Source organism: Halorussus aquaticus (assembly GCF_024218795.1).
Taxonomy (GTDB): domain Archaea; phylum Halobacteriota; class Halobacteria; order Halobacteriales; family Haladaptataceae; genus Halorussus; species Halorussus aquaticus.
Genome location: NZ_CP100400.1, coordinates 3,501,962 through 3,559,632, shown reverse-complemented (window position 1 = coordinate 3,559,632; position 57,671 = coordinate 3,501,962). Strand labels below are relative to the sequence as shown.

The 57,671-nt window shown below is 60.1% G+C and carries 49 protein-coding genes and 4 pseudogenes (1 of these 53 cut by a window edge); 32 read left to right on the top strand and 21 right to left on the bottom strand.

Annotated elements, in window-relative coordinates:
* The first annotated feature begins 93 nt into the window (after positions 1-93).
* From NGM06_RS18305 to NGM06_RS18235, 18 genes and pseudogenes are all read left to right on the top strand, one after another.
* Positions 94-990 (top strand): OB-fold nucleic acid binding domain-containing protein, encoded by an 897-nt coding sequence (locus tag NGM06_RS18305; RefSeq protein WP_254268331.1) that lies wholly within the window; start codon positions 94-96, stop codon positions 988-990.
* A 291-nt stretch (positions 991-1,281) separates the two neighbouring features.
* Positions 1,282-2,208, top strand: coding sequence for a transcription initiation factor IIB (locus tag NGM06_RS18300; protein WP_254270056.1), 927 nt, complete (start codon positions 1,282-1,284; stop codon positions 2,206-2,208).
* A gap of 386 nt (positions 2,209-2,594) precedes the next feature.
* On the top strand, positions 2,595-3,122 hold the full coding sequence (locus NGM06_RS18295; protein WP_254268330.1) for a winged helix-turn-helix domain-containing protein: 528 nt from the start codon (positions 2,595-2,597) through the stop codon (positions 3,120-3,122).
* Positions 3,123-3,572, top strand: a complete 450-nt coding sequence (locus tag NGM06_RS24350; RefSeq protein WP_368410457.1) for a toxin-antitoxin system TumE family protein — start codon at positions 3,123-3,125, stop codon at positions 3,570-3,572.
* Positions 3,573-3,748: 176 nt separating this feature from the next.
* Complete coding sequence (locus NGM06_RS18290; RefSeq protein ID WP_254268329.1) at positions 3,749-4,240, top strand: DUF7995 family protein; 492 nt, start codon at positions 3,749-3,751, stop codon at positions 4,238-4,240.
* Positions 4,241-4,326: 86 nt separating this feature from the next.
* Positions 4,327-4,536: pseudogene (locus NGM06_RS24345) on the top strand (Fic/DOC family N-terminal domain-containing protein); the annotation flags it as partial.
* 229 nt (positions 4,537-4,765) lie between these two features.
* Positions 4,766-4,852 (top strand): annotated as a pseudogene (locus NGM06_RS24340) (hypothetical protein); the annotation flags it as partial.
* 167 nt (positions 4,853-5,019) lie between these two features.
* Positions 5,020-5,331, top strand: a complete 312-nt coding sequence (locus NGM06_RS24335; protein WP_368410499.1) for a helix-turn-helix domain-containing protein — start codon at positions 5,020-5,022, stop codon at positions 5,329-5,331.
* 568 nt (positions 5,332-5,899) lie between these two features.
* Positions 5,900-6,538: a DUF6735 family protein gene (locus NGM06_RS18280; protein WP_368410456.1), complete on the top strand. Its 639-nt coding sequence runs from the start codon at positions 5,900-5,902 to the stop codon at positions 6,536-6,538.
* Between the two features lie 63 nt (positions 6,539-6,601).
* Positions 6,602-7,042, top strand: a complete 441-nt coding sequence (locus NGM06_RS18275) for an SWIM zinc finger family protein (RefSeq protein ID WP_368410455.1) — start codon at positions 6,602-6,604, stop codon at positions 7,040-7,042.
* Positions 7,043-7,450: 408 nt separating this feature from the next.
* Complete coding sequence (locus NGM06_RS18270; protein ID WP_254268326.1) at positions 7,451-7,867, top strand: hypothetical protein; 417 nt, start codon at positions 7,451-7,453, stop codon at positions 7,865-7,867.
* A 200-nt stretch (positions 7,868-8,067) separates the two neighbouring features.
* Positions 8,068-9,570, top strand: coding sequence for a DUF8186 domain-containing protein (locus NGM06_RS18265; RefSeq protein ID WP_254268325.1), 1,503 nt, complete (start codon positions 8,068-8,070; stop codon positions 9,568-9,570).
* A gap of 80 nt (positions 9,571-9,650) precedes the next feature.
* Positions 9,651-10,958: a TrbL/VirB6 family protein gene (locus tag NGM06_RS18260; RefSeq protein ID WP_254268324.1), complete on the top strand. Its 1,308-nt coding sequence runs from the start codon at positions 9,651-9,653 to the stop codon at positions 10,956-10,958.
* Entirely contained in the window at positions 10,955-11,968 is a 1,014-nt protein-coding gene (locus NGM06_RS18255) for a TraC-like domain-containing protein (RefSeq protein ID WP_254268323.1), read from the top strand. The genes NGM06_RS18260 and NGM06_RS18255 overlap by 4 nt, the downstream gene beginning before the upstream one ends.
* A complete protein-coding gene (locus NGM06_RS18250) occupies positions 11,965-13,908 on the top strand; it encodes a VirB4 family type IV secretion system protein (protein WP_254268322.1) in 1,944 nt (647 codons plus the stop codon). The genes NGM06_RS18255 and NGM06_RS18250 overlap by 4 nt, the downstream gene beginning before the upstream one ends.
* 648 nt (positions 13,909-14,556) lie before the next feature.
* Complete coding sequence (locus tag NGM06_RS18245; RefSeq protein ID WP_254268321.1) at positions 14,557-15,825, top strand: Cdc6/Cdc18 family protein; 1,269 nt, start codon at positions 14,557-14,559, stop codon at positions 15,823-15,825.
* 750 nt (positions 15,826-16,575) lie between these two features.
* A complete protein-coding gene (locus NGM06_RS18240; RefSeq protein ID WP_254268320.1) occupies positions 16,576-19,455 on the top strand; it encodes a LamG-like jellyroll fold domain-containing protein in 2,880 nt (959 codons plus the stop codon).
* A 243-nt stretch (positions 19,456-19,698) separates the two neighbouring features.
* On the top strand, positions 19,699-19,878 hold the full coding sequence (locus tag NGM06_RS18235) for a hypothetical protein (protein ID WP_254270076.1): 180 nt from the start codon (positions 19,699-19,701) through the stop codon (positions 19,876-19,878).
* 77 nt (positions 19,879-19,955) lie between these two features.
* On the opposite strand, the pseudogene NGM06_RS18230 reads toward NGM06_RS18235, so the two are convergent.
* Positions 19,956-20,459 (bottom strand): annotated as a pseudogene (locus tag NGM06_RS18230) (UDP-glucose/GDP-mannose dehydrogenase family protein); the annotation flags it as partial.
* Between the two features lie 434 nt (positions 20,460-20,893).
* Entirely contained in the window at positions 20,894-22,090 is a 1,197-nt protein-coding gene (locus NGM06_RS18225; RefSeq protein WP_254268319.1) for an aryl-sulfate sulfotransferase, read from the bottom strand.
* Between the two features lie 617 nt (positions 22,091-22,707).
* Here NGM06_RS18225 and NGM06_RS18220 point away from each other — a divergent pair.
* The 8 genes and pseudogenes from NGM06_RS18220 (at position 22,708) to NGM06_RS18185 (ending at position 33,674) form a co-directional block, all read left to right on the top strand.
* Complete coding sequence (locus tag NGM06_RS18220; RefSeq protein WP_254268318.1) at positions 22,708-24,129, top strand: sugar transferase; 1,422 nt, start codon at positions 22,708-22,710, stop codon at positions 24,127-24,129.
* 1,645 nt (positions 24,130-25,774) lie between these two features.
* On the top strand, positions 25,775-26,518 hold the full coding sequence (gene aglF, locus NGM06_RS18215; protein ID WP_254268317.1) for a UTP--glucose-1-phosphate uridylyltransferase AglF: 744 nt from the start codon (positions 25,775-25,777) through the stop codon (positions 26,516-26,518).
* 105 nt (positions 26,519-26,623) lie between these two features.
* Positions 26,624-27,409 (top strand): methionyl-tRNA formyltransferase, encoded by a 786-nt coding sequence (locus tag NGM06_RS18210; RefSeq protein ID WP_254268316.1) that lies wholly within the window; start codon positions 26,624-26,626, stop codon positions 27,407-27,409.
* Positions 27,410-27,512: 103 nt separating this feature from the next.
* Positions 27,513-28,609 (top strand): annotated as a pseudogene (locus NGM06_RS18205) (DegT/DnrJ/EryC1/StrS family aminotransferase).
* A complete protein-coding gene (locus NGM06_RS18200) occupies positions 28,606-29,589 on the top strand; it encodes a Gfo/Idh/MocA family protein (RefSeq protein WP_254268314.1) in 984 nt (327 codons plus the stop codon). The pseudogene NGM06_RS18205 and the gene NGM06_RS18200 overlap by 4 nt, the downstream one beginning before the upstream one ends.
* 79 nt (positions 29,590-29,668) lie before the next feature.
* Positions 29,669-30,496: a glycosyltransferase gene (locus NGM06_RS18195; RefSeq protein WP_254268313.1), complete on the top strand. Its 828-nt coding sequence runs from the start codon at positions 29,669-29,671 to the stop codon at positions 30,494-30,496.
* Positions 30,497-30,918: 422 nt separating this feature from the next.
* Entirely contained in the window at positions 30,919-32,025 is a 1,107-nt protein-coding gene (locus NGM06_RS18190; protein WP_254268312.1) for an acyltransferase family protein, read from the top strand.
* A 149-nt stretch (positions 32,026-32,174) separates the two neighbouring features.
* Positions 32,175-33,674, top strand: coding sequence for a sulfatase-like hydrolase/transferase (locus NGM06_RS18185; RefSeq protein ID WP_254268311.1), 1,500 nt, complete (start codon positions 32,175-32,177; stop codon positions 33,672-33,674).
* 4 nt (positions 33,675-33,678) lie between these two features.
* Here NGM06_RS18185 and asnB read toward each other — a convergent pair whose 3' ends face one another.
* Entirely contained in the window at positions 33,679-35,496 is a 1,818-nt protein-coding gene (asnB, locus tag NGM06_RS18180; RefSeq protein WP_254268310.1) for an asparagine synthase (glutamine-hydrolyzing), read from the bottom strand.
* 183 nt (positions 35,497-35,679) lie between these two features.
* Between asnB and NGM06_RS18175 the strand changes: the two genes are divergently transcribed.
* Positions 35,680-37,194 carry an oligosaccharide flippase family protein gene (locus NGM06_RS18175; protein WP_254268309.1) on the top strand — a complete coding sequence of 505 codons (1,515 nt, stop codon included), beginning with the start codon at positions 35,680-35,682 and terminating at the stop codon, positions 37,192-37,194.
* A 72-nt stretch (positions 37,195-37,266) separates the two neighbouring features.
* On the opposite strand, the gene NGM06_RS18170 is transcribed toward NGM06_RS18175, so the two are convergent.
* Positions 37,267-38,400: a glycosyltransferase family 4 protein gene (locus tag NGM06_RS18170; protein WP_254268308.1), complete on the bottom strand. Its 1,134-nt coding sequence runs from the start codon at positions 38,398-38,400 to the stop codon at positions 37,267-37,269.
* Between the two features lie 118 nt (positions 38,401-38,518).
* Here NGM06_RS18170 and NGM06_RS18165 point away from each other — a divergent pair, with 118 nt between their 5' ends.
* A complete protein-coding gene (locus NGM06_RS18165; protein WP_254268307.1) occupies positions 38,519-39,907 on the top strand; it encodes a hypothetical protein in 1,389 nt (462 codons plus the stop codon).
* Here the strand turns inward: NGM06_RS18165 and NGM06_RS18160 are convergent.
* Positions 39,882-41,273 carry a sulfatase-like hydrolase/transferase gene (locus NGM06_RS18160; RefSeq protein WP_254268306.1) on the bottom strand — a complete coding sequence of 464 codons (1,392 nt, stop codon included), beginning with the start codon at positions 41,271-41,273 and terminating at the stop codon, positions 39,882-39,884. The genes NGM06_RS18165 and NGM06_RS18160 overlap by 26 nt on opposite strands.
* Before the next feature lie 175 nt (positions 41,274-41,448).
* On the opposite strand from NGM06_RS18160, the gene NGM06_RS18155 reads away from it, so the two are divergent.
* Both NGM06_RS18155 and NGM06_RS18150 read left to right on the top strand, forming a co-directional pair.
* Positions 41,449-41,952 (top strand): DUF4330 domain-containing protein, encoded by a 504-nt coding sequence (locus tag NGM06_RS18155; protein WP_254268305.1) that lies wholly within the window; start codon positions 41,449-41,451, stop codon positions 41,950-41,952.
* A complete protein-coding gene (locus NGM06_RS18150) occupies positions 41,952-42,422 on the top strand; it encodes a hypothetical protein (protein ID WP_254268304.1) in 471 nt (156 codons plus the stop codon). The genes NGM06_RS18155 and NGM06_RS18150 overlap by 1 nt, the downstream gene beginning before the upstream one ends.
* Positions 42,423-42,508: 86 nt before the next feature.
* On the opposite strand, the gene NGM06_RS18145 is transcribed toward NGM06_RS18150, so the two are convergent.
* Complete coding sequence (locus tag NGM06_RS18145) at positions 42,509-43,471, bottom strand: isocitrate lyase/PEP mutase family protein (RefSeq protein ID WP_254268303.1); 963 nt, start codon at positions 43,469-43,471, stop codon at positions 42,509-42,511.
* Positions 43,472-43,537: 66 nt separating this feature from the next.
* The gene (locus NGM06_RS18140) at positions 43,538-44,119 is read right to left on the bottom strand and encodes a carboxymuconolactone decarboxylase family protein (protein ID WP_254268302.1); all 582 of its coding nucleotides are present in this window, start codon (positions 44,117-44,119) and stop codon (positions 43,538-43,540) included.
* 206 nt (positions 44,120-44,325) lie between these two features.
* On the opposite strand from NGM06_RS18140, the gene NGM06_RS18135 reads away from it, so the two are divergent.
* Positions 44,326-45,663, top strand: a complete 1,338-nt coding sequence (locus tag NGM06_RS18135) for an MFS transporter (RefSeq protein WP_254268301.1) — start codon at positions 44,326-44,328, stop codon at positions 45,661-45,663.
* 47 nt (positions 45,664-45,710) lie between these two features.
* On the opposite strand, the gene glmS is transcribed toward NGM06_RS18135, so the two are convergent.
* From glmS to NGM06_RS18070, 13 genes are all read right to left on the bottom strand, one after another.
* Positions 45,711-47,501, bottom strand: coding sequence for a glutamine--fructose-6-phosphate transaminase (isomerizing) (gene glmS, locus NGM06_RS18130; protein WP_254268300.1), 1,791 nt, complete (start codon positions 47,499-47,501; stop codon positions 45,711-45,713).
* A 42-nt stretch (positions 47,502-47,543) separates the two neighbouring features.
* Entirely contained in the window at positions 47,544-48,785 is a 1,242-nt protein-coding gene (locus tag NGM06_RS18125) for a sugar phosphate nucleotidyltransferase (RefSeq protein WP_254268299.1), read from the bottom strand.
* A gap of 141 nt (positions 48,786-48,926) precedes the next feature.
* Positions 48,927-49,850, bottom strand: a complete 924-nt coding sequence (locus NGM06_RS18120; protein WP_254268298.1) for an undecaprenyl-diphosphate phosphatase — start codon at positions 49,848-49,850, stop codon at positions 48,927-48,929.
* Between the two features lie 200 nt (positions 49,851-50,050).
* Positions 50,051-50,326, bottom strand: a complete 276-nt coding sequence (locus tag NGM06_RS18115; RefSeq protein ID WP_163519937.1) for a DUF5808 domain-containing protein — start codon at positions 50,324-50,326, stop codon at positions 50,051-50,053.
* 105 nt (positions 50,327-50,431) lie between these two features.
* A complete protein-coding gene (locus NGM06_RS18110; RefSeq protein WP_254268297.1) occupies positions 50,432-50,671 on the bottom strand; it encodes a hypothetical protein in 240 nt (79 codons plus the stop codon).
* Between the two features lie 134 nt (positions 50,672-50,805).
* Positions 50,806-52,401, bottom strand: a complete 1,596-nt coding sequence (locus tag NGM06_RS18105) for a bifunctional N(6)-L-threonylcarbamoyladenine synthase/serine/threonine protein kinase (RefSeq protein WP_254270054.1) — start codon at positions 52,399-52,401, stop codon at positions 50,806-50,808.
* Positions 52,402-52,473: 72 nt separating this feature from the next.
* On the bottom strand, positions 52,474-52,608 hold the full coding sequence (locus tag NGM06_RS18100; protein WP_163519935.1) for a 30S ribosomal protein S27ae: 135 nt from the start codon (positions 52,606-52,608) through the stop codon (positions 52,474-52,476).
* Positions 52,608-52,925 carry a 30S ribosomal protein S24e gene (locus NGM06_RS18095; protein WP_163519934.1) on the bottom strand — a complete coding sequence of 106 codons (318 nt, stop codon included), beginning with the start codon at positions 52,923-52,925 and terminating at the stop codon, positions 52,608-52,610. The genes NGM06_RS18100 and NGM06_RS18095 overlap by 1 nt, the downstream gene beginning before the upstream one ends.
* A gap of 86 nt (positions 52,926-53,011) precedes the next feature.
* Positions 53,012-53,533 (bottom strand): GTP-dependent dephospho-CoA kinase family protein, encoded by a 522-nt coding sequence (locus NGM06_RS18090; protein WP_368410497.1) that lies wholly within the window; start codon positions 53,531-53,533, stop codon positions 53,012-53,014.
* A gap of 49 nt (positions 53,534-53,582) precedes the next feature.
* The gene (gene spt4 / locus NGM06_RS18085) at positions 53,583-53,780 is read right to left on the bottom strand and encodes a transcription elongation factor subunit Spt4 (protein ID WP_163519933.1); all 198 of its coding nucleotides are present in this window, start codon (positions 53,778-53,780) and stop codon (positions 53,583-53,585) included.
* 2 nt (positions 53,781-53,782) lie between these two features.
* A complete protein-coding gene (locus NGM06_RS18080) occupies positions 53,783-54,355 on the bottom strand; it encodes a DNA-directed RNA polymerase (RefSeq protein WP_163519932.1) in 573 nt (190 codons plus the stop codon).
* Between the two features lies 1 nt (position 54,356).
* Complete coding sequence (locus tag NGM06_RS18075; protein WP_254268295.1) at positions 54,357-54,737, bottom strand: type II toxin-antitoxin system VapC family toxin; 381 nt, start codon at positions 54,735-54,737, stop codon at positions 54,357-54,359.
* 1 nt (position 54,738) lies between these two features.
* The gene (locus tag NGM06_RS18070; protein ID WP_254268294.1) at positions 54,739-55,971 is read right to left on the bottom strand and encodes a translation initiation factor IF-2 subunit gamma; all 1,233 of its coding nucleotides are present in this window, start codon (positions 55,969-55,971) and stop codon (positions 54,739-54,741) included.
* 374 nt (positions 55,972-56,345) lie between these two features.
* On the opposite strand from NGM06_RS18070, the gene NGM06_RS18065 reads away from it, so the two are divergent.
* Positions 56,346-57,299: an ArsR/SmtB family transcription factor gene (locus NGM06_RS18065; protein ID WP_254268293.1), complete on the top strand. Its 954-nt coding sequence runs from the start codon at positions 56,346-56,348 to the stop codon at positions 57,297-57,299.
* Positions 57,300-57,323: 24 nt separating this feature from the next.
* Here NGM06_RS18065 and NGM06_RS18060 read toward each other — a convergent pair whose 3' ends face one another.
* Positions 57,324-57,671: the 3' portion of an XTP/dITP diphosphatase gene (locus NGM06_RS18060; RefSeq protein ID WP_254268292.1), read on the bottom strand. It continues 192 nt past the right edge of the window; the window shows 348 of its 540 coding nt (coding positions 193-540); its start codon lies off the right edge, out of view — the gene reads right to left on this strand; its stop codon occupies positions 57,324-57,326.

Sequence of the window (57,671 nt, the reverse complement as noted above, 5' to 3'; positions counted from 1 at the left end):
AACGAGAAAGCCACGGCTGGAGAGTCGTGGTGTCGGAAGAAGACGCCGAGTGAGCGCCTTCGAGCGGTAACCCTAGTCCAATAGGAGCTACCAATGTCGAGTAAGAACGCTAGCAGCAAGGTTGTTTCGGTCGATGAACAGGCATTCGAACAGACGGACGAGCAAGCGGTCGAGGAAGCCAACTTCGAGGTCGTCGATGAAACCCCGGAGTTCCGAGCGACGGTGCAGATGGAGACGCAGGGAAAGGTGGATGCGAACCACCCAGACGGAGTCGTCGAGACGAGCGACGAACGGATAGAAGGCGTGACCCTCAAACAAGAAGAGCGTATTAGAGCGCGCGAGGCTGAACTGGAGCGCATCAGCGCACAGGCCGAACTTGGAACGAAAGACGGTCGGGCGAAGCGAACGAGAATCAATGCGGCAAAGGGCAGCGCGAAACGTCGGAAGGAGTTCCAGAAACGAGCGGCGAGCGTGGACCCACTAGCGGACCCAGACCGGCCGGACCCGCGCGAGGAGCTGACTCAGGATGAACTGGCGAGCGTGAACGAGCAGACGAGACGGTTAGATGCGAAACTCGATGGTTGGTCGAGAGGCGCAATCAGTCGGCGGCTGGCCGAGCGAGTAGTCGAAGGGGCGAGTATCATGAGTGCGGTCGTCGGAGTGTACGAAGAGCTTCAGACGGGTCCGGGACAGGTGACCCCAATCGGAAAGGTTGAGGACGTGAACCGGAAGGAGGTGAGCATCGAGGGGCGTGTGACCCAATTGTGGGACGCAGATTCACCCGCGATTCAGCAGGTCGGGTTACTCGAGGACGAGAGTGGGCGAACCAAGGTGACTGTCTGGAGGAAATCAGACCAGCCGTGGCTGGAGGAAGGCGAGCGTGTCCAGATTCGCGGAGCGGCGCGGAACTGGTACGAGGGGCGTGTCTCGTTGGCCGTGACCGGGTGGTCGTCGATGTTCTTCCCTGAGCGTGGCCGGTGGTGGGAATAGCGCATTAGACGGTCTTCTTCTTTTTTGAGACCATCCACCCGACGCCCGCCGCCCCACCCTCCGCTCCGTGCTCACTTCGTTGCGCGCGCAGCCACGACCGTCTAAACAGAGGACAGTAGTCGGTCGTCAGTTCAGAAGCAACGTAGCGATGATCAGTCTATACGCTCAGCAGATATCCAAGGCCAATTAGGTCGTCGACTGAAGACGGTGTGCGTCACGGGAGAGTTTTATACACCCCACGAGGGGCGAGGGTGTCGAATCGGCGACATCCTCGAACAAGTTGTGATATCTATGGCGAGTAGTGCTATCTACGAGACGGCGTTCGACGAAGACGTACAGGACGAGAGTAACCAGTGTCCGGAGTGTGACGGATGGGTCACTACCAACGTAGCCGAGACCGTCTGCGAGGAGTGTGGACTCGTTCTCGAGGAGGAACGTATCGACCACGGGCCGGAGTGGCGGTCGTTTACTGACGACGAGCAGAACCGAGAGCGTACGGGTGCGCCGCTGACGGCGACGCACCACGATCGGGGCCTCTCGACGGAAATCGGGCGTGGGACCGACGCGAACGGGAACGAACTCTCCGGGCGAAAGCGCCGGCAACTCGGTCGACTCCGCCGGGAACAGTCCCGCGGGCGCTTCCAGTCGAAAGCCGAACGCAACCTCGCACACGGCTTCGGTGAAGTCCGTCGCATCAGTAGCGCGCTCGAACTCGCTGAGGCAATTCGTGACCAAGCGTGCCAACTCTTCCGGAGCGCCCAAAATGAAGACCTCCTTCAAGGCCGCTCAATCGAAGCGATGGCCGCGGCGAGTGTTCACGGTGTATGCCGGTGTAACGGTCTCTCGCGAACACTTGAAGAGATTACCGAGCCGGCTCGGGTCGAGCACGCCCGAGTGAGGACTGCGTATCAGACGCTGAATACGGAACTCGGCCTTCCCACCCAGCCGGTGAGGCCGAGTGGATTCATTCCACAGGTAGCCACAGAACTCAATATTCCCGAACAGATTCGGCATCGTGCCCGGCAATTAGCGGACCAAGCAGAATCAGTAGGTGTCGCTTCAGGCGCGGATCCGTCAGGATTCGCCGCGGCGTGCTTGTACAAAGCAGGCTGTGACGCTGGCCGCTTGATGGTCCAATCAGAAGTCGCACGGGCCGCGAGTGTCTCGACGGTGACCATCCGCACCCATCGGGATACATTAGACGAACTCGCTGTGTAAATGCACGTGTTTCCCTGGCACCGATTCCTTGGTTTCGAGACCGTCTCCGATGACGAGTGGAGCGGTCAGCCAATGTGGGAATGCGACATCTGCAGTACACCCCGATACGGACGAATCCCGAAGCAGACCAATAGACGGAATACCGAGGTCGGTCTTGTATAGAGCTTAACCAACAGACGGGGGTGTGTTAGCGTCTGTTGGTTAATTGTAGACAGATTTACGCCTCCCTCTCGATTGGATGGTTGGTTTGGGAGAGTGAATAGCGAACGAGCCACAGATTACTACGAATCAATGCCGAGGGTATTTGCTGTCCTCACAACAGACTAACTCTTGCATATATTTGAAGGATACAAAGATATATTGAGTTCGGCTGCGTAGAGCCAGCTATGACAGAGTTTGATCCAACCCCAGAATCCGAGGGTTCGCAACGGCGATGGCAGGAAGGAACAGACACGTTTGGCCGTATCTACGATGTTATCCTCGGGATTACGTCGCCGACGACGTATACCGAGATCGCAGAGCTTGCAAATTGCTCGTCGAACGCCGCGAAAAAGCACCTCGACCGTTTGACGGAGATGGGCATCGTCCGCGCAGACAGAGACAGTCGTCCGCCAAAGTACGAACGAAACGAGGGGTACCTCGAATGGCAGGACGCCAGCCGAATCGCAGACGAACTCACTCTCGAAGAGATAATCGACCGCGTGAAAGCACTCGAAGAACAGCGCGCTGAATACGAGTCCCAGTTTGGGACAACAGAGCCGGCAGACGTCTCTGTGTTCGACTACGACAATCATGAGACCATCCACGAACGGATGACAGCGGTCAGCGAGTGGCAGGGCGTGATTCGGGATATTCGGCTATACGAACTCGCTCGCCAACTCTCGCAGAACGATGGCCATCTGATTCCAGCCTAAATGAGTCAGCCACCAGAGGATTCAGTGCCTAACTCAACAGGGCCACCGGACCGACAGACGTTGCGCCTCCTAGAGCGACACCTCGCATCGGATTCGCTCGTCGACGAAACAGCATTCGACCCTGATTCGTACGAACCGCGTCTGCTCCAAGCACTCCTTGATACTGGACGATACCCAGACTCGGTGACAGCGGTTCGCCTCGACATCCGATGGTTTACGACTGGTGACTTCTCGATTCATTATGTCGAAGAACACGACGAGGCGGACCAGTGGGAGTGTCGCTGGGATCGCCATCCAAACACGCACAACACACGGTTGCACTTCCATCAGCCCCCATCTGCGACCGAGATTACCGATCTTGAACTTCCCTCACTCCATCCACTCGAAGTGTACTCAACCGTGCTTACGGCGATTGAGCAACGGCTTAAGAGCCTGTGGTCATCCGAATAGGTAACCACCATACCGCAGATATCGGGTTTGTTGGTTAACTGCAGGTCTGCCCCGACTTCGTCTCTGTTAAATAATCAATCTCAGCCGTAGTTTTTCTGCGCCGGCGATGAGTGCCGGCGCACCAGCCAGTAGCGCAGAATATAGTCGCGTGCGTCGGCGAACTGAAGTGAGAATTAATGCATATGGTCATTTACTCGCTAGTAGAGGAATCGACACGAGACGAAGCACTCGCGACTGGGAAGACGGTGTTCGACCAACTCGTCGGAGCTAGTTCACATTCAACGGCGGTGTTCGACTACTATGTGACATTCGATGAGTCAGGCATGTCAGTCGCTGGTAAAGCCCGGTGGGGTGACTTGCCAGTAGCAGCGCCCGTCGACTCCGACGATGGTCAGGAACTGCTGGAACGTGGGTGGGAGGCGACGAAGAGCGAGTTCAAGCGGAATCTCGATCGGGTACGGGATGCGATCGAGGAACTGAGCGACGAGGAGATCATGCGCGACAAAGGGCTTGCTCGGCATGCGTTCCACCAAGTAGGCGCGTACGATGGTCCCACCATCTTCCTGTACGACGAACACGGGAGCGGCATCCGGCATCGAGACCACCTCGACCGCATCCTCAACGAGAGCGAGAATCTCTGGATTGTCCCCGGTGACGTCCATTATTGAGCGCCCGAGCTAGCCAAGGACTGCAATGGACTGGACGAGATTTTGGGCTGAGATATCCGGACTAGACACGTGACCTCGTTGCCGATGCCGCGTATCAAATCGACCGTGTGGACGGAATTAGCTCGACGGTAGACTTCTCCGCGGTTCTCTGCACCTCGCTTATTCGTATTGAGGCTGTCGAATCTGCCCAAATCGAAGGCGCAGATGTCGCATGTCAGGACATCGAAGCGTCCCACACCCAACATCCCTCCGGCGAGACTGACGCGAGACTGACACTACAATCGAGAAAGACCTGAAAGAGGCCCTCAACTACGAGAGCGCACTTACATATGGCCTAGAGAAGATCGAGAGCGGGAGTTCGATCACGCTCTCACTCATCAAAGAACTTCACTCGATGCTCCTCGAAGACGTCCGTAACGACGGTGACGTCGTCGGTGACTTCCGTGACCATATGGTTCATTTAACGAGCCCACAGTCGGGACAACGTCCGTTCGTCCCACCAAGCCCAGACGGACTCGATGAACCATGCAGTCGCTTGAATCGTACATCCAGATGGGAGGACAATACCATCCGCTCATCGACGCCGCGATCATCCACTACTTCTTCGAGATAGTGTATCCATTCTCGGACGGCAACGGTCGCCTTGGCCGTCTCCTCATCATTCTCTACTTGGCGAGCGAAGGCTATCTGGAAAGTCCATACATTTACCCGAGTGCCTACTTCAATCGCCACAAAGTCGAGTACGTTGAACGGATGCGCGCGGTAAGCGAGGAAGGTGCGTGGGACGAGTGGCTCACGTTCTTCCTCGAAGGCTGCAAACGCAAGCCGAAACATCATACAATCGAACCCACGAGCTCCGTGACCTCCAACAGCGATACGAAAAGGAGTACCCAGGTAGTACGAGCACGGACGAATTCGCCCGTCAATTACTCCAGTACCCCTATTTCACTGCACCTGACCTCGTGGAGTATCTCGGTGTCTCACGACGGACTGCCTACAAAATCGTCGACAACCTCGAAGCAGATGGTCTCATCGAAGAAGTAACCGGGAAAGAGTACAAAGCAGTCGACGTATTCGACATTCTCAAGTGAATTCTTGGTTGGATAATACACTCGAATCTACTTCGAGATCCGCCAAGTGGTTCTTTCTGCGCCTGCAGGGGTGCAGGCGCATTCCGTTTCGTGCCTGTCTGAAAGACTATGAGTACGAAACGTTCTAATCTCGATATCCCAGAGCGCGAACTCGAACGACTACTTGCGAAGCACGCTGAAGCAGGAATCCCCGAACTGGTGCTTGTCGAAGTGCTTCGAGACTACGCTACGACCATCGAAACAGTAGGCTATATCCCGCGAACGTGGCGACCGAGCGAATACACCGGAAATGAGTCTTCCACGGGACGGAAGCGATGACCGCGACCTTTTTCCGCCGTACCTTGTTCGGGAGGCCGCAGGAACCTACCTTCGTCTACGAATGTCGACGATGTGGTACCACAGTTGACGCCCACGATGAGGAGTGTCCGTATTGTGGTCCAACAGATATCGTCGAGTACGAAATACCCTGAGGAGTCTCACCCGTTTCTGGCGACCTACTACGCGACGTTGAGTTTTTCTCCCCTGAGGGTTGCGGGGCCTCGTTCGGAAGTCCCGCAGGTGAACCGAAATGGGACATCGTGCATTGGTCGCATACGAACGGCCCGACGAGTTGTATAACCTCCATTATTCGCACAACGGTGGACTCCACCTTCGACTGAAACGAGAACTAACGTCACGTACACCCTTCGGGGGTAAGGAGACTAACTCCAGACAAGAATTGTTGACTGAGCTTCTCGAATCGACTGATAGCACAGACTCGATCGTCGAAGCGTTTCTCGGAGCAGACGATCGACCACAGACAGCAGTCGACGTGAAGCCGAAAACGACCCGACTGACGAAAGACGAAATCCTCACGGAGTATCTGAACTACGCTGACACCGAAGCCTTCTACGTTGTTTCGAGCGAGTTCGACGTAACAGCATACCGGGTTCACTGGTTTGGTCTTTACAATGTCGCCGATACCGCCGAAGCGAGTCCACTTTACGGATACGGTGCGCTTCGGACTGTTCGATGGTACGATGGCGAATCTGTTGGAGATGGCTTCGTGCAGGGCGAGTTTAAGACGCTGAAACGGATTACTGGCGACTTGCTCGACCGCGGCGTCTTCACCCACGAGGAGGCCGTTGAGTACCTGAAACAGAAACTCATCGCGTGGACAGACGAACGAACAGAACTCATTATTCGGACTTCCTCCGTGTCGCACTAACGGTTCTATCCACCTCTGATGGGCGAGAGGCCACAGAGAAATCGGGCCTCTTTGCAGTAAGCCATGTCTACGAATCCACTCGAAGAACTGGACGTGACGAATCGCATCCTCAAACGAGCGCAGTACGAAGCGATGGAATTCGCCCTCGCGCCTGATGGCGTTCAGGTTCGGAACGACAGTTACGCGAATCCGGACGAACACGAGTATCTCGTCGAAGTCGAGGACGAACTACCAATCTCGTGTACGTGTCCTGCCGATGAAACCTATAGTGGTGCGTGCAAACACCGAGTCGCCGTGGCGATTCGACGACCGATATTGGAAGTGGCGACCCAACAACAACTCATCGCAGACGGTGGCATTAGCGAACGGCAAGCCACGAAGCGTCGTAGCGAACGTGAGGAAGAGTCGCCAGACAATCCTGACTGTGACTGTGCAGACCTTTCGGGTGACTTCCCCTGTTGGGATTGTTACTACAATGGACGACGTGACCTCCCGGACGAGTAGTCCTTATCTCCTTCAAACTGGCTAGCCTCGAGCGGAAACAGAGCACTAACTGTGAAAGGAGTGTCCTCCCCTAGGGAGAACGCCACCTCGCTATCGGTCCTCTCGTAGTCGAGGTCCAATTACAACCATAAGTAGCGCTGTCTCTCCATTTGAGATCTTACTTTCAGTAGATTTACGCTGACACCGAAGTTGCGGAATATAGTCATCTCAGCTTCGAGCTTCGCTAACTTTCAGCGAAAAGCACCTACCGCGACCGGGACCTGAATAATTTCCTCTGTCTTTCAATGTGCAAGAGAAAATTTAAATAGAAATCTTGCGCGGACTCCTTCACGGACGAGTCGACTGGCCCAAAGCCCCAGCTAGTCCACATTCGGCTTAGCTTCTCTTGTCGGCTTGACCGTCTAGACCATGAACGTACTCGAATACTGGAAGGTAACTGTCGAAACGTACTACCAAACGCTGACCGACCGACACAGATCGAGGGGCCGGATACTCATGCTATCGTTCATCCTACTGAGTATTATCGCCGTCTATCCCGCAAGTGCCCAATCGCTGGGCGAATCGTTCTGTCAGAGTAATATGGCGGACACGATTCGGAACGGGTTTACTGTCCTGCAATTCGGCGGCCCTCTCGTCGGCGGCTTTCTCGCACTCGGCGCGACCGTCGCTATCCCGACAATTCGCCGAGCCGATATCAAGAAGGAACTGAAGACAATCCGAAATCAGGGATTCATTTGGGGGGTTATCGTCGCACCGCTGGCGACGCCGATTCTCCAGTTTGTCCTCAACAACATCGTCGCTGGAGGGGCGAGTTGCAGCTTCTAAGATCCGTTCTTGGAAGCCTCTGTGTCCTCACCCTCGTCGTCGGAGCGCCAGTCACGTCCACGACCAAACCTGTTGCACAGCCACCGCCTGACCCGGACCACGGCGTGAACAATTCGACTCACTATACGCTCTGGTCGAGGGACAGCGACGAGCGCGCGTCGAGCCAATCGAATCAGTGGTCCAGTCAATCGACAGAACCAATGGAGGAAGTAGCGAAGCGAACGGACGTTCCATACGAGTCGCCACCGAAAGCAGTCGAACGGTGGAACAGCGGCGATATCGACGACTTCCCGCAGACAACTGCCAACGAATCGATTCATCCGCCGAACGCGACGCTCACGAACGGAAGTTTCGTGAAGGATGCCTACGCCTCGGTGTTTGCCGTCCAACCCTCGACGCGCGTTCGACGGTCACCCACAGAGCAACCGCTCTACGTCGCTCCGAACGGCACGGTCCTCGGAACGATCGACTACCGAGTCGAACCCCCGGCCGACGAGACCTCGGACGATCAGAACGTGACTTGGACGGTAAGCGACCATCGGATTTCAGAGATACGCCTGAAAGTCGATGAGACCGTCGAGAATACGACCGCAGGCACACATACGCCCACTATCGAGTATTCCTCGATTGCAACGTATCCCGGCGAATCCCATACGGTGACGTTGGTCGCTGAAATCAGCGCCGCAGTACAGAAACGAACCAAGGCCTGCACTTCCCGAGCCGCCGATGGTGAGTGCCGAACGTGGAATGTAACCTCCGAACGTGCGGTCGAGACCGTTACTGTCCGTGACTCGATCAACGTGGTCGAGTACGACTTGTCGGTCTCCGGGTTCGAGACACGCTATCCCAATGGCGACCTCGGATTAGTCGTCTACAAGAACCATCCGTGGCGTGGCTATTCAATGTCAAACGGGAATGTACGTGGCGCCTGGCGGTTCTACTCGGCAAGAAACCCGGCGTGGGACACGCTTGTGACGAGTACTGAAAACGGGAAGGCAGTAACGCCGTCGTCACTACAACCGCTCCAAGTACATGCCTATCCAAGCGAGACGGGGCCAACGGCAGTTCCGAGACGGAGTGTACTGCTCCTCGACACCTACGGGACGAAAGAACGGCCGCCGTCGTTGCCGACTCCAGTACGGCTTCAAGTGGTCGAACAGCCGTACATGACCAGTTACGGTATTGCAACTCGGGCACGGACACCGACTCGAACGCTTTCAAACGTCACGGCGACTGGCCTCGTTCGTGGCGTCGATGCGGAAGTAACTGATTCGTCGTTCGCTGATATTCCGACCAATGAGAGTAACCTGACGATCAACGTCGTCAACCGAACGGAAAAGCAGGTCACAGTCTCGGTAACGCTCTCGGACCGAGCAATGGGCGACCCAATCAACACAACTGGCCGTACCGGCTACGTCGTCCTCGACGGAGAGCGCGTGAATACGTCCGAGAATGGAACCATCGTCAAAACCTTTGCTCGGCCGAGTGGTGGTATTTCGGCACGCTACGAGCCCGGCCACTGGTGGCGACACGCCACCGGCTACGTCGGCGATAGCGATAGTCTATACGTCCAGAGCGCCGGCCTCGATATCGCTTCGATACTGTACCGTATCGCCGTCTTCGCTTCTGTCTACCTCTTCGGCGTCTTCATCGTTAGTCGATTCACCGGCTGGAGACTCTGGCCACCGTGGAGAGGAATATGAGTAGGAAACAAGCAATTCTACAACGCTTCGTAGCGCAACTACGGAATCGAATCTCTGCCAGAACACTACGAGTAGCACCGTTGGCCGTCTTCGTGGGCCTGATAGTCGCCGTTCAACCTGCGCTTGCCCAAGACGGCGGTGGTGGCTCACTCGGTGACGTTATCGTCTGGGCGATCAAGGAAGCACTCCGAGTGCTATTCAGTCCAATCAAGGGCGTTATCCAACAGCACGCGGACGTCCTCGTGACAACGGTCGTCGAGACACCGCATCCCGAAACGGTGTTCAGTCGGCCCACGAATGGTCCGTGGCCGAAAATCTACGACTACTACTGGGATGCTATTATCCCCATCTCGCTGTTCCTGTACGCGCTTGCGCTCGGACTCGTGATCTTCCTCGAATCGACGAGCTACCTCTTCAGTAACTACCACCGGACGAAACTCAAGAAGCGAGCCTTCTCCGGGCTACTCGGACTGTTAGCTTGGTGGTGGGTCGATGCACTCGCCCGTCAACTACTGAGCGAGCTGACCGTCTTCTTGGTCCCCGACCTCTCGCAGGTGTCGTTGTTCCAGACGCTGTCGTTCAGTTCGATGGGAGCCCTCGGCGTCGTCCTTACCCTCAGTGCGGACTTCGGGCTGTTCGTCCTCTTGGCGCTCATCTATTTCCTGCGGCAGGTCGTCCTCTATCTGTTTACGCTTATGATGCCGCTGTTGATCGTATTCTGGATACCCGGTGTCGGGCCATTCACCATGGTCTCTCGATTGATGAAACGACTCGCAGGATTCTACGTCCCGTTCCTGTTCATGACGCTGCCAGTTGCGCTCCTGTTCCGCCTCGGAGAGCTTCTAGGGTCGAGCTTCGACCTCTCGATGGGCGGCGTCGGTGCATGGCTAACAGCCCTCGTCATCCCCATCGTCGCCGTCCTGTCGCCGTTCGTCCTCTTCTGGCAGGCCGGTGCAGTGTTCTTCATGGCCGACCGCATCGGCCGCCACGCATCTGCGCGACGAGCGACAGGACGAATAAAGACCGCCAGCGAGCAGAGCAAGACCGTCGCCCAGAGTGGCCGAAACTTCGCTCGCGGCGTACGTGATGACTCGCCTGTAAGACAGGACGGACAGACGATGTTCGGGTCGGGCAACTCGCGGGCACACGCCGTGGGTTCGAGGCTCAATTCCGCGGGAACGCAACTCCGAGATAGCCTCCAGACTGACGGCAGTGAATCCGGCAATACGTCGAACGTTGGTAGTACGCAGCGGTCTGGTTCCAGTAGCCGCGACGTAACCTTCGAGAATCTTCGTTCCGACGAGTCTCGTTCGAGTCGTTCACAGAGCCAACCTGACGACCGTCCTGAGAAGGACTCTAATTCGACTACTAGTTCCTCCAACCAATGAAACAACGTGACCCAACGAAACGGATTCCGAAATCGCTCGGTACAGACACGAAATTATTCGGGAGTTACACCCTGACGGACCTCTCAGTCGCACTCCTTCCCGGCGTCGTTGTCGTCCTCGTGATGCAGGTTGTTCTCCCACCGGGTCTTACCGTCGGCGGGTATCGCGTCCAGGGACTAACGTTGCCCGTCGCTGGGCTCGCAATCGCATTCGGTGGATTGTTCGTCTATCTCACGCCGGTCTACGCGTCCAGTCTCGACTGGCTAGCGACGTTCCTCGATTTCCATGCGAGTTCGACTGAACACGCTCACGAAGAAGCAAAGGAGTACACGCAGGTCGAACAGGTCCATCCCGAACGTGGTGCTATCGAACGGACGGACGGTGTCTTCGTCGGGATGGTGCAGGTGAGCCCGCCGACGATGGCCCTCGCAACTGACGCGGAGTGGGAGACGAAAGCCACCGCCTTCCGTGACTTTCTGAACACGACCATCGAGTTCCCAATCCAGATCTACTCGACGACCCAGACGTTCCCTGCAGACGAGTATCTGGACCGGTACAGAAGCCGATTCGATGACGAAGACGTGCAATCGAACCCACAGCTCGAAGCGCTCATCGAACACTACGTCGAGTGGTACGAGGCGGAACTCGACGAGCGTCAGATGACCATCCGTGATCACTACGTCATCGTTCCCGTCGCACCACAGGAGGTGCAGTTCGAACGCGAGAGTCTCACACAGAAATTCGCCGAGTTACCCTATCTGGGCCTCTTCGTGCAGGCTTGGTTCGCTCCCCGTCGCGCCGAGCAGCAAGAAGCGATGGTAGACACGCTAGACGAACGCTTACGACAGGTCCAGACAGGACTTCGAGAAATCGGCGGCTGTAACGCAGACCGAGTCGACGTGACCGAAGCGACTCAAATCATCGGAGAGTTCTGGGCAGGCGAGAACCTCGACTACGGTGATATGGAGTCCGTTCTGCGAACGAATCCGCTTATCCGGAGCAAGGCATGATTCGAGAGAAACTACCCTTCTGGAGTAGTAGCAAGGAGACGGAGAGCGAACAGGACGATAGTTCAGATAGTCCGACCGTCGCGCATGAAACCAATGCAGACGAACTAGCCACCGTTCCGGACATTCACCAGACTATCGTCACGCCGTCGAGTATCGACGAGCGGCCGAACGCAGTCCAGACCGGGACGGAGTGGACACAGACGCTCTGGGTTGGGGAGTATCCCGATGCGCCCACGGACGGCCTCTTCGAGTCGCTGTATTCGACGGCCGAAACACGCCAGACGGACATCTCACTCCATCTCGACCCACGCGATACGCGGGCCACCCTCGACTCACTCGAAAACCGAATCGAGGACCTCGAAGCTGACTACGAATACCTCTCCGAGAAACGCCGTGCCGGAGCGCGGGGTGTCAAGAAAGACCTCGAAGATTATCAGGAGATGTACGACGTCCTTCGGAACACGCCAACGAAGGCGTTCGACGTCTCGATGTATCTGGCCTCGCGTGGACCGTCCCAGAACGATCTCGGGACAGATGCCGTCACCAGCACGGCGCGACGTTCACCCGCGAACCTGACGCCCGTGACACCACGGTGGTCGCAGTTGGATACGCTCGTCTCTGGAAGCCCTGTCGGCGTCGACAAACTGAACGAGACTATGGACACGCAGACGCCGATGTTGAGCGGCGCGGTCGGCGCGATGTTCCCGTTCGTTTCCGGTGCGTTCGCCGAACCCGGCATCGAGTACGGAACGTACGCGCTCAACGAGAGTCCACTAATCTTCGACCGCTTCAACCGAGAGACCGGCTACTGCATGATGGTCATCGGGAAACTCGGCGCAGGCAAGTCCTTCTCGACGAAACTCCACCTCACTCGGCGGGCGATGTACGACGAGGACTCGGTCATCGTCATGCTCGACCCCTTGGCTGGCTTCGCTGGCGTGAACGACACCCTCGGCGGTGAGCGCGTGACTGTCGGCGGGACACGAGGGTTCAACCCCCTCGAACTGAAGACGACCCCTGATTCGGTACTTGCAGACGTGCCAGACTTGGACCCGTGGGGAGAACAGATTGCGTGGGTGCTCACGTTCTTCGAGACGTTCTTCGCCCACGTCGCCAACAACCCGCTCGGCGACCGCAAGCAGACGCTTCGGCGGACCGTTCAGGAGACCTACGAGCGACAGGGCATCACTCGTAACCCTGCGACGCATCACAAGGAATCGCCGACAGTACGGGACGTTATCTCCACCCTCGAAGACCTACTGGACGATCCCGAGGCGTTCGGGTATACCACTACAGGTGAACAGGATAGCGTCTGCGCTGATGCGCAATCGCTGCTGAAAGATCTCCGGCCATCGTTCCGACCTGACGGCGACCTCGCCAATCTCGCACGTCAGACCGAGTTCGACCTCGACTCGAAGGTCATCTATCTGGACCTCCATCAAGAGGAGGGAACCCGTGGTCGAACCGAGACGAGCCTAATGATGCAGGTTCTATTTAACGCGGTCTACGAGCGGGCCAAACAGACCGACAAGCGGGTCGTGTTCGTCATCGACGAAGCGCACTACTTGATGAACGACGCGACATCGCTGGAGTTCTTGGAGACAGCAGTCAGGCATAGTCGCCACTACGACCTCTCGATACAGTTCATCACCCAGACTGGCGGTGAGTTTGCACTGACGCCCGAGGCTCGGACAATTGCGAACCTCTGTTCGGTGACGCTCGTCCATCGCGTGAAGGAGGAAGCCGAGAAGCTTGCTGAGTGGTTCGACTTGAGCGAGCGTGAGGTGAACTGGGTGCGAACCGCAAAGGCCGGGAACGAAGACGACGGATTCTCCGAAGCGTTACTCGGTATCGACGAAGAAGGTTGGTTCCCACTCCGAGTTCGGGCGAGCGACTTCGAAGCAGACGTTATTGATTGTGGCGGTGATCGCGTGAGATAGTTTATAGAGGGGAGACACACCCCGCAACGAGTGCGTGGATGAGTAAATGCGGAGCGAAGTTCGCCAATGCATTAGAACAAAGGACGCTAATGGGACACCAAATTTCCCGAGTTCTGTGTCAGGTTTGTTACGGAAGTGATTGACCCCACACCATTTTTCCCGAGTTCTTGAGGAGTCGCTATATCCGTTGATCAGGTAGAGACCCACACCATTTTTCCCGAGTTCTGGTGAAGCATGTGACTCTAATAACTAAGTACACCCCACACCATTCTTCCGGAGTTCTTATCGTCTAATGAGTGGCATACGTGATCCTACACCGTTTTTCCTGAGTTCTATATTGTCTGGACCTGTGGAGTGGTTCTCTCGAGTTCGGCGATGGCCTATTCTTGATCCATCAAGCCCCACACCATTTTTCCCGAGTTCTCACCGACTACTCTCAGGCTAGTTGTTTCGGTCTACCTAGCAGTTCTCCTGAACTCGATCTATATCTTCTACCGACAATTATCTCATCTTGTCTGGTAGTTCTGTAGAACTCATCTCTGGAGGAAACTGCTGCAGTGTGCTACAGATCGAAGTCAGCATAGAATCTCAAGAAACTACGGAAAACAAATGAAATCATTTAAGATATCTTCGTCTGTTCCCTCAACTGTGACTACCTCCGAGTCGATATTCGAAGACGAGGTTGAACTTATCGAGAATGCAGAGGTACTCGAAGAAGATTACACTCCTGATGAGTTCGTCTGCAGAGATGAGGTTCTCGAAGATTATCTTGATGTTTACAAACCCATATATAAGGGCCGACCCCCCGAGAACGCGTTTCTGTACGGGGATACCGGCGTTGGCAAAACTGCAGCAACAAAATACCTGCTTAACAACCTTGAACGGGATCTCACCAGTAAAAACGAATCACTTCCGAAAGATGAACAACGAGAGTTGAACGTTATCTGGGTGAACTGCGAGAACTTCACGAAGACGGACGACACGACATCCTCCTATCAAATCGCAATCGGCATCGTGAACAAGTTCCGAGAGCCAGGTGACAAACTCTCGAATACGGGGTACGCGCCACGCGACGTCTACAGCATGATGTACGAGGAGTTCGATGCCCTCGGGGGGACGATTCTAGTGATCCTCGACGAAGTCGAGAAAATCGGGAGCGACCAGACGATACTGTACGATATCCCACGCGCACGTGATAGTGGCTACTTGACCGAGGCCCGCGTTGGCGTAATCGGCATCAGCAACGACTACGAGTTCCGGAAGAACCTCTCACCGAAGATCAAAGACAGTCTCTGCGAGACGGAGGTGTACTTCCCTCAGTACACCTCGCCCGAACTCCAAGAGATCGTCCGCACACGCGCCGAAAAAGCGCTCTCGTCGGGGGCGTACGACACGAACACCATCGCCCGGTGTGGGGCGAAAGCGTATCAGAATGCTCGCGGTAGTGCACGACGGGCGATCCGCCTGCTGAAGAAATCCGCGGAGATTGCCGAAAAGGAGGGGGTAGAACCCATCAGTGACGACCACATCGATCGGGCGCACGAAAAACTGCAGTACGATAATCTCGTCCAGAAGTTCACAGACCAGGACAATCAGAAGCTCTACATCCTGAAAGCGGTCGCGCATCTCACCGAACAGGGCAAGACGCCTGCTCGGACGAGCACGATTCACGGGGTCTACGAAGCGGTCGCCTACCACTACGGCGACAAACCGCTCACCCAGCGCGGGATGTTTAACCACCTCTCGAAGCTGGTGATGTTCGGATGGATCAATACGTACGAACACAACAAGGGGCGTGGTACCGGCCAGTGGAACGAACACGAGTTTAGTGACGACGTCAAACCGGACAAGGTACAGGAAGCGTTCACGCACCTCGGCCGGGAGTGGCTTGCTGTCGACGTGACCGACTGTGAGTGAGCTTTGCGGCGTGAGTTCTCCCACTACCGTTCTGAGCTCTTTGAGGCGGGGGACGTCACCCCCATACTTTTTGAGAACTCAAGAAAAATGGTGTGGGGTCCTAACCTCGAACTCTCCGACGGATTGGATCTAGATGCTCCATAGCAGGAATTCCTCGGCAATCGTGTCATTCGTCTGAAAAATACTTGATTTGATTCTTCGAGACGGCCGTATGTCGACGATTCTGTGCCATAGTTCATGATTATAGAATGTGCCACGAATCTCGTTTCCGTTAGCCGCGCGGTAGCTTCGGTGGACTTTTCGATGCTAAAACAGCCCCCGAACCGCCTAAGCTGGGGTCAATCTGGGACAAGAAGCTACACCTCGCGGCCTGTGCTGAATTGGCGTACACCCTCGCATATGGAGCGGTCGACTGGCAGCACCGTCCACGGCAGCGGGTCGATGGTGTGCTCGCTATAGCAGTGATATTCGGACTGACGATCAAACTGGTACAGGGCACGCTTCCGATGCGCTACTACGGTGTCGGTGACCTCGTGGCGAACTGTATCGGTGCGAGTCTCGTCGCACCATGGTTTTTCGTCGAATCGAAATACGAGTACGAGGAACTACGTGATTTAATATGCGTATCGCCGCTGTAGACGCGTATGTAGTGGTTCAACGGTGACTGAATCAGCAGTAGAGACTCTTCGTGACAACTCTTAGCCAGCGAGTGTCGTAGGGTTTATGCGCCAGTCACGTTATCTCGCCACCATGACTGACGTACGCGAGGCGACCGACGATCTCCTTGCGGAGAAACCTGCCCTCGAATCGGACCTCCGCGAAGTCCTCGCAGTAGATGAACGTACAGACAACTGGACCTTCGACGAGGTTCCACTCGACTCGGGGACGTTCGGCGAACTGGTCTCCCGCGACATCGTCGTCAAGGACGGCGACGAGTACGAGATCGCCGACCCAGACGCAGTGCGAGCGAGCCTCGACGGCGAGGAGACCGACTCCGAGTCGGATCTCGGTGAGGGGCCGTCGCTCCCCTCCGTGTCGCTCCCCTCCGTGTCCCGCGTTGAAGCAGGTGCACTTGCCGGCGCGCTGGCGTTCGTCGCCCTCATGCGAGCGTACGTGTTCCCCAGCGTCTTCCGCGGCGAGTACGTGGTCCTCCCCTCGAACGACCCGTACTACTACCGCTACTGGGTCGAACGTCTCGCCGCCGAAGCGACCGGCGTCTTCGACTTCAGCGTCCTCTCTGGGCTCCCCGCCGAAGTCGCGAAGGGCGAACCCCTGATGGTCGCGACGTTGTGGTGGCTGACCAACCTGCTCGGCGGGGCCGACGCCGCGGGGTGGGTGCTGGCGTTGTACCCCGTCGTCTCGGCGCTCGTCGTCGCCGCGCTCACCTACGCGCTGGTGGTCCGACTGACCGGCGACCGACGGGTCGCGCTCGCCGCCGTGGTGCTGCTGGCGGTGATTCCGGCGTTCGCCTACCGGACGGGGCTGGGCTTCGCCGACCACCACGCGTTCGACTACCCGTGGCTGGTGCTGACCGCGCTCTCGCTGGTCTGGCTGGCCGACGTGGTCCGCGAAGACCTCTCGGACACGCGGCGGTGGCTCGCGGCGGGCGTCCTCGGCGTCGCAGTGGCCGGGCAGGTGCTGGCGTGGGACGCAAGTCCCATCATCATCGGTGCTCTCGGCGTCTACGTGGCGGTTCGGGTCGCCGCGGACGTGCGGGACGACCGATCGCCGCTGGTGGCGAGCGCGCCGATACTGGCCGGGTTAGCGCTCGCGTCGGTACTCTCGCATCTCGCCCACGCGGGCTTCGGGTGGCACACCGACATGGTCGCCTACTCCCCGGCGCTGATGCTGGTCGGCGTACTGGTCGTGTCGCTGTTCGGTGAAGCCGTTCGCCAGATGGACATGCCCGGGTTCGTCCTCGGGACCGGGGAAGTTGCCGGGGCGCTGACCGGTCTCGTCCTGCTCCAGACGTTCCTGCCCGCGTACGCATCGAAGTTGAGCGGTCGGGTGAGTTTCCTGCTGTTCAAGTCCGGGCCGGCCGAGACCCAGTCGATGTTCGCCGGCGGGCCGTCGGGGGTCCTCGTCGGACCAATACTCGAACTCGGCTTCGCGTGGATACTGGCGGTTCCGATGCTGGTGCTGGCGAGCTGGCGCGCCTACCGACGACAGCGCCGGGGGTGGCTCGTCGTCTGCACGTACGGCTGGTATTTCCTCGTGCTGGCGACGTTCCAGCGCCGGTTCGTCGGCGAACTCACGCCGTTCGCCGCGGTACTAGCCGGATACGGCTTCGTCGCGTTCGTGGCGAAACTCGACCTAACGTCGTCGCCAGTGTTGGACGCACGGACCGACGCTGGGGGGCGATCCGAGACAACGCCGTCGCTCGAACTCCCCGACAGAGGAACGGTCACGGCCCTCGTTGTCCTGCTGTTGCTGGTCTCTAGCGCAGGCACTGTCCAGACTGCGGTCCGCCATGAGCAGGTTAAGATAGTCGACGACAAGTTCCGGTCGTCGGTGGCGATGGACGCATATTCCGAGCAGCAAGAACTGGAGTATCCCGACAACTACGTGCTGACAAAGTGGGGGCGCAACCGGATGTACAACTACTTCGTGAACGGCGAGGCGAAGTCATATCGATTCGCCGAGAGACATTATGAGCCATTTCTAGAGTCGCGGTCTCCGAAGGCCCAGTACCAGAAACTCCGGGACAAGGTCGGATTTGTCGTCACGACCGACCTCGACGTACCTCGGGTTCCGAAGGACTCCAACTACGCCCGACTCCACCAGCGGCGCGGGAGTGCCGGCCGCGGCGCCAGTGGATCCGGCCACTACCGGATGATGTACGAGAACAACGACGGGTCGGTGAAGGCGTTCGCGCTGGTGCCGGGAGCGAGAGTCTACGGGAACGCGACGTCAGGCCAGACGGTGACGATATCGAAGCAGGTTGAAGTCGACGGGAAGTCGTTCACGTACCGTCGAAAGGTCGAATCCAACCCGTACGGCGTGTTCAGCACGACTGTTCCGTACGCCGGCGCGTACTCCGTCGAAGGTGCAACGATGACGGTCCCGAAAGACGCGCCCGAAACCGGCGGGAACGTGAAGTGGCACGACCGAACTGGGGTTGCCCACTGGCCGTTTGAGAAGGTCAGTGACGGGACTGCTTACGACGCGGTCGGTGGCCATTCCGCAACCCTTCGTGGTTCGGTTGACACTGTAAAGGGGCCAAACGGCCGAGCGATTTCGTTCGACGGGAAGAATGCTTCCGCCACCGCTAACCTCAGCGCCCCCTCGCGGTTCACGGTGAGCATGTGGGTCAAGTCTACGCGGTCTGGCTCCACGAAGGACCGGGAGTATCAGCTCCTCCTCAAGAGTAAGAACGGTAACTTCGTGGCGCTCTCGCCCTATGGTGTGGTTTCAGTCCGCGTGCCTGGAGTCGCAACGTCGAATGTCAGGGCGGGCAGAGTTCCATCGGGGACGTGGACTTATCTGGCCGTGGCATACAACGGGACACACCAGAATATCTATGTGAACGGCCAGCTGCCGCACGCAACGAATCGGAAATGGAATAGTCGACTGGGGCGGGCAACTGCGGTTCGGAAACGACTACCGTGTCAGGAACGCACACGCTTTTGAGGGCGCAATCGATGAGGTCCGGATTGATGGTCGTGCGCTGTCGCCCGGCGAAGTCCAGCAACGGTACGAAGCACAGAACGCGACTAGAGGGTAGTTGCGACGCTCACCACGTTAGCCCTTCGTAGGTAATTCCGTCTCGGTGTTCGATTACGCGTCGGCCGTCCACGACGACTGGTATGGCCATTGCGTCGAACTCTGAGTCGAGCGCCGCGAATTCGTCTCGGTCGGTGCGACGAGTGCTCCGTGGGCGCTGTCGAGTGCCGCCAAGGCAGAGAAAGCATACTTGATGTCGGGGAGGCGCTCTCGGATGTTATCGGCGGCCACGGGGTCGTAGGCCACGACCTCGGTGTGAGAAAGTCGTTGTTGACGTACTTCATCATCTCGGCCTCTCGAATCCCGGTCTCGACGATAGAAGCCTCATAGTCGATGATAGGTAGGTCGAAGATTTCTTGGAGGTGTTTGCGGACGAATGCAGTTCTAGTGCCAAGGACGACCTTATTCGGACTCTGGAAGTCCCAGGCAGCGCTCACTTCGCTTAGGAACTTGGGATTCATCGCGACGTGAAGGTCGTCGTCGAGCGTCTTCCCTGAGATGTCAGCGAGTAGTGTAGCGGCAGTCTCTTTGGTGGTTTCGCGAACTACCGTAAATTTGACTACCACGAGATGCGAGTCGTCTTTCGACATAAATGCCTCGCCGAGCGACCGGACGCCTGCCTTCAGAAAATTAAGATCGATACTGCCATCCTCTAAGAGGGAGTGGGGAGGGCGAGGAACGTCACTTCGTATTGTAGACTGCGGCGTAGTAGGTAGTTGCCCGTAGGTAGTCACCGCCATATTCGGCAATAAGTCATTTAGCCCCGGTTCGTATATCGGTGCCTCTTCATCGTTGATCGGCGTGATGATGTCATCGTTTACGTCAATTCTTATGACTTTGTGACTGTAATCCGCAAAACAGTCTGCGACTGTGGTACCGACGTAGCTACTGCCGACGATACTGACATTCATTACGCTGTACGTCACGGTTGCATCGCTTCAACGTTTTTTCTCTGGTGTCATTGCAAGCCATTATACGTGGGGTTTGAGGGGGTCAGATGAGCGCAAACGCCCTCAGCCCCCTATGAAAATAAATTCACCGATATTTTCTATCAATAGGATAAATCCAGCCACACTGATTATGGTGATAAAATGATGATAAAATATCTATGAAACTGATGGTAGTAGAGATTTGAGCTAGAGCGGCGAAGAGACCTCAACTTCCGTTTTGGAAATGGGGGCGAAGGGGGCGCCCACGGGCTACCTTACGGGATGGGCGTCAAAATTAATTACGGAGAGTACTTTATTTTATCCTATATAACATTGAATCCATATGCGAGTTTATCTTTGGAAATCGAACCGTATACCAATGGTTTAAATAGTAGGTTCACGGTCTCACTGCTCGGCTACAATCTAATCCCGATAATATAGTTTCCGGACTCTAATATTATCCATAATACAAGCAAGAGGCTTTGCGTGAGGATAGCCATTCCTGAGACTGGTGACGCCCACGGCGGCAACGCATACAGTGTCGCGTTCAAAATCAGTGACGGAACCACGGACTTAACGTGGTAGTTCGCAACTGCCAGTCCTTTGTTGAGCGATGTCGGGGTCCGAGACGTGAGGCCGACCGATGAGGCCGATGGCCCTGCAGAAGATTCTGCTGGCGCCGATAATCGTTCTACGTCATACGGGCCTGGGTAGTCAATACTCCAGACAATCTCGCCCTGTTGGTTGACTTCAAGGAGCCTGTCCCCATTCGTATCCGCAATGAGAGTATGGCCATTCGGCAGGCGGTCAGCATCTCTGGGCCACTGCATTCGGGTATCATGCCAACGCCATGATTCCTGCCAGTTCCCGTTTTTTCGCTGATATTCAATGACACGGCCGTTTTCGGAATCTGCAACTAGAATGGCTGGACCGCCTTTGCTTGCCGGAATGAAGTCGGGGTTGTGTTGCTCGTATAGAATGCTATAGTTATCTTCCTCACCTAGCGTCCAGTTCCGTAAGACACCATTTTGGCGGTTGATAAAGACAACGCGGTCATGATTACGGAGACTCGCCATGAATGTTGTCTTATTCACCATCTCTACGTCGTTAAGGTGCGTCCAGTCCTCACCGTATGTACCGCCCGATGACTTCGGATATTTTCCTTCAGCGTCCCACTCCCACGTCCGATTACCGCTTGATGTATTAACGATGTATATACTATCATCCATAATGTCGGCAAACAGGAAATGAGTCTCGTTGATGCGGTCCACGTCGTGAAAACTCCCAGAGGGGTGATATGGATGCACCACGGAGTAAAGTCTGCGGGAGTCACCGGTCGTTATATTTACCTTCTGGATTGCGACTAGCGTGCATTTGTCAGCGCTACACTGACTGCCCGTGTAGGAATGGTCTTTGCCGACGTACGTAATAGACTGGTTGCCGCGGTGTGCGCGGTCGATATCGGCGACGGCTGAGTACGACCGGTTATAGTACATAACGCTCCCGTTAGGAGCGAACGCAATGATGCGTCCACGACCGTAGTAGTCGCTCGCAGCGACTGTGATACCGTTGGTAGACGGTGCATCGTAATTAAGAATTCCACTGCGGTTCATACGCGAAATGTCGTCGCTGGACTCTATCCACGCGTGCGCAGTTGGCGCACATAGCACAAGTAGACTGAGGAAAAACAGTACCCGATAGGTGCGGAACGATGGCATGCCCGGGTGTCATTAATCTGGGTTTATATTTTTATCGAGACTGGCTGCACGACTATCAGTCGAAACAGAAGTGGTTAGGTTACAGATGTACTAATTTCCTTCAACGGAAGAGCCTAAGAGTTCCCTCAAACAGAAGGCTAACCGACGCGGTTAAGTTCTTTTAATGAGTGACCCTGTTTCTGTGGACTTCAACTATTCCGTCGAATTGCCGGATGTCAGCTTGATGAGTTCTATCGGTACTCATTGTTTTCGTCCCAGTGATGTTCACGTCACCGGTTCAGTGCCACCGGTGAACGAGTTAGCGACGGCTTGTGATGGCCGAGGATAATATCTAACGATTCCAAATATTAATCGCGGTTTCCTGTTGCGGGTCGGCCCGACATTTGGAAGTATTGTGTCGCTTGTCCAAGCGTGGTACAATCTATAAAGGACTTTAACACCAACAATATTTGGGTCGATGCTGGAGAGAAGATAGGAGCCTTTAAGCCACCTCGCTATCCTGCTTCTGTCAGATGATTTCCGGGTATCGATACCGGGTATTGAGTGTCGTTGGTGCGGTCTTTATAGCCACGGCCGCTGTACTCACTGCGAACACTCTACCCGTCCAAACAGTGTTTACTACGATTCCGCCGATTATTCGACGGCTCCCGGCCGTGGTTCTCATGGGCGATAAGCTGGTGCTGACGATAACGACGACGGTCGCCGCCGTCGTGTTGAGCCTGATTCCGCTGTTCAAACCCCGGCCGAGACGTATACTTGACACGGTCCTGCTCACTCAAAAGCGAGTCCTTGTGGCAACCCTGTCGCTCGCGACCATCGGCTACTTTGACTACACGTACCGACTCCCGCGCCCAACCCTGATGTTGACGACGGTCATCTTGCTCGTCGGACTACCCGCATGGTTCGTAACGATTCGCCGCCGGCCCGCAGAAGGCCAGCGTGCGGTCATCGTGGGCGACGACCCCGAGAAAATTGCCGACATACTCGCGGTGATTGACGTACAGGCCGTCGGCTATGTTTCTCCACCGAGTCCGTACTACACCGATTACGCCCCAACTGCCAACGCGCATGCCGTCGCCGACGGGAGCGGGAAAGCGCGCTTAGGCGATCTTGACTATCTCAGCGGTCTGTCACGGTTGGACGAGGTGCTAGTCGATTACAACATCGACACCGTCGTCCTAGCGTTCACCCGGCCCGACCGTGCGGAGTTCTTCGGTGCGTTGGACACGTGCTACGAGCACGGTGTCAGCGCAAAGGTACACCGGAAACATACTGACGACGTGTTGACGGTGACGACCGGCGGCGACGACTTCCTCGTCGACATCGAACTTGAACCGTGGGACTGGCAGGATTACGTCTCCAAAAGGGCGTTCGACGTGTTCTTTGCAATGATGGGACTGCTCGCGTTCGCACCGTTCATCCTCATAATTGCGGCCGCGATCAAGTTCGACAGCGAGGGGCCGGTCCTGTACAACCAGAAGCGGACCGCCGAATTCGGCGACACGTTCACCGTGTACAAGTTTCGGACAATGATTCCCGAGCGTGAATCGGTGACACCAATCAACGACGAGGAGAACGACCGCATCACCCGCGTCGGGCGTGTTCTCCGGAAGACCCATCTCGACGAGATACCGCAACTATGGTCGATACTCACCGGCGACATGAGTGTCGTGGGACCGCGGGCTGTCTGGACTGACGAGGAGCAGCTGCTTGAGGAGGAGACCGACATGTGGCGCAAGCGATGGTTCGTCAAACCTGGACTTACGGGATTGGCCCAGATTAACGACGCTAAGAGCACAGACCCGACCGCGAAGCTCCGGTACGACCTCGAATACATCCGCCGACAGTCGTTCTGGCTCGATCTGAAAATCGTTGTTCGACAGGTTTGGAAGGTGTTCGAGGATGTTGTCAACTCGGACTCGTCGTCTGAGTAGGCACTATCTCATGCGGAACTTGTTACACATGTTTTCAGTCCGAGAGCCTCGTTCGTCCCTGTCACCGGGTTATGGGGATGCTAACAGATCATCTACCATGACTGACGTGCGTGAGGTGACTGATGACTTCCTCGCGAAGTGGCCGGACCTCCGTGACCTCCTCATGCTCAATGAGCAGGAGGATGGGTGGACCTTTGAGGAGTGTCGCTAGACTTGGGGACCTTCAGCGAATTCGTCTTTCGTGACCTCATCGTTCAGGAAGGCGACGAGTACAAACTCGCTGACCCTCGGCGGTGAGTTCGTACTTGGCAGGGAAAGGAAGCCGAACGATCAGGGCAAGTAGAACCGACGGAATCCCTCTCTAGACAATCTCGGTCCTGCAAGTGGCCTGACCTGAGTCGGGCGTGCTCAATGCTGTGCTCGCACTCGTCCCCTCGAACGACCCCTACTATCGGAACTAAATCGAATGACTCGCCGCGGATGCGACCGGTGTCTTGGATTTCATCGTGTTCTCCGGGTTCCCCGCTGAAGTGGCGAAGGGCGAACCGCTGATGGTCGTGACGCTGTAGTAGCAGACCAACCTCCTTGACGGTATCAATGCCGCCAGATGGGTGTTACGTGGTATCCTATTGTCTGCGCGCTTGTGGTCACCGTCTTTGTCCACACGTTGGCAGTTCGGATGACAGACGACCGGCGGGTCCACCTTACGCCGGCAGTGTTGCTCGCGGTGGTGCCAGTATTCGCATAATGGACCGGTTTCGGATTCGCCGACTACCCATGGCCCGCGCTGACGGCGCTCACGCTGGTCATGGTCGCAGAAGCTACCGGGAGGAACTCTCGAACGCCCGGATGGGGCTTGCCACCGCTGTCTTGAGCTTCGCCGTCGCGGGGCAGGTGCTGGTGTGGGAGGCCAGCCCCTGCTTGTCGTGGCAGTCAGATCTTCGTGACCGTGCAAAGCATCGCCGACGTTCCGCCGAGAGGTCACTGCTGGTGGGGGTGCACTGATATCGGCAGGACTGGCAATCACGCCTACAGCTCACACATTGGGCTCAAGTAACAAGCCGACGTGGTGACCTACGTTCCGGTACTACTCATAGTCGGCGTCACGGAGCTGTCGTTGGTCAAGGAAAGCATTCTCCGGGTAGGGGAGGCCCAATCCGTGCCAGTTGCGACGGTAATAGCATGTGTGTTTCGAGCGCTTTCACTCTTCTAGCCAATATTGCTTCATACTAGAGCCTCATGAGCAGATGGTTGGAGTTCCACCTGTTCAGGAGAGTGCTGGCGAGACCAAGTCGCTGTTTGTAGCAGGCCTAACGGGCTGTTACTCAGGCTAATACTAGAACTCAAGTTCGCATGGCTACTCGCCTACCGATGCTGGCGAGTCTACCGGCGTGTTCGCCGGGCGTGACTTCTAGTTTGTATGTACGGTTAGTTCTACCTCGTACTGGCAGCGCTGCAACGCCGATTTTCGGCGGTTTCACCCCGTTTATCACGGTGTTTTCGAGATATGGGTTCGTCGTCCTTGCGACGAAGTTAGATGCGCTTGTCCTCAATCGGAGAGCGTCGGGGTTCGGCTGAGGTGCCAGTACGGTTCGTGGTGGCGAGACTAAAGATATTTAACACTCGCGTGAGGGTGCGGAAATACATGAAAGCAGTCGTGCTAGCCGCGGGGGAGGGAACCCGTCTTCGACCACTGACCGAGGATAAACCGAAGGGGATGGTCGAGGTTGACGGAAAACCGATTTTGACCAGATGCTTCGAGCAGTTGGCCGAGTTGGGTGCCGACGAGTTCGTCGTCGTGGTGGGATACCGGAAGGAGGACATCATCGACCACTACGGCGACGAGGTCGAAGGCGTTCCGGTTACGTATGCCCACCAGCGCGAGCAGAAGGGACTGGCTCACGCCCTGTTGACTGTCGAGGAACACGTCGACGAAGACTTCATGCTGATGCTGGGTGACAACGTCTTCGACGCGAACCTTGACGACGTCGTCGAACGCCAGCAACGGGATGGGACCGACGCCGCCTTCCTAGTTGAGGAAGTCCCCTACGAGAAGGCGAATCGATACGGCGTCTGTGACACCAACGACGACGGCGAGATTACGAGCGTGGTCGAGAAACCTGAGGAGCCGCCGTCGAACCTCGTGATGACGGGTTTCTACACGTTCACGCCCGCCATCTTCCACGCCTGCCACCTCGTTCAGCCCTCGAGCCGCGGCGAGTACGAGATCAGCGACGCCATCGACCTGCTCATCCAGAGCGGCCGCACCATCGACGCCATCCGGATGGACGGCTGGCGCATCGACGTGGGGTACCCGGAGGACCGCGACGAGGCAGAACGTCGTCTCAGGGGCAAACGGAAAGCCACGACGACGCCGGGATCACGGTGAGTTGCGGCCCTAGTAATCAATAGCACTCGTCGGCGGAAGAAGTTTCGTTTAGAAGGACTTAAGGAGTCAAGGCGGTCGTCTTTGAATATCTCAGGTGAACGCGAAATGATCACGATTGGGTACTTCGGCAGTCATCCGCTGGGCGAAACCTGTCTGGAACTCCTGTACGAACACGACGAGACCGAGGTCAGTGCGGTCGTCACGTACCCCGAAGGCTACGATTCGTGGTGGTCGGGGTCCGTGCGTGAGGTGGCGACGGATCTCGGCTACCCGGTAATATCGACCGAGAACGAGGACCGAATCCTGGACTACGAGATCGACTACATCGTTAGCGTCTACTACCCGAACATCCTCGGGGAAGAATTGCTCTCTCACCCCTCCGAGGGGGCGCTGAACCTCCATCAGGCCGAGCTACCGCGATATCGGGGGAGCAACGTCTTTAGCCACGCGATACTGAATGCTCGCGCCGACGACCATTGGAAGTACGGGACCACCATCCACTTCATGGCCGAGGAAGTCGACGCTGGCGACATCGTCGACCGAAAATTCGTCGACATCACAGAGACCGACACCGCGCGGTCGCTCTACGAGAAGACCCGCGAAAAGTCGGTCGAACTGTTCAAGGAGACGATCCCCAAGATCGTCTCCGGCGAGGTTCACGACATGCGGATCTCCCAAGAGGAGTTCGAGGGCGAACAGTACTTCTACCCTAAGAGCAGTCTGGACGGCGAGAAGGAGATTCCACTCAAAGAACTCTGCAAGGGCGATTTCGAGACGGTGTACGACAAGATACGGGCGCTAGACTTCCCGCCGTTCAAGCCCTCGTACACGGTCGTCAACGGTCAGGAAATCCACTTGACGTTGAACTCCTACGAGGATCTCGACCTCTAACCCCGTTAGGAATCGTCACCTGAGTTTCGGGTCGCCAGCACCGATTCGTGGTATCGTTGTCTTTAAGCGACCCAAGGCTAATCCCCGATTACGTAGTTAAAGCATGACGGAACAGGTTCCATTCACCGACATTTACGTCGACGACGAAATCGTTGACCGAGCGGCGGACGTACTTGAGAGTACCCAATACGTGAAGGGCGACCGTCTTGAGAAATTTGAGGCCGAGTTCGCCGAGGCGTGCGACGTGGAACACGCCGTCGGCCTGCACAGCGGGACGGCGGCCATCCTCTGTGGGCTTCAGGCGGCGGGGATCGGGGAGGGTGATCAGGTGTTCGTCCCCGGTCACACGTTCTTCGCGACGGTCAGTCCCGTGCTCTCGGTCGACGCCGAACCCGTGTTCGTCGACGTTGACCCGGACACCTACACGATGGACCCCGTCGATCTCGAACGTAAAGTTGAGCGAGCCGAGAACCCACAGGGCATCGTACCAGTACACATCTATGGGCAGATAGCAGACATGGAGGCGATACAGGCTGTCGCTGACGACTACGACCTCGCGGTCGTCGAGGACGCATGCCAGGCTCACTTCGCCGAGCGGGACGGCCACATCGCCGGCACCGTCGGCGACGTCGGAGCCTTCAGTTTCTACCCGTCGAAGAACATGACTGTGGGAGGCGACGGTGGGATGCTGATCACCGATGATGACCAAATCGCCCGGCGGGCACGCACGTTACGGAACCACGGGCGGACCGAAGACGGGACCCACGAGGTGCTCGGTCTCAACTATCGACTCGACGAGTTCAAGGCCGCGGTCGGGCGGAGACAACTTGAGTTCGTCCGCGAGTGGAACGAGGCGCGCAACGCCGCCGCCCAGAAGTACGATCGACGCCTCTCCTCGATTCCGGAGATCACCACCCCGACCGAGGCGGCCGACAGCTTCCACGTCTATCACCTATACGTAATTCAGGTTCCGGACCGTGACGTCCTTCGGGAGCACCTTGACGAGAACGGTATCGACACCGGGGTTCACTATGAGACGCCGCCCACCGGCATCCGGCGGTCCGCGACCGCACCGAAAGCACGGAACTCGAACGGACGGAACGACTCTGTGACCGCATCCTGTCGCTACCGATGCATCCTCGGATAACCGACGAAGAAATCGACCGCGTGTGCAACGAGATTGAGGAGTACTACCGATGAACTACGGCGTGATCGGCACCGGATACTGGGGGACGAACCACGTTCGGGTGGCGGCTGAACTCCACGAGGAGGGCGTGATAGATTCGGTCGTCCTCTGCGACGTTGACGAGGAACGGGTCAGCGAGTTAGCGGAGTCGTACTCGCTGCCGTACGTCACCGACCCCGGCGAACTCCCCGACCGAGGGGTCGACGCCGTGACGCTAGCTACCCCGTCGACCACTCACCACGGGATCGCCACGAACCTCCTCGAAGCAGGAATCGACGTGTTAGTCGAGAAACCGCTCGCACTCAGCAGCGACGAGGCGTGGGACATCGTCGACACGGCCGATCGGAACGACTGCACGCTCGCAGTCGGCCACATCTTCCGGTACCACCCGGCGCTCCAGGAACTCAAGCGCCGCATCGACCGCGGCGAACTCGGCCGGATTAAGTACCTGAACACCAGTCGATTCTCGTTCCGGGTGCCGCGTTCGACCACCGGGGCGCTCTACTCGCTCGCCGTTCACGACGTCGACATCTCCAACTACCTACTCGACGGCCGGCCCGAGCACCTGTACTGCAATCTGGACTCGATCATCAGAGAAGGCATCGACGAGACGGTGACGATGGTCCTCGAGTACGACGACGCGACGAGCGTGATAAACGAGTCCTGGCAGGTCCCCGTCTTCGGGAAGGAGCGCAGTCTGACGGTCGTCGGCTCGGAGAAGGCCGCCTACATCGATTACCTCGAAGACAATGTCGTCGAGATGTACGACAGTCGCGTCGTCGAGAGCGAGGGGACGCTCGTCACCCGCGAAGAGGGCAGGAACGTCCACGAGGTGCAGAACCGCGAGCCGCTCCGCGTGGAGGTCGAGGAGTTCGTCGAAGCGTCACGGTCCGGGTCCGAAACGCGCTCTTCGGGACGCATTGGTGCCGAAGCCGTCGGGATTCTCGAACACGCAGAGCGGTCGGCAGACACGGACAGCGTCGTCACCCTATAACCGCCAACGGTAATCGGTTGAGACGGCACCCGAACGACGAAGTACAAACAACTAAATCTCGTCCGGCGAATACCCGCTCATGGACGTGTCCGCGGTCATCGCCATCCACCCCGACGACGGTCTCGACGAGTTCGAGGCCGCGGTCGAGAGTCTACTCGAACAGACGCTCCCGCCGAGCGAGCTGCTCGTCCTCTACGACGAACACGTCCGGGCGAAACAGCGGTGGCTCATCGACGACTGGGAGGCGAACCACCCGGACGTGGTCGAACCCATCGAAGTCCCGGCCTCGGACGGTCGTGGGGCGGCCCGGGCGACGGGCGTAGAGGCCGCGTCGAACGACCTTATCGCCATCATGGATTCCGACGACGTGAGTGTCGATACTCGATTTGAGCGGCAAGTGGGTTTCTTCGACCGCGTCGACGGGGTCGACGCCGTCGGGGGATACATCCAGGAGTACGACGCTGACCTCCGGACAGAGCGAGGTGTCCGGAAGGTTCCGACCGGCCTGCGGGAGATCCGCCGGTTGGCGAAGGTCCGGTGTCCGATGAACCACCCGACGGTGATGTTTCGGCGGGACGCGGTCCTCGACGCCGGCAATTACCGCGACATCGAACACGGCGAAGACTGGGACCTATGGCTCCGGATGCTCCAGAACGGCGCGCAACTCCGGAACGTCCCTGAGGTGCTGGTGAAGGCACGGACCGGCGAGGACTGGCACGACAGCCGCGGCCCCGCCATCGCGCTTGACGAAATCCGACTTCAGAGGCAGTTCGTCCGAGACGGCACCGTGAGTCCGATCGTGGCCTCAGTGAACGTCGGAGTACGGCTCCTGTTCAGACTCGTCCCCACTGACTTTCGGAAGACGATGTACGAACGCCTGCTCCGAGCCCGGTCGTCGGGGATGTGACCGGACCGGCGAGCGGCACCTATCGGTCGTCAAGGCGTTTCTGCCGGGCCTCCTCCGGGGTCCGATCCGGGATCGAATCGGGACCCCAGCCACACCACGGACACTCCTCACGGTCATCGCGCACGACGGTCGGGAACTCGCAATGAGGACACGCCTCCGGGAGAACGGGGTCGGCGAGGCGGTCCAGGAGCCTGCGAAGAGACGAACCGAAGTCGTTCAGCATATACTGGGCCGTCGACACCGAAGCGGTATGTAGCTTCGCTTTCGGCCATAGTCTTGGACGATGCTGCGATTTTCCCTTGTTATGGAGCAATATCGGGCCTGGCTAAGCAGGACAGTTGGTCAGCGAGGGTCAACGGTACCGAGAGGCTTACAGTCCAGTATAGAAACACAGTTATACAATTAGCTTAGCCCCATCTGTTATGGAACGATTCCGGTCTGTCGATTATCTCAAAGGTATCGCTATTCTGTCGATATTCGCCATTCACTCTTTCGACACCCCACGTCCACCGGTTTTCTATGAAGCTGTCATCTTCCAAGCGGTCCCACTATTTTTCCTTCTTTCGGGTTTCACATCCGGGCTTTACCTTCACAAAAACTTCAATTCTGTAAAATACTATCAGGCACGTGCTTACCGTCTCTTTCTTCCACTTTACGTCTCTATCCCCTTCGTCATCCTAAGTTACGTGGTCGCCTTCCAATTCCATCCGTCCCTCTCGGGATGGAACTACCTCGAAAGGGTCCCTCTCTGGCTCACCGGTAATCTCATCAACTTTGGTGTTGGCGCGTCTTTCCTCCCGCCATATCTCACTTGGGCAGTTCTCTTTCCTGCCATCTACTACGTCCTTACGTCTCGCCCATCTTATCATACCATCCTTGTCTTCACATTCATTCCACTCGCGTTCCTCTCACACAACCTTTACCACCTTCACAAGGAACTGTTCATCGCATTACTCTCACCACTACCCGGAAGTGACCACTGGCACGTGAAAACACTCGTCTTGAATTACCTTCCGCATCTCGCGCTCGGTCTCGCTACTGGCGCGGTTCTCGCCGTCGATGAGTGGCGGACACGGTTTACGGATAACCGCCTTTTTCCAATCTTGGGAAGTCTCGTCGCAGGTAGTTTTTACGTAATGGGATGGACTGAGGGGCGTGGCGGCTGGTCGACCGCGCACTCCCTCTCTCTACGTGAAGTTGCTATCGTTGATATGAGCATCATCTACGTCTTTGCTTTTTTCCTTCTCGGAATCTACTTTTTCGAACGGTACCAGCCTGAAATCAAAATTTTGCAGTGGTTTGGTGACTCGTCGTACCATCTGTACATCGTTCAGATGGCTGTTTTCCGTATTGGTTATAACGTAGATATCTTAGTTAACGGCCACAGCTATCTCGGATACATCGTGGCTATCTTAGTAAGTGTACCACTTACGGTCATCTTCAAGTGGGTCACGACACGCGTAGAGCGACAACTCCGACTGGTCGAAACGTTCGTTTCTTCGGCATTCCGTTGGAAGGAACTTGAGTAACACACATGTGAAATTTAATTAGTGTGCTGTGTAGTAGTTAGAAACGACGCATTCTGTAGAACATGTACTACCTTACGGGAACACTATTACAGAAAACTGTGCTCGAGATACAAGAACGCTAAAATAGAGGGAACGACAGAAGCAGAGATATGACCCACCCGAACGTGCTCTTGCTTGTCTGGGACTCCGCGAGACTCGACTACGCCGCGGAGCATGCCCCGAATCTCTCGTCTCTCGCTGAACGGAACCTCTTCTTCAAGAACGCCGTCGCACCCGCGACGTGGTCGCTACCCTCGCACGTCTCACTCTTCACCGGCGAGTACCCCCACGAACACGGCGTTCACCGCTTCAACCATACCGTCTCCCGGCTACCGCTCGTCGAACACCTCAAACGAGACGGGTACGACTGTTATGGCGTCTCTGGCAACGGCTTCGCCAGCCCCAGGATCGGCTTCGACGTCTCGTTCGACGAGTTCTACGACACTCGCAACAGCCTCCTCTACGACTCTGGACTTTCGGTCAGGTACGTCGCCAAGTCGCTACAGGAGGAGGGCAACTCGTTGCCGATGGTCGCGGCGAAGACCCTCTATAGGGCGCTTGGACACGACAAACCCTACAAGAGTCTTCGGAACTTCCTGAACGTGGCCACCTCGCATCTTGGCTCCAACTATGAGTTCCTGCAGCAGTTACCAGTGTCGGGATTCAAGCAATCGACATCGTACGACTCCGAGAGCAACACCGCCAGAATAACGAACGTCATCGAATCCCACTCGGAGGCCGACGACCCCTTTTTCATCTTCGCCAACTACATGGACTGTCACCGACCGTACGACCCGCCGTCGGACCTCCAGCGTAAACATGTCGGGGAAGTCGTCGACGATGACGAACTGACGCGACTCGATGAGGAGGTCGCCGACCCGTGGCAGTTCGTCGAACGCGTCGAGGGCGGTGACGGCATCGATGAAGAGGACCTCCGGACCATACGGCGGCTCTACGCCGGCGAGGTCGAATCCGTCGACCGCCACCTCGGCCGGATACTGTCGGCACTGGAATCCAACGGACTGCGGGAGAACACGCTCGTCGTGATAACCGCCGACCATGCCGAGAACCTCGGCAACGTGGACGCGATGGGTCGCCGGCGGATCGGCCACGAAGGGTCGGTGAGCGACGACCTCGTCCGCGTTCCGCTCGTGATCGGCCATCCCGACCTCGACGGCGAGTGCGTCGAGGAGTACGTCTCCATCAAGGACCTCTGTGGCCTCCTGACCGACGGCCGCGGCGAACTCTTGAGGAGTGGCGGCGACCGCTATGGGCCGCTATCGCCGTCCGACGGCGTCGTTCTGAGTGAGTATCCGGTCGTCGGTGGCGAGGAACTGTACGAGAAGTACCCAGACGTGCCGACGGAGTCGCTAGCTGACCGGGTCTCGGAACACAGTGTCGTCGCGTACCGTGGCGACTGGCGGGTTGTCCTCGATTCGACGGGCGAGGAGTGGGCGTGGCACCGCGGGGACGAACGACCGCTCTCGGACGCACCTTCGACCGCGGTCGACGCCTGTCGTGACGCGCTGGCCGAACTCCAGGGAAACGTCTCGGAGGACGAGCTTTCGGACGAGGAGATCGAACAACTGGAAGCTCTCGGGTACATGTAGCGCGTCAGTCGAGTGCCAACACGTCCTCGAACTCGCGGTACCACGCTTCGAGAAAGATCACGCGCCACATGATTTTGTCGTTGACGTCGTCGTCGGACAGGACGTCAGCGACTATTTGCCGAACCTCGGGGAGGTCAACGAACCTGCTACAATACGGTTCGGCATCCAAGAACCAGTCCTGTAACAGCGCCTTCACGCCGTCGTCGTACAACCAGCGCTCGCTGGGCGTCTCGAACCCGATCTTGTCGGTGCGCGAGAGTATCTCGTCGGGGACTGTGCCATCCATCGCGTCCCTGAAGATGGCCTTGGTCTCGCCGTCGGCGATGATGTAGGACTCGGGTAACGATGCCATAAGGTCTAGCAACTCAGGATCAAGGAAGGGGGTGCGGCCCTCGCGACTGAACCACATCGAGTTGCGGTCCTCGTACTTAAGGAGTTTCGGGAGCGTAGTGTCGAAGCGGAATTGGAGTGCGTCCTGAAGCGACCCGATGTTGGAGATCTTGGTGAGCAGTTGCGACTGGTCGGTCTCGGCCAGCAGGTCCTCGTCGATAGGCACCCGGGAGACGTACCGTCGTTGCTGAAGCCGTATGGGGAGCGATCGTATCGCGATCAGCCCGAGCCTGTTCTTTGCACCCTCCTTCGAGAGCATCTTCAGCGTCTCGGTCACTGCGTCGCTGAGTCGCCAGTCGCTCAGTAGTCCCATGAGATAATACGAGAAGAAGTCGTCGTATCCGGCGAGAATCTCGTCAGCACCCTGTCCGTCAAGGAGGACCCGAACCCCCTCCTCGCTCGCGCGCTCAAACACGAGGTGTTGTGCGAACGACGATGGCGTGTTGGGGGGTTCGGCGAGCGCCCGGACGTAATCGGAGAACTTTTGGAGAAAGTCCTCGGCGGTGGGGTGGACCTTGTTCGTCCGGATGTCCTTCTCGGACGCCATCACGTCGACGTACTCCTCTTCGTCCTTCTCGAATCCCGGATACACAGCTGAGAAAGTCTCGATACCGTCCTCGACGGTGGCCGTGACTGCCGAGGAGTCGATACCGCCGCTCAGACAGGATCCGACCGGAACGTCGCTCACCAGCCGTCGCTTGACCGCCGCGGAGAATCGATCGCGGACCTCCTCGACTGCCGCCTCGTAGTCGCCCCCGAACTCCCGTTCTCCTTCGAAACGCCACCACTCAGTCGGTTCGATAGTGGGGTCGTCGACGTCGATGCGGGCGTAGTGGCCTTTGGGGAACGAGTGTATCCCCTCGAAAAACGTCTCACGCTCAGAAACAGTGTCGCCGTACAGCAGATAGTCCCGGACGATTTGATCGTTTATCTCGAACGTCGGTTTGAGCTTCAGAAGCGAGTTCGGGGTCGAGGCGAATGCAATGCCCTCGTCCACCTCGGTGTAATACAGCGGCTTGATGCCCGCGTGATCGCGGGCGACGAACAGTTCGTCGGTAGACGAATCGAACACGACGAACGAGAACATCCCGTTGACCCTGTCGAGGAACTCAGGACCCCACTCGTCGTAGGCGTTGACGATAACCTCCGTGTCCGTGTCGGACGAGAACGTGTAACCGCGATCAGTCAGTTCGCTTCGGATCTCCCGATAATTGTAGACCTCCCCGTTGTACACGATGACGTTGTCGTCGTTCGACCGCATGGGCTGGTTGCCCTCTGCGGACAAGTCGATGATCGACAGTCGCCGATGCCCAAGGGAGACGCCGTCTGAGACGAGGCGACCAGAATCGTCCGGACCCCGATGGTCCTGACAGGCGTTCATCTCCGAAATCAGGTCGTCGTCCTCCCAGGACAAGGCGACGATTCCACACATACTGTTCACCAGCGACCGACCGATAATAAGCGCTTTGAAGCTAAAACCAGAGATAGACAGCCTATACTAGCTGTCATCGGCCGTGACACGGGGAAAAGACATTCCACAAGCGTAATGAGGCAGTTACGAATATGATGGGGTGATATCCGCGACCACGTCGGAGTCGGAGGTAACTGATAGGAGATGTCGGACGCCAGTAGTGAACTCGAACGGCTCATTTCGAGCGCCGTGCTCGTCTTCGTCGGAACCCTGTTCGGGGCGGGGTCGAAGCTGTTGGAACGGGTCATCATCGGTCGGTTCCTCTCCGTGGACGTCTACGGTGAGGTGAGCGTGTTGCTATCGCTCATGTCCGTTTGCGTCGTGGCATCATTGTTCGGACTGGTTCAGGGCGTCCCCCGATACATGTCCCGTGACGAGGACCCCGCAGTGAAGCGGGGGACGTGGTGGTCGGGGACCAGTATCTCGCTGGCACTCTCGGCGGTAGTCACGATTCTGCTTGTAGCCAACGCGGGAGTGCTCACCGAGTACTTCCTTGACGGGCAGGTTGGCCACGCGACGGTGCAACTGTTACTGCTGTCCGTCCCGTTCGTCGTCGGCCTTCGCATCGTGGTCGCCGGAATCCGAGGGATGGAAAACACGAACTTCAGAGTTCTCGTAAACGACGCCTTCTATCCGGGGCTGCGGATACTGCTACTGACCGTCCTGCTGCTCGCCGGGGTCGGCAGCGCCGCCGTCGGACAGGCGTACCTGTTCGCGTCCGCCGCGGCGTTCCTGCTCGGCGCGCTCCTGCTCCATCGACTCGTGCCGCTAGTCGGCCCGGTGGAGACGGACGTGAACGAACTAGTTCGGTTCTCGGTGCCGCTGATGCTCTCGTCGATCTTCGACGTGATGTTGCTCCGGACCGACACGCTCCTCCTTGGCCTGCTCTCGACGTCGTTCGCGGCCGGCCTGTACAATGCCGCGTATCCGTTAGCTCACGGTCTACTGATCGTCCTTCGGGCCTTCGGGTACCTCTACCTCCCAGTCGCGTCGCGGCTCGACGCAAACTCCAAGCGTGATTCGATGGAGCGGGTGTACCAGATGACGACGAAGTGGATAGTCGTGGTGACGTTCCCGCTACTGGCACTCCTGTTGGTGTATCCCGAGACTGTCCTCGCGTTGCTGTTCGGGGAATCCTACCGGCCGGCCACGCTCGCGCTTGTCGTCCTCGCGGCAGGGTTCTTCGTCAACGCATTCTTCGGTCGGAACATCGAAACCCTGTCGGCGCTCGGGGACACTCGAACGGTCTTCGTCGGCAACGCCGCGGCATTCGTGTTCAATGTTGTCTTTAACGTCGTCTTCATCCCGGTGTACGGGATCGAAGGCGCAGCCGTCATCTCGGCTCTCTCGTTCACCATCCAGAACCTTTACGTGAACGGGATTCTCTGGAGGCGGTTTTCCATCAAGCCGTTCACCGTGGGATCCTACCGATTGTTTCTCACGCTATCCGGTGCGATCCTGTTCATGTACCTGCTCAAGGCCGTCGTCAACGTTCGGCCGCGGGTGCTGGTTCCGGTGTACGCGCTCTCGCTCGCGGGAGTCCTCTGTGCGATCGCGGTCGTCACCTGTCTCGAAACCGAGGACCTGCTACTCGTCTCGTATATGGAGGACAAACTCGGCGTCGACCTCCGTTTCGTCCATCGGTTCGTGCGGAGATAGCCGTCGAGCGAGGGGCGACACTACAACAGGAACTGTAGGAACAAGAGACCGGCTGCGAACGTTGGTACGCGGCTACGGTCCGCCGGTTAGGCCGCGATACAGGTCCAAGAGTCGTTCTTTCTCCTGGTCCCAGCAGTACTCCGACTTGACGCGGTCGCGCCCGTTTTCGCCCATCTTGTGGAGACCCTCGACGTTCCCGGTGAACCGCTCGACGATGTCGGCCTGTCCGGACGTGTTTGACGCGTCGACCCTGAAACCGCAGTCATCGGGAAGGTACCGGCGCATTCCCACGGTGTCGGTCACCATCACCGGCGTACTGGCGGCCAGGTACTCGAAGACCTTGTTCGGTACGCAGTACTCGTACAGTTCCTTGTCGGCCAGCGCCAGACCGAGGTCGGCCGTCGAGAGGTACGAGAAGATGTCCTCGTAGTCGACGTAGCCGAGAAGCTGAACGCGGTCGCCGTGGGCTGACCGCTCGAGGCGGTCGTTTACATTGGCCTCGAACGACGGCTTGTTGAATCCGCCGATGACCCAGAGTTCCGAATCGATACCGCGCTCGCGGGTTTCCTCCACGAGATCGATCATCCGCATCAAGCCGTGGTTACCCCCGAACGAACCCACGTAAACCATCGTGAGATCTGCCCTCGGTTCGACGGGCGGGTCGGAAATCGTGATATCGCCAATGCGCGGGAAGTTCCGGATGAGGTGGACGTTCTCGTGACCGCGTTCGGTGAACTGGTCCTCTATCCAATCGGTCGCGGGGACGATCGCGTCGAACGGCTGCGAGAAGGCCGATTGAACAAACGGAAAGAGTTTCGCCAGCGGCACGGAAACAGGGTCGGGAATCCAGTCGCGGCGCGTGATGACCGTGTCGTAGTCCTCGTGGACGTCGTACACGACTTTAGCGTCGGTGGTCAGTTTCAGTAGTATGCCGACGGGGACAAGTTCCGGGTCGTGAAAGTGATAGACGTCGGCGTTGAGTTCGGTGGCCACCCTGTACGCCGACCAGACGTCCACCCACCGCTCCGTTCTAGTGTCTGCGCTCCCGAGGGACCGAATCCGTATGCCTTTCTGGGTCTCGTCCTCAGGGTGGTGAGTGACGAACGTGACGTCGTATCCGGCGTCGGCCAACGCCTTCGACTCCCGATAGAAGATGCGAGGGTCGAAAGTATAATGGGCGGTCGAGAGGATACACACCGTGGTCATACTGTACCGAGGTAAGTGATGGTACGCGTATTTAGCTTCTGGTATAGGTCGTGACAGCCACTCCCGATTCCAGCCTGCTTCGTAAGGCCTATATCCGGAAGGTCAGTCTCAACGCTATATGCTGGCTCGCTCTCTCCGTCTTGTCGAAGCCGGAAAGCAGAGCGTAGATCGCTACGTTTCCGGAACGCCGTATCTCCTCCCGCTTCTCGTCTCGGTGTACGCCAGTCTCATCCTCAGTTCGGCGCTGTACATGGACACTGGTCACTTCCCGGCCGAGTCATTCTCGGTTGAACTGCCGAGTCTGACCGTCCTCGCCTTCAGTTATGTCGCCGTTTATCTCCCGCTCCCGTTATTCTCGAAGGAACTGCCCCGTCCATCGTATGTCATCGTGTGGTATGCCTACTTCGTCATTTACGTTCCGACGATGCTAATGATGTTTTTGACTTCCGGATTTGAGTTTCGCCAGCTACCGACGCTGTCCGCGATTTTTGTGGCGATGGTACTACTCGCCAGTATCCACAGGATTCCCCTCACCGGACTTGACCCCGGTACACGACGGTTGAAAGAGACCGTCCGTCAAAGCGGCGTCCGTCGCTTCTGGGTGTTTCTCCTGCTTAGTGTCGTGCTGTTCGTGACGATAATCCACACATTCGTCAGCATCAGTTTCGAGGTTCACAGTTTCAAGGAGGTGTACGAGGTACGGGCGGCGTACTCCGCGCGGCTAGCGACACTCTCGAACCTCAAACGCAGAATCGCCGTGTACTCCGTCCGGTGGTTCTACTTGATTGCGATGCCAGCGTTGCTAGCTATCGGATTCGTCTACCGGGACGGGAGGAGCGTGCTCTTTGCGACCGTTGGCCTCCTCATGATTTACTCCATCACCGCATACAAGTCGGCCCTGTTCCTTCCCGTTGCGTTCGTCGTCCTGTGGGTCTGTTTGAGCGGCGATACTAGCCTTTTCCCGACCTACACCGTGTCCGGACTCAGTCTGTTCATGGTCTTGTCTTTCGCCGTCGACGCCTTCATGGGAATATATCGACCGCTGACGCTCGTGAGACGGTTCATCATCACTCCAGGCGTCCACGTGAGCTATTACTACGAGTACTTCCGTAACAAGCAGCTCGTGCTCCTCTCGGACCGGATATTCGGGAGTCCCTTCTTTGAGTACCCGTTCGACCGTCCCGTACCGTTCCTCATCGGCGAACACTTCTTCAACGACCCCGGACGGCGGGTCAATGCCAACCTCTGGGCCACCGGATACGCGCAGTTCGACGTCGCAGGAATCGTGGCGTTCACCATCATCTTGATCGCCCTGCTATGGCTATACGATTCGGCATCCCGAAATCGAGGAATAAGGTTCACCGGCGTACTGTTAACTGGGTATGTGATGACGTTTGCCAACAGCGATCCGATAGTGGCGATACTTACGAACGGGTTCGGGTTCCTGATAATCGTTGCAGTCATGCTCCCCCGCGGTGCGCCTACTCCACGTAGCCCAGATTCCTGAGGTGGTCCTCCACGTCCGCGTCAAAGTCCTTGTCGGTCCCCTCAGACAGCAGGCCGCCGCGCGGTTCGATTTCGGCCAGTAACTTCTGGTGAGCGTCAGTGAGGTCGGCACTGGGTTGTCGTTCGGAGATGGTGCTGAGCGTCTCCCCGGAGTCGTCCAACACCGTGGAAACGCACACGTCGTCGTCGCCGAGTCGCGCCCCGAAGACTTTCGCATCCTCGGTTCGGACGCCGCGGTATCTGCGCCACGCGTCGCCGTCGTCGCTACGCCACTCGGAGACGAATGTCGTCGTCTCCCGGACCATATCCTCCGGTCGCTCGGCGGGTCGTCCCTCGACCGATTCGGGTGGGTCAATGTCGACCGCGCGGAGTATCGTGGGGACGAGGTCGATGAGACTCACCTGTCGGTCGACGCGGTCGCGCGACCACTTGGGGACGCTGACGACGAGTGGGACGTTGACCACGTCCTCCCAGAAGGCTGGCGGCACGTGACCCATCATCCGGTGTTTCTGGGGATCAAGGGCCTCGCCATGGTCGGCCGTGAAAACGAGCACGTCCGTTGAGGGGCGATACGCGCCACAGTCGACGAGGTCGGCTATCAACTCCGCGACCTCGTCATAGAGGTACCGACAGCTCGCGTCGAACACCGAGCGGATGGCGTCAAGTTCGGCGTCCGTGACGTCCTCACCGTTAGTCTTGATGCGCTCTCTACTGATTTTACCGAGTTCAGACCGGGAGAAGCCAGTCTCCTCTACCACGTCCCGAACGTACTCCACGGGGGGTTCGTACGGGTGGTGGGCGTCCATATAGTGGACGCGCAGGAAGTGCTGGCCGTCGTCCCACGTCCGAGCCCACTCCAGTGCTTCCTGGTTGAGCTCCTCCGCAGTCAGGTAGAAGGACTCGGTCGAGCGGACCGCACTCAACAGCGGCTTAAACAGGCGGAAGTAGGTGACTTCTGCGGCGCGGAACGCGGCGTCGGGGAAGTTATCTCGGATTACGTTCACGGCAGTTTTCTTCCACGTGGGTTTGCCCGCGTTGCCGAACTCAAACCCGTCGGTGTAGTTGTACTCCTCGCCGAACAGGAAGTTGTCCGTCCAGAGACCGCAGTCGTACCCCTCGGATTGGAGCGTCCGGGAGACGGTCCGTGGTGCGGTTCCGTCGTCTGGCAGTCCCCACCCCGGGACCGTGTCGGAGAACACGCCGGCGGCTAACCCCGGCATCGCCGAGTTGGTGTCCGACGCGGTCGCCACCGCGTTCGTGAACACCGTTCCCTCCGTCATCTCGGCTATGTGCTTTGCCTGTTTAGAGAAGGACTTCTGCGGGAGTGAGTCGGCCGAGAGAAAAATTACGTTGGGTGCGTCGCTCATAGAGGAGGGTTTCGACACGGAGACAAAAGTCTCTCGTTTTTACGTGCCTAGCAGTATCAGGACGTAGAAGCCGGGAAGCGTCAGACCAACTGGATTCGACCCTGGGTCGTCCATCGGGTTAAAACACAACAGTTTAGCAACCGGAGTAACCAGGGTTCGCCTACCTCGAACATCCATGGACCTGATCGACGACAAGGGCCGATTCTTCGGTACCGTCAACATCATCGATGCGCTCGCCGTCCTGTTCGTCCTCGCAGTCGTCGCTGCAGGGACGACATTTGTACTTGGGGCCGATGACCAACCCACTAACGCGCCAGAGGCACTGACAGACAACTCGACCAATACGACTACCATTGTCACCCTGGAAATAACCGGTATCCAGCCCTACGTCGCCGATGCCATCCCGAAAGGTCCCATCGACACGGACCGCATCACTGCTGTCGAGAACAAGTCAGTCAGACCGACCGAGGTCGTCGTTACGGCCCAAGACGGGACTCTCCACGAACAGCAACACCCGCGCAAGCAAACTGTCACGCTCCGTGTCTCGCTCAATACCACGACAACGGAGGACGACCTCACGTTCGGGGATAAGCCGCTCGAAGTCGGTCGCCAACTCACGCTGGACTTCGGCCAAGTCACCGTGGAGGGAACCGTCACGGGCATCGCGAACGAGAACTGATGACGACTGATACCCGACGCATCGCCGACGACTCGACCCTCGTCGGATTCATCTGCACTGCCGTACTCCGACTTCGGGCGTGGCTCGCAGCGTCGTGGCTCGTAAGGACAACTGGAACCTCCACGAACGCCCTCGAAGTTGCGACCGATACGTCGGGGGTCGCAGGAATTATTCGAACACTTGTACGCTGGACGCACCACTCCCTCTGCTACCGCTGGCTTACGAAGGAACCGGAACCCGAGGTAATCGTTATCGACCTCCGAGACACCTACACTGTCGGCCCCTTCATCGCGCTCTTCCACCGAATAAGCCCGGTCGTCCAGCGGACGTGGCACGGGTCACTCGTTGCCCGAGTCACGGAACGACTTTGTACCGCCGTGAGGCAGGGGTGGATTACGGAGTCGAAGACGGTTCACCTACTCCGGAGCGTGTTAGAGCCGCCGAAGCCACCTGAAGACCGCCGGGAGTAGTGACTCTCGGGAGTCGAATTCACAGCGATTCTAGAGTCGAAACGCGGCGTAACCGGAACCCATAGTTCCGACGCTCACGCCGCCACTCATTCGTCGGTAGTCGTGTCCCGGTCTCCCGTAATCGAATCGCCCAGAGAGTCGTCGTATTTCGCCTGTTCGGCCGCGGGCATGTACTCGCGCTCCCACTCGACGACCTCGGGGAAGCCGACGAACTCGTGGAGGTCGTCGATACCCGCGTCCGCGACGGCGTCGTCCAAGTCTCGTAGGGCGGACTGCCCCTCGGTCTCGAACGCCCGGAACCGACGGTAGACGGACTCGACGGTCGCCAGGGTCGACGCGAGCGGATAGATGACGATATCGAACCCGAAGTCCGCCAACGTCTCCGGGGCGACGTACGGCGACGTGCCGATATCCCCGACGCAGTTGTAGAGCAATGGCGCATCGACCGCTTCCCCAATACGTTCGAGTTCGCCGACGTCGGTCGGGCCCTCGACGAACGCCACGTCGGCGCCCGCCTCGACGTAGGCGTTGGCCCGGTCGATGGCCTCGTCGAGGGACCCGCCCGTCGCACCGCGTGCGTCCGACCGGGCGATCAGCACCAGATCCGAGTCGCGGTCGTCTCGGACGTCGGCGGCCGCTCTGATCTTCCCGACCGCCTCGTCCCTCGGGATTACCTGTCGGCCTTCGGTGTGGCCGCACCGTTTCGGCACCGTCTGGTCCTCGATGTGAATGGCCGCTACTCCGGCGTCGACGTACTCCCGGACGGTCCGGATCACGTTCGTGGCGTTGCCGTAGCCGGTGTCGGCGTCGGCGATCACCGGAACCGAGGCGCGCTCCCGGATGCGCTTGGCGTTCTCGACCATCTCCGGCAGCGTGACGAGTCCCGCGTCCGGGTAGCCCACCTTCGAGACGGACGTGCCGTAGCCGGTCATGTAGAGGGCATCGAACCCCACTCGGTCAGCGATGGTCGCCGTCAGCGGGTCGTGCACGCCCGGACACCGGAGGAGGTCGTCGGACTCGATCAGTTCGCGGAGCGTGTCGCCGTGCATAGCGGCGTTTCACTCTCCGGCGTCATAACGATGGGCGACCAGTCGCCGAGGACGCCGGCAGAGAGCTCAGAGGTTCTCCAGGTCCCACCCGACGAACTCGACCTCGGTGTCGACCGTGAGCGCATCGAGGACGCGCGCGAGGCCGAGATAGGTACCGGCGAGCATCCCGATGCCGAGGACCTCCTCGTCGTCGTAGTGGGCGGTGATTCGGTCGTGAGTTGCGTCGTCGACCGACCCGTCGACGAACTCGGCCACATAGTCGACGATGGCCGCGATTTCGGGCTCCAATCGGTCGTGGTCACCGCTGGACACCGCTCGAACGTCGTCGGGTGACACGCCCTCGTCGAGCGCGACGCGGACGTGCTGGTGCCACTCGTAGCGCGAGCGAGTGCGGAACGCGACCGACAGAATCACGAACTCCCGTTCGCGAGGGGACAACCCGCTCTCGTCCCACACGGCCGACCCGTACGTCTGGAACGCCTCCAAGAGGGCGACGTTGTTAGCCATCGCGCGATACACGTTCAGGGTCCCGCCTCGCAGGGAGTGGCCGCGGTCCTCGCTCGGGTCCGTCTCGTCCGACAGCGTATCGAGCAGCGACTGCTTGTCTACGGGCAGTTCCTCCTGGTCGACGTACGGTATCCGTGCCATGTAATCACGTCCCTTCCCGGGTGAATAAGTATGGGGGTGCAGAGACCGCGGAGACGGAATGAGAGCCGAGCGTGGTCGCGAGAGGGAGAGACTGGACCTCGGGCCTGCTACCGTACTCACTGATGAGTGTCTCGGCGTCGACAGTTCGGTAGTGTAGGGACCAACGGTTAAGTTGCTCTCCGGAATAGGGACGAGGTATATTCGCCATGCTGGCGGAGTTCGGCGATAAACAGCGGGCGTTCGCGCTGCTCGTCAGCGGCGTCCACGGCATGGACCACCTCCTCAAGCGCCTCTTTCCGCCGTTGATTCCGGTTTGGGTAGTCGCGTTCGGGTATCCGCTCTGGAAACTCGGGCTGTTGATGGGCGTGCGGACCTTCGGCTCCGCGGTCGGACAGGCGCCGATGGGCGTGCTCTCGGACCGCTACGACAGGCGGTATCTCCTCCCGCTCGGGTTCGCCGTCGCCGGGCTCGGTGTCGTCACGTTCGCACTCGCTCCCGGTCTCACCGCCGCGACCGAGGTGCTGACGGTCGCCGGCGTCACCCTCGACGAGCGGTTTCTGGTCTTACTCACGGCGATGTTCGCGGTCGGCATCGGGTCGAGCACCGTACACCCGACCGGCTATCCGCTCATCTCCGCGAACGTCGACGAGTCGAACAAGGGAACGGTGCTCGGGATGTGGGGCAGCGCCTCGAAGTTCGGCGACGGGGTCGCTCCCACGCTGGTCGGCGGGCTACTCGTCGTGCTTACCTGGGACCGCATCCTCCTCGGCGTCGGTACCTTCGGAGTCGCCTACGCCGTTCTACTCTTCGTCGCGCTCGGCGCGTTCGAAACGCGACCCGCGGGGAGACGGGTCGACACGGACGACGGCGTCGACGGACTCGGGGCACTCTGGGAGCGCGACCGCCGACTGTACGTCTATCCGCTGCTCGCCGTGTTCGCCTACTTCGCCGTCCAGATCACCGCAGCCACCGGCGTGACGGTGTTTCTGCCGGAGTTCTTGGCGAGCGTCTACGGCTACTCGTTCGCGGCGCTCGGCGTCGAGTTGACCCCGGAATCGACCGCGAGCTTCTACTACTCCGCGCTGCTGATCGTCGCCGGTGTCGGCCAGCTCGCCACGGGTCGGCTGGTCGACGCCTACGACAGTCGCAAGGTGCTCGTGGGCTATCTGGTCGTCGCCGCTGGCGTGCTCGGCGTGCTCGCGGTCGGGACGTTCTCACCGATCGGGCTCCTGGTCGTGCTGATGCTGCTCGGCGTGAGCCTCTACGGGATGAACCCCGCCCGCGATTCGCTCGTCAGCGACATCGCTCCCCCGGAGTTGGAGGGGCGAGCGTTCGGCTACATCTGGACGGGAGCGCTACTGGCGAGTTCCGCATCGCCGGCGATCGTCGGTTACCTCGCCGATAGTACCGGACTCAGAGCCGTCTTCCTCGCCCTCGCAGGCTTCGTCCTCCTCTCGGCGATTCCTATCGTGCTGTTGCTCAGCGAGAGCGTCTACGTGTTCGGTGAGGAGGCCACCGACGCCGAGACCACGACCGGCGACTGAGAGACGAACAGGACCAACTGCTATAGCGGAGAGCGATCGTCCGAATTTCACTCCACGGTAACGCTCTTCGCCAGATTACGCGGTTTGTCGATACTCCGACCGAGTTTCTTCGCCACGTGGTACGCGACCAGTTGCAACTGCACGTTCGCCAACACCGGAGCCACTCGCGGATGCGTCTCGGGTATCTCCAGTACCGCGTCTGCGTACCGCTCGACGTCCGAGACCCCGTCGGTCACCGTCACTACCGGCGCGTCCCGCGCTTCGACTTCCTTCACGTTTCCGACGGTCTTCGTCGCCTCCGTCCCGTTGCCGGTCACGAGCGCGAACACCGGCGTCTCCTCGGTCACGAGCGCGAGCGGACCGTGCTTCAGTTCGCCAGCCGGGAAGCCTTCGGCGTGTTTGTAGGTTATCTCCTTCAGTTTCAACGCGCCCTCCAACGCGACCGGGTGATGGTAGCCGCGGCCGACGAAGAAGTAGCCCTCGCTGTCTAAGAACTGTTCGGCCACCCGCTCGGCGCGCGAGGAGTCCAGCACCTCCTGAACCTGCCCCGGTAGGTCGCGCAGCGCCTCGACCACCTCGCGGGCGTCGCTCTGCGGGGCCAGCGAGGCCGACAGCAAGTTGGCCGCGACGACCTGCGAGGAGAACGTCTTGGTGGCCGCGACGCCGATTTCGGGTCCGGCGCGGATGAACAGCGCCCGGTCGCACTCGCGGGCCGCGGTCGAACCCACGACGTTGGTCATGGCCAGCGTCTCGACGCCCCGCTTCCGGGCCTCTCGCAGCGCCGAGAGGGTGTCGGCCGTCTCGCCGCTCTGGGTGATGCCGACGACGAGCGTGTCGTCGGTGACCGGCGCGGGCGCGGTGGCGTACTCGCTGGCGAGGAACGCCTGTGCGTGGACGCCCGCTTCGCGGAGGGCGCTCGCGCCGTGGAGCGCGGCGTGGTACGACGTGCCGCAGGCCACGAACTGGACAGACGAGGGGTTCAACCCGTCGAGCGCCTCGACGTCCACCGCGCCGGTCAGTTCGTCCACGCGGCCCCGTAGGCACTTCCGGAGCGCGCGCGGTTGCTCGTGAATCTCCTTGAGCATGTAGTGGTCGTACCCGCTCTTGGCTGTCTCCTCGGCGTCCCACTCGACGCGCGAGACAGATTTATCGAGGAGACGACCGTCAGCATCGGAGACCGTCCACGACCCGGATTCGAGGCGGGCGAACTCGCCGTCCTCCAGATAGACCACGCGGTCGGTGTAGTCGAGGAACGCGGGCACGTCGCTGGCGATGTAGGCGGCGTCGTCGCCGACGCCGACGACCAGCGGCGAGTCGTGGCGCGTGGCGAGGATGGCCTCCGACCCGGACGAGACCGCGGCCAGCGCGTAACTGCCTTCGAGTCGTGCGACCGCGGCGCGGAACGCCTCCTCGAAGGTCGCGCCGTCGGCGAGTTCCTCCTCGATGAGGTGCGGGACGACCTCGGTGTCGGTGTCGCTGTCGAAGTCGTGGCCGCGGTCGGCCAGTTCCGCCCGGAGGTCGGCGTAGTTCTCCACGATGCCGTTGTGGACGACCGCCACGTCGCCTGCACAGTCGGTGTGCGGGTGTGCGTTGGCGTCGCTCGGCGGCCCGTGGGTGCTCCACCGCGTGTGGCCGATGCCGACAGGCCCGACGAGGTCGCCGGTGACGGCCTGCTGGAGGCGGCGTATCTCGCCCTCGCGCTTGCAGACCGAGAGGCTCCCGTTCGAGAGCGCGACCCCCGCCGAGTCGTAGCCGCGGTACTCGAGGCCTTCGAGGCCGTCGAGGAGGACGTCGAGGGTCTCGTCACCCCGGCCTGCACAGCCGATAATGCCGCACATCAGCGACCCCCTCCGGTCGTTCGCCACGATGCGTCGTTCATGTCATCGAAACACCTCGGCGTGTTCGCTTATATTTTCGGAAACGGTCACGCCAGTCCGGAGGTGAGCGTTCGGGCCGACCAGCGTGCCCGGGGCGAAGCTCACGTCACCGTCCGCGCGGACGCGGTCGGCAAGTAGCGCGCCGAGTCGCTGGCCCTCGAAGACCGTATCGCCGACTCGCACGTCGCCAGGTCCGCCCGGAACCGTGGCGTCCGCACCGAGCGAGACTCCCTGCCCGGTCACGCAGTCCAGCAAGGTGGAGTTGGGACCGACGCGGGTGTCGGTGTCCAGCACCGACCGCGAGACCACCGCGTTCGCGCCGACCGTGGCGTTCCGGCCGAGCGCGGCGTACGGACCGACGACCGCACCGGGTCGGACCTCGGTGTCCGGGCCGACGACGACCGGGCCCTGGAGGGTGGCGTCCTCGTGAATCGTCGCGCTGTCGGCGACCCAGACCGACTCCTCGCGCTCGGGTTCGGTGACCCGGCCGTGGACCAGCAGATCGCTGGACACGTCGAGCAGGTCCCACGGGTAGGTGGCGTCCTCCCAGAGTTCCTCGGTCACGACGCCCCGGACCGTCGTCTCCGGGTCCGACGCACCTTCCCCGTCCGATGCGTCTCGGTCGCCGTCGAGCAACCGGACCAGCGTGTCGGTCAGCGCGAGTTCGCCCCGCACGCGGGGAGTCTCCTCGATGGCCTCGAAGATGGACGGGGCGAAGGCGTACACCCCGGCGTTGAGCAGGCGGTAGTCGTCGGTCTCGGGTTTCTCGACAAGTTCGACCACGCGGTCGCCGTCCATCACGACCGCGCCGTAGTGGGAGACGTCGGCCTGCTCGGTCACCGCGAGGGTCGCGCTCCCGTGATTCTCCTCGAAGGCGTCGAGGACGTCGGCGACCATCTGGCGCTCGATGACTTGGTCGCCGTTGACCACGAGGAAGCCGTCCTCGTCTTCGACCGCCTCGCGGGCCTGCAGGAGGGCGTGACCGCTCCCCAACTGTTTGTCCTGTACGACGTAGTTGACGGGGACGTTCCGGTAGGTCGGCCCGAAGTGGTTCTGCACGCGGTCGCGCTTGTACCCGACGACGACGTGGAGGCGCTCGACGCCCGCCCCGATGAGCGCGTCGAAGACGTGTTCGAGAATCGGTCTGTCAGCGGCCGGAAGCATCGGTTTCGGACGGTTACGGGTCAGCGGACGCAAGCGAGTCCCCTCTCCCGCGGCCAGCACGACGGCGGCGCGAACAGTCATAGATGAAACATCGACAAGAAGGGGCATGAACTTTCGGCTTCCTGCGCTCGCTCGGCCGAAGTGGTTCGAAGTCGAGTCTCGGTCGCATCGGCCGGTGTCGCCGACACCGCCGACGGTCGTCGGTACGCCGAACGGTTCCCGCTATATCGCCAGCGCGCCGCCTCCGAGAATGGCCAGCGCGCCCAGTCCCACGCAGACGCTCCAGAAGGGCACGCGCTCGACGACTCGCATCAGCGCGTCGATGGTGAGGTAACCGACGACCGCGGCGGTACCGAGCGCGAGCGCCGCCTCGGTCGGCGCGACCTCCGGAACGCCGGTGTCGAGGAGGACGAGTACGCCAGCGCCGAGCGCGGCCGGAATCGACAGCAGGAACGAGAGTCGGAACGACGACGGGCCGTCGTGACCCCGGAAGAGCAGGGCCGAAGTGGTAGTGCCCGACCGGGAGACGCCCGGGAGGATGGCCAGACCCTGCAGCGCGCCGACCAGCACGGCGTCGACGAGGTCCGGCGACTCGCGGCCGCCGAACTCGAAGTCGTCGGCGACCCGCTGGAGGACGCCCGTCAGCACGAGCAGGACGCCGACCAGCGCGACGAACGCGCCGCCCGTGAGCGCGGAGACGACGCGGTCCAGCGTGGCGTAGGCCGCGATGCCCACGACGCCGGACGCCAGCGTCGCGACGCCGAGGAACGAGAGGGTCGGGCGCTGGCTGGCGGCGCGCCCACTCGCGACGCGACGGTCCGCGCTTCCTGCGCCCGCGCTCGGCGCGCCCGCGGCACCCGGAGCGTCCGATACGTCCGCAGCGACCGAGTTTCCGGGGTCGAACGCCGACCCCGGCCGCCAGTGGGGGAGCGCGGCCAGCACGTCGCGCAACTCGTCGCGGTAGTACACCGCGGCCGAGAGCGCAGTTCCGGCGTGGAGGAACAGCGAGAACTGGACCGCGGCCTCGGGCGAGGACCCGAGCGCGGTCAGGAAGACGGTGATGTTGCCCTCGCTGGAGATGGGTAACCACTCGAAGACGCCCTGTAACGCTCCGGCGGCGACGGCGACGAGCGCGGACCGATTCATATTCGATGGGCGTTCGCCCGCGGTTATAACTGCTCGGAAGTCCGACGGCACTCGGGCGACCGCCAAGAGAGAGAACGCTGTAGACCGGGGGAACTCTGGTCCTGCTGCTATCGCTTCCTGTCGCTGTTACAGGGCCTGCGTAGCGACTGGACAGTCGCGAAGCACCATCGACCGAAACTGGCGGAAGAGAGTCGGCGTCCTCAGTCGTCGTCCACGACGACTTCGACCGGACCGCCCTCGGCGGTCAGTTCCTGTTGCTCGTTCTTGCGCTCGTGCCAGAGGAGCGCGCCAGCGACGGCCAGCACTATCCACGACCGCCAGTTGGCGAGGTTGAGCGTGTAGCCGATGCCGAAGGGCTTGTCCACCAGCATCCCCTCGTCGGGTTTCCAGTACGACGAGAGCATCCGTCCGATGCTCGGTCGCTCGAAGTTGTACGGAACGCCGAACAGTTCGCCGGTGGTAGGTTTGTCTGCCATGTGAGAGAAATACGGCGGAGAGGGATAAAGTGCTTTGGCTACGGTCGAAAGCGGAACGGTTCCCGCGGCGGACCGCGAGACGACTCGAACGAGGTCCGCCGAGAGTCACTCCTCGGTGCGGTCGGCGAAGTCGAGGAGCCACTCGCCGACCTCGCGGGCCTCCTCGGGGGTGAGTTTGGCTCTCGCGTGTACGAACTCCTCGCGTTCGGTGACCTTGACGTTCAGGTTGACGAGGCTACCGTCGGAGTCGACGCCGACCGTGCCGCCGTCCACCTCGTCCAGATAGCCGTCCCGGTCGCCGTACTCGAAGCTACCGTCCGCGTGACACTCGAGTTCGTCGTCCATAGGGAGGTACTCGACCGCCGCCCGAAAGAAGTTGGTGGGCCGAGACGGAGCGGTGGTGCGAGGTCCGCCACGGCCATCGCAGGCGTTCATCGGTGGTCGTCGTCCGCGTGGCGGTCGGTATGAGGACCGAGACCTCACTGGTAGCGCCCGCGGCCTTCGACCGCTCGAAGCCGAGTCAGCACCGTATCGTCGCCCGCCTCGGCGTACGCCGCCTCGAACTCGCGTCGTAGCTCCTCGGCGTCGTCCGAGGTCCCGGCGAGGCTCTGGGCGAAGACGTGGAGGTCCATCGCGTAGTCCTCGGCGTCGTCGGTGTAGTAGCCCAGTCCGAAGTCGATGAGGTACGTCCGGTCCGGGCCGGGCGGCCCGTCGCGTCGCCCGACCCTGACGTTCCGCGTCGTCGGGTCGCCGTGGACGAACCCCGCGGCGTGAATCGCGGCGAGGTGCTGGGCCACGTCGCGCACGCGGTCCGGCGTGAGATTCTCGCGGAGGTCGGCCTCGCCCACGCACTCGAACACCAGCACGCCCTCTCGGGGGTCCACGTCGTAGACCACCGGGGTCGGAACGCCGTGTCGCCGGGCCTCGCTGGTCAGGCGCGCTTCGAGGACCGTCCGGTCGCGCCGGAGTCGCGCGTCGAGTTCCGGGTGGCGGTAGCGCTTCGGCAGGCGGCGCTTCGTGACGCGCTCGTCGCCGATTTCGACGGTGGCCTCTGCACCCTTCACTTCCGCACCGTTCTCGCGCCAGACGGCCACGGACTCCTCGTCGCTCCGCCACGTCACGTCCACTTGGTCGGGCCGGAAGTCCGGGTCCACCGCCGACTCCTCGACCGAGATGGTGTCGCCAGCGCGAGCCATCTCCGCGCCGAGGACCGCAATCATCCCGGCGTTGTCCCGGAGGAATCGCGGTTCCGGGGCGTGGAACGACGCGCCGCGCTGGTCGCACATCTCGCCGAGCATCTCGCGGAGGCGGGCGTTCTGCCCGACGCCGCCGCCCAGCACGAGTTCGTCGCTTCCGGTCAGCGAGAGGGCGCGCTCGGCGACTTCGGTCAGCATGGCGAAGACGTTCTCCTGCAGGGAGTAGCAGACGTCCTCGACGGGTGTCCCATCATCATACGCGTCCTTGGCGGCGCTCATGATGCCCGAGAACGAGAAGTCCATCCCCTTGACGACGTAGGGGAGTTCGACGTACTCGCCGTCTTTCGCGGCCTCCTCGACCTTCGGTCCGCCGGGGTGGGACCACCCGACGTGGCGCGTGAACTTGTCGATGGCGTTGCCGACGCCGGTGTCCATCGTCTCGCCCAGCACGCGGTACCGGCCGTTGCGGTACCCCAGCACGTGGGCGTTCGCGCCCGAGGCGTTCAGGCAGACCGGGGAGTCGAACCCCGACTGCTGGCGGCCGATTTCGAGGTGAGCCACCATGTGGTTGACGCCGACGAGGGGCACGTCGAGCGTCTGGGCGAGCGCTCGCGCGGCGGTGCCGACCGTCCGCAGGCAGGGACCGAGACCCGGCCCGCGCGAGAACGAGACCGCGTCGATATCGCCGTCGGCCTCGGCCAAGGCGGTCTCGACGACTTCGGGGACGGCGTCGCTCATGTGTTCGGCGGCCTCGCGCGGGTGAATCCCGCCGCTATCGGGCTGATAGGCGTCGGTTTCGATAAAAACTGAGTCGGCGTCTTCGTCGTAGACCGCGGCGCTCGCGGCCCACGCGGTGCCCTCGATGCCGAGGACGCGCATTCGCTCGCTCACGGCTCCTTCGTCGCCGTTCGCGTTTTCACGATGCAGTTCGCTTCCGCTCGGCGCATCGCCCTACTTCCACTCGGTGTAGCCACACCGACCGCAGTGGAGGCGGTCGCCGTGGTCGGCGAGGAACGCGTCGCCACACCGGGTGCAGGTCTCTTTGTCGGTCGTCCCGTCGTCGTCGTACATCTCGTTACGCGCCATTATTCGGCCTCCTCCGCCTCGGGTTCGGCGTCGGCGTCAGCGGCGATCTTGTTGCGTTCGAGCATGTACTCCTGCTCGACGTCGCGGGCGTGTTCGGGGCTGTCGTAGACCTTCGCGTAGCCGACGGTCTTGCGCATTCCGAACTTGGTGTTCATCTCGTGGACCACGACTTCGCTCGAATCCTTGTCCAACTTCGCCGCGAGACTGTCGCGGACCGAGAGCCGGGAGGGCGTCGCTTCGTCGTGAACTATCTGGAACCGCACTTCGGACCGGTGGAGCATCGGATTCTGCTCCTCGGAGAGGATTTCAACTTCCATGTGTATCGCTCAGTTACTCTGTTATTGGCTGTGAACGTTGTAAAAGGATTTCGAAGTGAACAACCTGGCTCGGCCGCGGACCGCAGCTACGTCGCGTCCAGAATCTCGAACAGAGCGTCGGCGTCGCCGTCCATTCGGCTCAAGAGGTCGCGCATCCTCTCCTTGGCGTCCGCGGTCACGTCGGCGAGGACCATCCCCTCGCTCGGCTGACCGTACACTACGCTCGCGCCCAGCGGTGCGGCCACGATTGCCGGGAGGGTGACGAGGTCCTCCTCGCCCTCGACCACGACGACGGTCGGGTCGGGGTCGGCGATCGCCTCGCGGAGCGCCTCCACCATCTCGCGGGTGACGGTCGCGGCGGGGTTCTCGACGTGAACCTCGCGTGCAGATTCGCCGAGTCTGGCGACGCCCGCTGCCACGTCGTCATCGACCGCCTCCCGCTCGGTCAGGCCGTCCACCACGGCCACGTCGGGCGCGACGCCAGCGCGTTCGAGATGGTAGGTCACCACGTCGCCCACCGCGACGAGCGGCCCGTCGCCCGCCGCCGCCAGCAGGCGCTCGGCGTCGGTGAAAATCGGTCCCATCGGCTCCTTGAGTTCCCCGCGCATCTCCGCGGGCAAGGTGACGAGAACGTCGCTCACGGTGAATCAGTAGCGGTTACCGGACTTTCAGCGCGTACTTGCCCGGTTCGGTCACTTCCATCTCCTCGGCGATCTGGCTCTCGTCGGGGTGCGCGATGATGACGAAGCCGCTCCAGTCCTCGGTGAGGCTGGTCGAACCGCAGATGGGACAGGTGTCCTCGTCGGGTTCGGCCACGGCGTGACATTCGCGGCAGGCGAGGCGGTTGCTAGCCATCGTTATTCACTCTCGGTGGTGGCCTGACGCTTCTCGCGTTCCTCTTTCAGCCAGCCGTGCTTGCCGAGACCGACCTGCTTGGCCGTGAGACCGATCTTGCTCTCGCGCGGATTGCGCTCGTCGATGCTCTTGGTGACGATGCGCGCTCGCACCGAGTCGCCGACGCCGAGCGTGCGGTTCGATTCGCGAGACGCGAGCATCTGGCCCTCTTCGTCGTACGCGAGGTACTCGTCGGAGATCTGCGAGACGTGGAGCAGGCCGTCCACCGGACCGATGCCGACGAAGGCACCGAAGTTGACGACCTCCACGATTTCGCCGTCCACGACTTCCTGCATCTGGGGGTCGTACGTGACCGCGTCGAAGTCGGCCTCGTAGTACACGCCCGGTCTGTTCGGAAGCACTGCACCGTCGCCGATGTCGTTGACGTTCACGACACTGACGACGCTTCCGACGTCTTCGTCCATTCGTCCCTCCAACTTGTCCTGCAGAAGCCGCTTCACTAGCTCCGGCGTCACCTCTGCGAGGTGTTCTGGGGGTACCTCGACCGTATCTTTGAGTCTAACCCGTTTGTACATGCTAAGGTTTGCTGATTGCGAGTTTGTTCCGGCCCCTTATATGAATTACCGGTGCGTCCGCGTCGAGCAGACGCCCCTTGAGGGGACCGTCGTTCGTGACGACGTAGTCGAACTCGGGGGCGAGTTCGACCAGCGCGTCGTCTGCGTACGATGCTTCGTGTTCGACGGTTCGACACCGTTCGGCCGCCAAGTCCGCACCGACGCTCGCTGCGACGGCTTCCTTTCCGGCGCCCTCCGCGAGCTTCGACAGCTCGTCGCAGACGGCGCGGGGGACGACGCACTCGAAGGTGCCGAGGAGTCGGTCGAGTTCGTCGAACAACCGCACGTCCGACTCGACCGGCATCATGAGTGCGCTCGTATCCAAGGCGACCCTGACGACCATGCTACTCGGTGAGCGTGCCGACTCCGATAAGTCGCCAGCGTGCGCCGATGCGGCGGTTGATGGCTATCTGGGCACCCTCGGGTGCGCAGACCGGTCGCTTGAGCGCGACCTCACACTCGCCCTCGCGCGCGCTGGTCACGGACCCGACCGTCGTGGCGGTGCCGATGGTGAGCATCAGCGGTTCGCCGGTCGAGATGTCGTCGATGTCCTGGTCGTCGAGTCCGACGAGGCGTTCGAGCAGGTCCACCTCCATCGTGAACTGGTTCCACGTCGGAGGGAGGGTACCGGGCGTCCCAGCGACCTGTCCCGCCAACGCGTCGCCTTTCGTGAGACTGGGGTCGAGACCGGTACCGACGCCGAGCAGTCCGCCCGGCGTCACTTCGTCCACCGTCTCGCCGCCCGCCTGCAGCGAGCGCACGTCTGTCTCGACGGGTTCCCATCGCGTCTCGCCGCCCTCGTCCACTTCGCGGCCGGGACGGAGTTCGATGTCGTCGCCCTGCGTGAGTCGGCCCTCGACCAGACTGCCGCCGAGGACGCCGCCCATCAGACCGTCCCACGTCGTGCCGGGACGGTTGATGTCGAAACTCCGAGCGACGTGCATCCGCGGGTCCGCGTCGGGGTCGCGGTCGGGCGTCGGAATCTCCTCCTCGATGGCCTGCATCAGGAGGTCGATGTTGACCTCCTGCTGGGCGGAGATGGGGACGACCGGCGCGTCTTCGGCGACGGTGCCCTCCACGAACTCCTGTATCTCCTCGTAGTTGCGCTGGGCCTGCTCGCGGTCCACGAGGTCGATCTTGTTCTGGGCCACGACAATGTTGTCGATGCCGATGATGTCGAGCGCCATCAGGTGCTCCTCGGTCTGGGCCTGCGGGACGGGTTCGCTGGCCGAGACGACCAGCACCGCGCCGTCCATGATGGCCGCACCCGAGAGCATCGTCGCCATCAGCGTCTCGTGGCCGGGCGCGTCCACGAACGACACCGTGCGAAGCGGTTCGCTCTCGCTGCCGTCCGGACACGTCTCGTCTACCGTGTATCGCTCCGGCTCGTCGAGACCGGGACACTGCCGGAACGTGGCGTCTGCGTACCCGAGCCGGATGGAGATGCCACGCTTCATCTCCTCGGAGTGTTGGTCGGTCCATTCGCCGGAAAGCGCCTGCACGAGCGTCGTCTTTCCGTGGTCTACGTGACCGACCAGTCCGATATTCACCTCCGGTTGGGCGTAATTTCCTGTCAAAGTTGACCTCCTGAAGTAATTCTACTGGAAGATTCGCCCCGAACGACTGATAAACCTACTGTTCTCGTTCGGGTGCCGAGGGCGGTTCCCACCCCTCACAATTACGACGGTCGGTACGGTCCCGGTCGGCGGAATCACGATTGGCGGGGACGCGCCCGACGCGTTCGCTCTCCGTCAGTCGCCGAGAGAGTACCGTCCGACGCGACCAGTTCCAGCAGCATCGCTCTTCGAGGGATCACCATCGCTTCGAGTAAACAAGTTTTGGCCGTCGACCGGCCTGCTGACGGTACAGCGCGCCTCCGCCGAATAGTAAGAAACGTAACAAAAATGCGATTAAGGCAACACTTTAGCCGGATGCGACCGCATCTCGTCGTATGAGCGGAACAACAGGGCCGAACGCCGACCTCGACGCCGAGGAGTCCACGATTCGGGACTGCGAGGACTGCGTGGCCCCGGCCGAGGCGTTCTCGGTCATCGCCAACGAGACGCGACTGTCGATTCTGGAGGCGCTCTGGAAGGCTTCGGACCGACCGGTGAACTTCTCGGAGCTTCGACGCGAGGTCGGCATGCGCGACAGCGCCCAGTTCAACTACCACCTCAAGCAACTCACCGACCACTTCGTCGTCCAGACCGACGACGGGTACGACTTCCGGCAGGCCGGGAAGAAGGTCGTCCGGGCAATCCTCGCGGGGTCGTTCAACGAACACCCCGAGATGGGTCCGTTCGACGTGGAGGGGACCTGTGCGACCTGCGACGGGGGGCTACAGGCGTACTACAGCGACGAGATGCTGGTCATCGAGTGCAAGGAGTGCGAGAAGAACCACGGCTGTTACCCCTTCCCGCCGGGCGGACTGAACGACCGCACCCGCGAGGAGATCATGGACGCGTTCAACCAGCGCGTGCGCCACCTCCACTGCCTCGCGGCCGACGGCGTCTGCCCGGAGTGCAACGGCCGGATGTCCACCACGATTACCCGCGACGACGAGGACTTCCTCGGTCTGGAGGTGCGAGTGGACCACGAGTGCGAGCAGTGCCACCACCAACTCTACTCGGCGGTGGGACTCTCGCTGCTCGACCAGTCGGACGTGGTGACGTTCCACCGCGAACACGGCGTGGACCTGTGTACGACGCCGTACTGGGATCTCGCGTGGTGCGTCAGCGACGAGCAGACGACCATCCTCTCGGAGGACCCGTGGCAGATTCTGGTCGAGATTCCGCTGGACGACGAAGTGCTGTCGGTGACCCTCGACGGCGACCTGACCGTCCTCGAACTGGAACGGTCCTGTCGGTCGGCGTCCTCCGACGGGACGCAGGCGGTTTCGGACTGAGCGACCGCGAGAGACGTAGTTCGCTCAGTTCTCGGTCAGCCAGTCCGCGAACTTCGCCAGCGCCCGTCCCCGGTGAGAAATCGCGTTCTTGCGCTCCGTACTCATCTCGGCCATCGTCTCGCCCTCGTGTTCGAAGATGGGGTCGTAGCCGAACCCGCCCTCGCCGCGCGGTGCGACGATGCGGCCCGGCACCGCGCCGTCGAACGTCTCGGCGGTCTCGCCGTCGTAGTAGGCCACCACGCACCGGAAGTGCGCGCGGCGGTTCTCCTCTCGCTCCACGAGGTTCCAGACGCGCTCGACGCCCACGGTGTCCTCGACGTACGAGGAGTACGGGCCGGGGAACCCGCCGAGCGCGTCCACGAACAGGCCCGC

Excerpts from the sequence above, each read along its gene's own strand:
- NGM06_RS18305 (WP_254268331.1), top strand. The coding sequence starts at position 94 with ATGTCGAGTAAGAACGCTAGCAGCAAGGTTGTTTCGGTCGATGAACAG.
- NGM06_RS18300 (WP_254270056.1), top strand. The coding sequence starts at position 1,282 with ATGGCGAGTAGTGCTATCTACGAGACGGCGTTCGACGAAGACGTACAG.
- NGM06_RS18295 (WP_254268330.1), top strand. The coding sequence starts at position 2,595 with ATGACAGAGTTTGATCCAACCCCAGAATCCGAGGGTTCGCAACGGCGA.
- NGM06_RS24350 (WP_368410457.1), top strand. The coding sequence starts at position 3,123 with ATGAGTCAGCCACCAGAGGATTCAGTGCCTAACTCAACAGGGCCACCG.
- NGM06_RS18290 (WP_254268329.1), top strand. The coding sequence starts at position 3,749 with ATGCATATGGTCATTTACTCGCTAGTAGAGGAATCGACACGAGACGAA.
- NGM06_RS18280 (WP_368410456.1), top strand. The coding sequence starts at position 5,900 with ATGGGACATCGTGCATTGGTCGCATACGAACGGCCCGACGAGTTGTAT.
- NGM06_RS18275 (WP_368410455.1), top strand. The coding sequence starts at position 6,602 with ATGTCTACGAATCCACTCGAAGAACTGGACGTGACGAATCGCATCCTC.
- NGM06_RS18270 (WP_254268326.1), top strand. The coding sequence starts at position 7,451 with ATGAACGTACTCGAATACTGGAAGGTAACTGTCGAAACGTACTACCAA.
- NGM06_RS18265 (WP_254268325.1), top strand. The coding sequence starts at position 8,068 with ATGGAGGAAGTAGCGAAGCGAACGGACGTTCCATACGAGTCGCCACCG.
- NGM06_RS18255 (WP_254268323.1), top strand. The coding sequence starts at position 10,955 with ATGAAACAACGTGACCCAACGAAACGGATTCCGAAATCGCTCGGTACA.
- NGM06_RS18250 (WP_254268322.1), top strand. The coding sequence starts at position 11,965 with ATGATTCGAGAGAAACTACCCTTCTGGAGTAGTAGCAAGGAGACGGAG.
- NGM06_RS18240 (WP_254268320.1), top strand. The coding sequence starts at position 16,576 with ATGACTGACGTACGCGAGGCGACCGACGATCTCCTTGCGGAGAAACCT.
- NGM06_RS18225 (WP_254268319.1), bottom strand. The coding sequence starts at position 22,090 with ATGAACCGCAGTGGAATTCTTAATTACGATGCACCGTCTACCAACGGT.
- NGM06_RS18220 (WP_254268318.1), top strand. The coding sequence starts at position 22,708 with ATGATTTCCGGGTATCGATACCGGGTATTGAGTGTCGTTGGTGCGGTC.
- aglF (WP_254268317.1), top strand. The coding sequence starts at position 25,775 with ATGAAAGCAGTCGTGCTAGCCGCGGGGGAGGGAACCCGTCTTCGACCA.
- NGM06_RS18210 (WP_254268316.1), top strand. The coding sequence starts at position 26,624 with ATGATCACGATTGGGTACTTCGGCAGTCATCCGCTGGGCGAAACCTGT.
- NGM06_RS18200 (WP_254268314.1), top strand. The coding sequence starts at position 28,606 with ATGAACTACGGCGTGATCGGCACCGGATACTGGGGGACGAACCACGTT.
- NGM06_RS18195 (WP_254268313.1), top strand. The coding sequence starts at position 29,669 with ATGGACGTGTCCGCGGTCATCGCCATCCACCCCGACGACGGTCTCGAC.
- NGM06_RS18190 (WP_254268312.1), top strand. The coding sequence starts at position 30,919 with ATGGAACGATTCCGGTCTGTCGATTATCTCAAAGGTATCGCTATTCTG.
- NGM06_RS18185 (WP_254268311.1), top strand. The coding sequence starts at position 32,175 with ATGACCCACCCGAACGTGCTCTTGCTTGTCTGGGACTCCGCGAGACTC.
- asnB (WP_254268310.1), bottom strand. The coding sequence starts at position 35,496 with ATGTGTGGAATCGTCGCCTTGTCCTGGGAGGACGACGACCTGATTTCG.
- NGM06_RS18175 (WP_254268309.1), top strand. The coding sequence starts at position 35,680 with ATGTCGGACGCCAGTAGTGAACTCGAACGGCTCATTTCGAGCGCCGTG.
- NGM06_RS18170 (WP_254268308.1), bottom strand. The coding sequence starts at position 38,400 with ATGACCACGGTGTGTATCCTCTCGACCGCCCATTATACTTTCGACCCT.
- NGM06_RS18165 (WP_254268307.1), top strand. The coding sequence starts at position 38,519 with ATGCTGGCTCGCTCTCTCCGTCTTGTCGAAGCCGGAAAGCAGAGCGTA.
- NGM06_RS18160 (WP_254268306.1), bottom strand. The coding sequence starts at position 41,273 with ATGAGCGACGCACCCAACGTAATTTTTCTCTCGGCCGACTCACTCCCG.
- NGM06_RS18155 (WP_254268305.1), top strand. The coding sequence starts at position 41,449 with ATGGACCTGATCGACGACAAGGGCCGATTCTTCGGTACCGTCAACATC.
- NGM06_RS18150 (WP_254268304.1), top strand. The coding sequence starts at position 41,952 with ATGACGACTGATACCCGACGCATCGCCGACGACTCGACCCTCGTCGGA.
- NGM06_RS18145 (WP_254268303.1), bottom strand. The coding sequence starts at position 43,471 with ATGCACGGCGACACGCTCCGCGAACTGATCGAGTCCGACGACCTCCTC.
- NGM06_RS18140 (WP_254268302.1), bottom strand. The coding sequence starts at position 44,119 with ATGGCACGGATACCGTACGTCGACCAGGAGGAACTGCCCGTAGACAAG.
- NGM06_RS18135 (WP_254268301.1), top strand. The coding sequence starts at position 44,326 with ATGCTGGCGGAGTTCGGCGATAAACAGCGGGCGTTCGCGCTGCTCGTC.
- glmS (WP_254268300.1), bottom strand. The coding sequence starts at position 47,501 with ATGTGCGGCATTATCGGCTGTGCAGGCCGGGGTGACGAGACCCTCGAC.
- NGM06_RS18125 (WP_254268299.1), bottom strand. The coding sequence starts at position 48,785 with ATGACTGTTCGCGCCGCCGTCGTGCTGGCCGCGGGAGAGGGGACTCGC.
- NGM06_RS18120 (WP_254268298.1), bottom strand. The coding sequence starts at position 49,850 with ATGAATCGGTCCGCGCTCGTCGCCGTCGCCGCCGGAGCGTTACAGGGC.
- NGM06_RS18115 (WP_163519937.1), bottom strand. The coding sequence starts at position 50,326 with ATGGCAGACAAACCTACCACCGGCGAACTGTTCGGCGTTCCGTACAAC.
- NGM06_RS18110 (WP_254268297.1), bottom strand. The coding sequence starts at position 50,671 with ATGGACGACGAACTCGAGTGTCACGCGGACGGTAGCTTCGAGTACGGC.
- NGM06_RS18105 (WP_254270054.1), bottom strand. The coding sequence starts at position 52,401 with ATGCGCGTCCTCGGCATCGAGGGCACCGCGTGGGCCGCGAGCGCCGCG.
- NGM06_RS18100 (WP_163519935.1), bottom strand. The coding sequence starts at position 52,608 with ATGGCGCGTAACGAGATGTACGACGACGACGGGACGACCGACAAAGAG.
- NGM06_RS18095 (WP_163519934.1), bottom strand. The coding sequence starts at position 52,925 with ATGGAAGTTGAAATCCTCTCCGAGGAGCAGAATCCGATGCTCCACCGG.
- NGM06_RS18090 (WP_368410497.1), bottom strand. The coding sequence starts at position 53,533 with ATGCGCGGGGAACTCAAGGAGCCGATGGGACCGATTTTCACCGACGCC.
- spt4 (WP_163519933.1), bottom strand. The coding sequence starts at position 53,780 with ATGGCTAGCAACCGCCTCGCCTGCCGCGAATGTCACGCCGTGGCCGAA.
- NGM06_RS18080 (WP_163519932.1), bottom strand. The coding sequence starts at position 54,355 with ATGTACAAACGGGTTAGACTCAAAGATACGGTCGAGGTACCCCCAGAA.
- NGM06_RS18075 (WP_254268295.1), bottom strand. The coding sequence starts at position 54,737 with ATGGTCGTCAGGGTCGCCTTGGATACGAGCGCACTCATGATGCCGGTC.
- NGM06_RS18065 (WP_254268293.1), top strand. The coding sequence starts at position 56,346 with ATGAGCGGAACAACAGGGCCGAACGCCGACCTCGACGCCGAGGAGTCC.